The organism is Pseudomonas sp. MF6755, from assembly GCF_016405635.1.
Classification (GTDB): Bacteria; Pseudomonadota; Gammaproteobacteria; order Pseudomonadales; family Pseudomonadaceae; genus Aquipseudomonas; species Aquipseudomonas haemolytica.
This window is the reverse complement of record NZ_JAEKDA010000004.1, coordinates 112,916-170,586: the sequence shown is the minus strand read 5'-3', so window position 1 is coordinate 170,586 and position 57,671 is coordinate 112,916. Positions and strand designations below refer to the sequence as shown.

The following is a 57,671-nucleotide window of genomic DNA, read 5'->3' as shown; positions in this document are numbered from 1 at the left end:
CAAATGAGTCTGTTCGCTGTGCAGACTGAAACCGAGGCCGAGCGTTTTCGCAGCCTGGGCGCCCGCTCTGAAACCGTGGAGGTTACCGGCTCGATCAAGTTCGACCTGACCATCGATCCGCAACTGCCGGAGCGCGCCGCTGCCTTGCGCGAACAATGGGGCGCCAGCGAGCGGCCAGTGTGGATTGCGGCCAGTACCCACGAAGGCGAAGATGAGGTGGTGCTTGCGGCCCATCGCCAATTGCTCGCCAGCTACCCCAACGCCTTACTGATTTTGGTGCCACGCCACCAGGAACGCTTCGGCCCGACGTTTGAGCGTTGCGTGCAGCAGGGCTTTGCCACGGTACGTCGCTCCAGTGGCGAGCCAGTTACCGCGCAAACCTCAGTGTTGCTTGGCGACACCATGGGCGAGTTGTTGTTTCTCTACGCCTTGGCCGACAGCGCTTTTGTTGGCGGCAGCCTGGTGCCGACCGGTGGGCACAATCCGCTGGAGCCGGCGGCGCTGGGTAAGCCGGTGATCATGGGGCCGCACCTGTTCAATTTTCTCGAAATCACCGCGATGATGCGTGACGCCGGGGCGTTGCGAGAGGTGGATGATGCAGACGGTTTGGCCGAAGCGGTGCGGCAGCTTTTCGAGCTGCCGCAGGATGCACACAGGATGGCGCAGGCGGGGTTGAAAGTGATGCAGGCCAACCAGGGTGCGTTAAAACGCCTTTTGGACGGTTTGGAAAGATTGATCGCTCACTGACCCAGCGCCCATCAAATGTGGGAGGGGGCTTGCTCCCGATGGCAGTGGGTCAGCCAACCTATTGGGCGACTGACATAGCGCTATCGGGAGCAAGCCCCCTCCCACATTGGTTATGCGGTGAGCTTAATAGCCCGGGCGGGCCTTGAGCTGTTCGGCAGCAGCCTTGGCCAGGTCCGGTGGCAGGAAGTCCTTGTCCGGGTTGTAGTCCGCCTTGAGGTAGCGCGCCAGGTCTTGCAGGTCCCCTGGGTTCAGCGTGCCCGCCGCCTGCTTCAAGCGCAGGTTGTCGAGGATGTAGTCGTAGCGGCTGTTGTTGTAGTTACGCACCGACGCGTACAGCTGGCGCTGTGAGTCAAGCACGTCGACGATGTTGCGTGTGCCCACCTGATAGCCGATTTCCGTGGCTTCCACTGCGCTCTGGTTGGAGATGATCGACTGGCGACGCGCCTGTACCTGCTCCACATCGGTATTCACCGCACGGTGCAGGTTACGGGTGTTTTCTACCACCTGGCGGCGCAGGCCCTCACGTTGTTGCTCGGTCTGGTCCAGGCGTGAATAGGATTCGCGCACTTGCGAGCTGGTGAGGCCACCGCTGTAGATCGGGATGTTCAACCGCAGGCCGATGGTGCGTTGCGACACATCACCGCCGTACGGGATGGGCAACTGGTTGGGGTTGCTGAAACCCAAGGCGTCGTTGTCACCTTTTTCGTATTGCGCGACGGCGTCGAGCGTCGGCAAGTGGCCGGCCTTGCGTTGCCGCAGGGTTTCTTCGGCGGCGGTCACCGCGTAGTTGCTGGCCAGCAGGTTGAGGTTCTGGCGACCGGCGGTTTCGACCCAGGCCTTGGCGTCGTTTGGCGCCGGCGGCAGTACCGGCAGGGTGTGGACGATGCCCTGGATCGAGTTGTATTGACGGTTGGTCAGGGTAATCAGCGCTTCAAAGGCGTCGTCTACCTGGCGCTGGGCAACGATGCGGTTGGCCCGGGCCGTGTCGTAGCTGGCCTGGGATTGCAGCACGTCGGTCTTGTCCGACAGGCCCACGTCAAAGCGTTCGTTGGACTGGTCGAGCTGGCGCTTGAAGGCATTTTCTTCGGCCTTGGTCGAGGCCAGGTTGTCCTGGGCGCGCAGCACGGCGAAGTAGCTCTCGGCACTTTGCAAAATCAGGTTCTGTTCAGTGGCCGACAGTTGCAGCGAGGCTTGCTCGTTGACGGCTTCGGCGGCTTGCAGTTGGAACCAGCGATCGGCGCGAAACAGCGGCTGGCTCAGTGTGGCGCGCCAGGAGTGGGCGTCCCGGTTGGCCGTGGCGGCCGGCTGGTCGATCTGGGTGCGCACGTTATTGCTGTCGGCACCGGCCGACAGGTTTGGCAGCAGCCCGGCGCGGGCCTGGGGCACCACTTCTTTTTGCGCGCCGTATTGGGCGCGGGCGGCGGCCAGGTCGGCGTTGTTGTTCGCCGCTTCCTGATAGACGCTGACCAGGTCGGTGCGGGCGGACAAGGGCGCTTCAGCTGCCCAGACCATTCCGTTGGTCGCACAAGACACGGCAAGAGCCAGTGAAAGTTTGCGCAGCATGAGGCGATCCCTAGTGTGAATATTACGGCAATAATTTAGCGCCCAAGGCTAAGGCTGGCCATTCCTGGCGTCAAGCATTGTGGCGGCAACCGAGTGTAGTGTTGCTGACCCGGCGCAACAATCCCGTAATCACGCCATTCATCACGCTGAATGCACCGCTATTGGCAATTTGCCTGCGCCATGGTCTAGACTGGCCGCGTTCTTGTCGGGGTGCCTTGTTGGAAGGCTGAGATCGGTAAATACCGGATCCCGTTGAACCTGATCAGGTTAACGCCTGCGTAGGGAACAAGATTTCTCGTCACCCGGCGAGTCCTCTTGTGCTTCGTCCGGGATGTTGTTCGACCATCGAACAGCCCTCGAGTACCGAGCACAGCACTGGTTTCAGTGCGTCCATCCGTCACAGGTTCGCTCCGACAAAAATCCACCGCCTGGATAAGTTGGAGAGCCCGTGATGAGCACTGAACTGAAAAGTACAAAACTAAAAAATACCGTGCACCTGAGTGAATCGGCCAAGGTCGACTCTGGTTCCGTGCAGCCGTTTACCCGCTCGCAGAAAATCTACGTACCCGGTACTCGCCCGGACATTCGTGTGCCGATGCGCGAAATCAGCCTGGATGTGACTCCCACCGATTTTGGCGGTGAAATCAACGCGCCCGTGGTCGTCTACGACACCTCCGGCCCGTATACCGACCCCAATGTCATCATCGACGTGCGCAAAGGTTTAGGCGATGTACGCTCGCCCTGGATCGAATCCCGGGGCGACACCGAGCGCCTGTCTGGCCTGAGCTCGCACTTCGGCCAACAGCGCCTGAGCGATGCCGAATTGACCGCCTTGCGCTTTGCCCATGTGAAGAACCCGCGTCGCGCCAAGGCCGGTGCCAACGTCACGCAGATGCACTACGCCCGCAAAGGCATCATTACCGCCGAGATGGAGTACGTCGCCATCCGCGAAAACATGAAGCTGGAGGAGGCCCGCGCCAGCGGCCTGCTGGACCAGCAGCACGCCGGCCACAGCTTCGGCGCCAGCGTGCCGAAAATCATCACCCCAGAGTTCGTGCGCGAAGAAATCGCCCGCGGCCGAGCGATCATTCCGGCCAACATCAACCACACCGAACTGGAACCGATGATCATCGGCCGTAACTTCCTGGTGAAGATCAACGGCAATATCGGCAACAGTGCGTTGGGCTCGTCCATTGAAGAAGAAGTGGCGAAACTGACCTGGGGCATTCGCTGGGGCTCGGACACCGTCATGGACCTGTCCACCGGCAAGCACATCCATGAAACCCGCGAGTGGATCATCCGCAATTCGCCAGTGCCGATCGGTACCGTGCCGATCTACCAGGCCCTGGAAAAAGTCGGCGGCGCCGCCGAAGACCTGACGTGGGAGCTGTTCCGCGACACCTTGATCGAACAGGCCGAGCAGGGCGTGGACTACTTCACCATCCACGCCGGCGTGTTGCTGCGCTACGTGCCACTGACCGCCAAACGCGTCACCGGCATCGTCTCGCGTGGCGGCTCGATCATGGCCAAGTGGTGCCTGGCGCATCACAAAGAGAACTTCACCTACACGCATTTCGACGAAATCTGCGAAATCATGAAGGCCTATGACGTCAGCTTCTCCCTCGGCGATGGCCTGCGCCCAGGCTCGATTGCCGATGCCAACGACGCCGCGCAATTTGGTGAGCTGGAAACCCTTGGCGAACTGACCAAGATCGCCTGGAAGCATGACGTGCAAACGATGATCGAAGGCCCAGGCCATGTGCCGATGCAGTTGATCAAAGAGAACATGGACAAGCAACTGGAGTGCTGTGACGAGGCACCGTTCTACACCCTCGGCCCATTGACCACTGACATTGCACCAGGTTACGACCACATCACGTCGGGTATCGGTGCGGCGATGATCGGCTGGTTCGGTTGCGCCATGCTCTGCTACGTCACGCCCAAGGAACACTTGGGCTTGCCGAACAAGGATGACGTGAAGACCGGGATCATCACCTACAAGATCGCCGCACACGCAGCCGATCTCGCCAAAGGCCATCCGGGCGCGCAGATCCGCGATAACGCCTTGAGCAAGGCGCGCTTCGAGTTCCGCTGGGAAGACCAGTTCAACCTTGGCCTGGACCCGGACACCGCACGTTCCTACCACGATGAAACCTTGCCGAAGGATTCGGCCAAGGTCGCGCATTTTTGCTCCATGTGCGGGCCGAAGTTCTGCTCGATGAAAATCACCCAGGAAGTGCGTGAGTACGCGGCCAACCAGCGCATTGAGGCGGTGGACGTGGACGTGGCCAAGGGTTTGGCGGAGCAGGCGGAGCGGTTCAAGCAGGAAGGTAGCCAGCTCTACAAGAAGGTCTGAACCGGGATCGCAGGCGCCTGCACTGGCCTCTTCGCGAGCAAGCCCGCTCCCACATTTTGATCTGTGAATACATTCAAATTGTGGGAGCGGGCTTGCTCGCGAAAGCGATCTTCCAAACAACAAGTGCCCCTCAGAGATACCACCCTTGAGCCTTCAATCCAGCACCTACTCCCCCGACATCGCAGTGCCTGCCGACAAAAGAGTGTTTGGCACCCGCGACCTGTTCTCCCTGTGGTTCTCCCTCGGCATTGGCCTGATGGTCCTGCAAACCGGTGCCCTGCTCGCACCGGGTTTGGGCTTGTCTGGCGCGTTGCTGGCGATTTTTCTCGGCACGTCGGTCGGTGTGCTGTTGCTGGCTGCGGTCGGCGTGATCGGCAGCGATACCGGTCTGTCAGCCATGGCTGCGCTCAAGCTCAGCCTCGGTGCCCGGGGCGCCAGCCTGCCGGCGCTGTTGAACCTGCTGCAATTGATCGGCTGGGGCTCTTTCGAGATCATCGTGATGCGCGACGCCGCCAGCTTGCTCGGTACGCGGGCGTTCAGCGAAGGTAGCCTGCTGGCGTCCCCCTTGCTGTGGACGCTGTTTTTCGGTGGCCTGGCGACCTTGCTGGCGGTCAGCGGGCCGCTGACGTTTGTGCGGCAAATCCTGCGCAAATGGGGCATCTGGCTGCTGCTCGCCGCTTGCCTGTGGCTGACCTGGAACCTGTTTGCCAAAGCCGACCTCGCCGCCCTCTGGGCTCAGGCCGGTGACGGCTCGATGCCGTTTGCGGTGGGGTTCGATATTGCCATTGCCATGCCGTTGTCCTGGCTGCCGCTGATTGCCGACTACTCACGTTTCGGCAAACGTGCGAAAAGCGTGTTCGGCGGCACGGCACTGGGGTTCTTTATCGGTAATTTCTGGCTGATGAGCCTGGGCGTGGCCTACACCCTGGCGTTTGCGCCGAGCGGTGAAGTCAACGCGTTGCTGTTGGCCCTGGCTGGCGCGGGCCTGGGGATTCCACTGTTACTGATCCTGTTGGATGAATCAGAAAACGCCTTTGCCGATATTCACTCGGCGGCGGTGTCCAGCGGGATGCTGTTGCGCTTGAAGGTCGAGCACCTTGCGTTGGCGATTGGCGTGATCTGCACCTTGATCGCCTGCCTGGCGCCGTTGGCGCAGTACCAGAACTTCCTGTTGCTGATCGGCTCAGTGTTTGCACCGTTATTCGGCGTGGTGCTGGTGGATCACTTCATCTTGCGTCGCCGTGCCCCGGGCGCCGTCACGCTATTGCGCTGGACGGCATTGCTGGCCTGGCTGGGCGGCATCGCCACTTATCATCTGTTGGCCAACCTGTATCCGGACGTCGGCGCGACCCTGCCGGCACTGGTGCTGGCAGGGCTGTTGCAACTGATCCTGGGCCGGGCCTTCAGCGGCGTGCGGGCACCAGTTCAGGCTTGATCACACCGCTGAGGCGCGCATAAGGGATGGTCATTTCGATCAGCCCCATGGCGTAAGGCGCGATGGTGGCGACGTTGTACTTGAGCACTACGCCGCTGCTGGTCAGGGCCACGTTCGGGGTTTTCTGGAACGGCCAGTTCTTCACGAACTCCGGGTCGCGGTCCATCTGCGAGTTGATCAGCCAGGTGTTGTGGGCGACCTTCGCGGTATTCCAGAACGCCTGTTCCTGGCCGGGCAGCAGCATGTCGGCCAGGCTCAGTTCTTTATGAAGCAGGCGTGAATAATTGATGAAGCCACGCCCCGGCTCGCCGTGGGCGACGCCGGTGTCCAGGTAGCTGGACACTTCAATGATCACCAGTGCGTCATGTTGCTCACGTACCTTGGCCTGCAAGTACATGCTGTGGCGGTTCGGGGACTCGCGCAGAAACTTGTCCCGATAGGCATTCAGGGTGGCCGGCACTGCAGCGCCCGGCGTGGTGCGGGTCATTTGCAGCAGGCGCTGCTCCACCAGGGTGTCGAGTTGCGGCTCGGCAGGGAAGTGCAGGGTGTCGATGTTCACCAGCGGGCAGTCAGGGCTATCGCAGCCTGGCTTGATCTGCTCCGTTTTGTCGGTGGTAGTGTCCAGCGGCTTGAGTTGGCCGGGTTGGAACAGGCTCTGGCAGGCACCCAGGGTCAAGGCAATACAGGCCACGGAGGCGATTCTTAAAAGCGACATGTGTGTCCTTCGTAAATCGGTGGAAAGCGAAAAAGAGTAGCGCTTGGACTGCCAACAAGGCAGTCAGTTCGCCACTAGACTGATTGAGGGGAGTTTGACGCCCACCGCCTATCCCGGCAACCGGAAAGGGGCTGCATCAACCGGCATTGGCGCGTTAGGATGGCGCCAATTGCATCAGCATAACGAGGAAGAACATGACGGACATCGCGAAGTCCACGCCGAACAAGATCGAGATTGTTCAGCGCGATAATGCCTATCAGGGCTTCTACAAGTTGGACTGCGTGCAACTGCGCCACGAGAAGTTCGACGGCGGCATGAGCCGGGTGATCAACCGTGAAGTCTTCGTTCGTCATGACGCCGTGTGCGTGTTGCCCTATGACCCGCAGCGCGATGAGGTGGTGCTGATCGAACAGTTCCGCGTCGGCGCCATGGGCCGCGCCGATAACCCGTGGCTGGTGGAAATGGTCGCCGGCCTGATTGACAAGGACGAGCAACCGGAGGAGGTTGCACACCGCGAGGCCGAGGAGGAAGCTGGGCTGACATTCTCCGCGCTGTGGCCGATCACCAAGTACTTCCCATCGCCCGGCGGCAGTACCGAATTTGTCCACCTGTACCTGGGCCGTTGCGACAGCTCGGGCGCTGGTGGCGTCCATGGATTGGAAGAAGAGGCAGAAGATATCCGCGTCACCGCCTGGGCCTTCGAAGATGCCTTGCAAGCGGTCCGTGACGGCAAAATTTCCAATGCAGCCAGCATCATCGCCCTGCAATGGCTTGCGCTTAACCGCGCGGAAGTGAGGGGGTTATGGCAGTAAAGGCACGTGAACGTTATCGAGTTGATCTTGTCGGGCTGCAAGCCGCCTGCGAGGCCAACTATGCGCGGCTGATGCGCCTGCTCCCCGACATGCGCCACACCCCCGAGGCGCGGCGTATCGCCGTGACCCATGGGGACCAGATGCTCGGTGTGCTGACCCTGGAGGTCATCCTCACTTGCCCGTATACGACCACACTGCGTGTTCGCCAGGAGCACAGCCTGCCGTGGCTGCCGGTGCCGCAATTGGAAGTGCAGGTGTACCACGACGCGCGTATGGCCGAAGTGATCAGCGCCGAACATGCACGACGCTTTCGCAGCATCTATCCTTACCCGAATGTGTTCATGCACCAACCCGATGAGAAAGCACAGCTCAATGTGTTCCTCGGTGAATGGCTGAGCCACTGCCTGGCCTTGGGCCATGAGTTCGAAGTCGTGCGGTAGATGTGAACGGCGTCTGCTTCCTCTGCTTTCCTCTTTGTGTCCTGCCCTAGCATAATCGCACCACCTATCCATTCCAGTGATTGCCTTGGGAGAGCGCCTTGCCGAGCGTATCCAACGTGAACCCCGATGCCAGCGCGTTGTTGGTGCAGTTGTCCGACAGCCATCTGTTTGCCGAGGCGGACGCTACGCTGCTGGGCATGAATACTCGCGCCAGCTTGCAGCGGGTGATCGAGTTGGTGCGCGAGCAACAGCCGCAGGTCGATCTGGTGCTGGCCACCGGTGACCTGTCCCAGGACGGCACGCTCGAGTCCTACCAGCAGTTTCGTGACATGACCCGGCGGATTGGTGCGCCGGCGCGCTGGATCCCGGGTAATCACGACGAGCCGCAGGTCATGGCCCAGGCCGCCGTGCACAGTGATTTGCTCGAGCCGGTGGTCGACATTGGCAACTGGCGCATTACCCTGCTGGACTCCGCCGTGCCCGGCTCGGTGCCTGGCTACTTGCAGGACCAACAATTGCAGCTGCTCGCCCAGGCGCTGAGCGAAGCGCCGAGCCGCCATCATCTGGTGTGCTTCCACCATCATCCGGTGTCCATCGGTTGTGCCTGGATGGAACCTATCGGCCTGCGCAACCCCGAGGCGCTGTTTGCCGTGCTCGACCGCTTCCCGCAGGTTCGGGCGTTGCTCTGGGGGCACGTGCACCAGGAGATCGACAGCGAGCGTAACGGAGTGCGGTTGCTGGCTTCGCCGTCCACCTGTATCCAGTTCGCGCCGGACAGCGAGGATTTCCAGGTCAGCGAGCAAGCGCCAGGTTATCGTTGGCTGCGCTTGCATGCCGACGGACGGTTGGAGACCGGAGTGGAGCGGGTCGAAGGCTTCGCTTTTACCGTGGACTACGGTAGCAACGGCTACTGAATGTGGGAGGGGGTGTCTGGAAGATCGGGTGCTCACACCTGGCCTCGATCCCTGTAAACTGCGGCTCTTTGGCCCACGCACGGAGAGCCCGGCATGTCCGCTTCGATCCTGTATATCCACGGTTTCAATAGTGCACCGGCCTCCAACAAGGCGAGTCAGTTGATCACCGTGATGGGCACCCTCGGCCTGGCCGACCAGTTGCGTGTGCCGGCGCTGCATCACCACCCGCGTCAGGCTATTCCTCAATTGGAGCAGGCCATTGACCAACTGGGGCGGCCCCTGCTGGTCGGCAGCTCGCTCGGCGGCTACTATGCAACCCATCTTGCCGAACGCCATGGCCTCAAGGCGCTGCTGGTCAACCCTGCGGTCAGCCCCCATCGGATGTTCGACGGTTACCTGGGGACCCAGAAGAACCTCTACACCGATGAGACCTGGGAGTTGACCCACGACCACGTTGCGGCGCTGGCCGAGCTGGAAGTACCCGCACCCCAGGACGCAGCGCGTTATCAGGTGTGGTTGCAGACCGGGGATGAAACCTTGGATTATCGCCTCGCCCAACAGTACTACCGGGCTTGTGCCTTGCGTATCCAGGCCGGTGGCGACCATGGTTACCAAGGGTTCGCCCAGCAATTGCCGGCATTGTTGAGCTTTGCCGGCATTGGCGCAGATCAGTATCAATCCTTCGATTTTTCGTCACTGTAGAAAATCGCAGGTCACTTTTTAATCGAACGACTCACGACGAGACCCCATGGCCACTCCCAGCGCTAGCTCTTATAACGCCGACGCCATCGAAGTCCTCTCGGGCCTCGACCCGGTGCGCAAACGTCCCGGTATGTACACCGACACCAGTCGGCCGAACCACCTTGCCCAGGAAGTCATCGACAACAGCGTCGACGAAGCCTTGGCCGGGCACGCCAAGTCGGTACAAGTCATCCTACATGCCGACCACTCCCTGGAAGTGTCCGACGATGGTCGCGGCATGCCGGTGGACATTCACCCGGAAGAGGGTGTGTCGGGCGTCGAGCTGATCCTGACCAAGCTGCACGCCGGCGGCAAGTTCTCCAACAAGAACTACCAGTTCTCCGGTGGCTTGCACGGTGTGGGGATTTCCGTGGTCAACGCCCTGTCGACGCAGGTCAGGGTCAAGGTCAAGCGCGACGGCAACGAGTACCAGATGACCTTCGCCGATGGCTATAAAGCCACCGACCTGGAAGTGGTCGGCAGCGTTGGCAAGCGCAACACCGGTACCAGCGTGTACTTTGCGCCAGACCCGAAATACTTCGATTCACCGAAATTCTCCATCAGCCGCCTCAAGCACGTGCTCAAGGCCAAGGCCGTGCTGTGCCCGGGCCTGTTGGTCAGCTTTGAAGACAAAGGCACCGGCGAGAAGGTCGAGTGGCACTACGAAGACGGCCTGCGCTCCTATCTGGAAGACTCCGTCAGCGACTTCGAACGCCTGCCCAACGAGCCGTTCTGCGGCAGCCTGGCCGGTAATAAAGAAGCTGTCGACTGGGCGCTGCTGTGGTTGCCCGAAGGTGGCGACAGCGTGCAGGAAAGCTACGTCAACCTGATCCCCACCGCCCAGGGCGGCACCCACGTCAATGGTCTGCGCCAAGGCTTGCTGGATGCCATGCGCGAATTCTGCGAATACCGCAGCCTGCTGCCGCGCGGCGTCAAGCTGGCGCCGGAAGACGTGTGGGAGCGCATCGCGTTCGTGCTGTCGATGAAGATGCAGGAGCCGCAATTCTCCGGCCAGACCAAGGAGCGCCTGTCGTCCCGTGAAGCAGCGGCATTTGTCTCCGGCGTGGTCAAGGATGCCTTCAGCCTGTGGCTCAACGAGCACCCGGAATTGGGCCTGGCCCTGGCGGAACTGGCGATCAACAACGCTGGCCGGCGCCTGAAGGCCAGTAAGAAGGTCGAGCGCAAGCGCATTACCCAAGGCCCGGCGCTGCCTGGCAAGCTGGCCGATTGCGCCGGGCAGGACCCGATGCGTTCCGAGCTGTTCCTGGTCGAAGGTGACTCCGCCGGCGGTTCTGCCAAGCAAGCGCGGGACAAGGAATTCCAGGCGATCCTGCCGCTGCGCGGCAAGATCCTCAATACCTGGGAAGTCGACGGCAGCGAAGTGCTCGCCAGCCAGGAAGTGCACAACATCGCCGTGGCTATCGGGGTTGACCCGGGCGCTGCGGACATGAGCCAGTTGCGCTACGGCAAGATCTGCATTCTCGCCGACGCCGACTCCGACGGCCTGCACATCGCAACCCTGCTGTGCGCATTGTTCGTGCAGCACTTCCGCCCGTTGGTGGATGCCGGTCACGTCTATGTCGCGATGCCGCCGCTGTACCGCATCGACCTGGGCAAGGAAATTTTCTACGCTCTGGACGAAGCCGAGCGCGATGGCATCCTCGACCGCCTGGTGGCCGAGAAGAAGCGCGGCAAGCCACAGGTCACGCGATTCAAGGGCCTGGGCGAAATGAACCCGCCGCAGCTGCGTGAAACCACCATGGACCCGAACACCCGGCGCCTGGTGCAGTTGACCCTGGAAGACTTCGCCGGCACGTCGGAAATGATGGACATGCTGCTGGCCAAGAAGCGTGCACCGGATCGCAAAGCGTGGCTGGAATCCAAAGGCAACCTGGCCGAGGTTCTGGGCTGATGCGCACAGGCTTCGCCCTGGCGATCCTGATGTTGAGCGGGCTGGCGGCCACCCAGGTGCTTGCCGCGCCCGTGGCAGAGCTCAAGCTGGTGTCCGAACACCCGGTGGACGGCATGCGCGGCGGTAACCTGTCGGGCCTGGCGCTGTGTGGCCATGAGCTGTGGACGGTTTCCGATCGTGATGACGATCAGATCTACCGTCTGGATACCGGTGCGCCGACCTGGAACGCCGAGGTGCTGAAGATCGAGGTGCCGCCGGTGCCTGAATCCGGCTTGCCTTGGGGGTTGCGTTCGCGCACCAAGGCCGCCTCGTTCATTCGTGGCGGTGACCTGGATTTTGAAGGCATCACCTGTGATGCCGCGGGTAACCGCTACATTGTCAGCGAAGCCCATGCCGCGGTCTTACAGGTGCCTGCGACTGGGGCGCCCGAGTGGTTGAAAATCGCCCCGGGCATGGTGCGTGAAGCCCGCGCTAGTGGCATGTTGCTGCACTTTAATGCGTTGTTCGAGGGCCTGGTGGTGAGCCCCGAAGGCAATCAGATCTGGCTGGCCGCCGAACGTGAGCGACGCGGCCTGATCTCGATCAAGCGCGGGCAGAGCGTGTGGGATTGCGATGGCCCCTGTGTGCTGTTGAGCGAGGCCGGCCAGGAAGTGCAACCGGCGCAGTTCACCAACGCCAAGGCGGTGTCCAAGGATTTTGCCGACCTGGCGCTGTTCAACGGCAAGCTGTTTACCCTGGAGCGCAACGCGTTCCAGATTTGCCGGCGCGATACGGCCACCGCCAAGGTCGAGCTGTGCTGGTCGTTTGCCGAGGAGACCCTTACGCCGCAGCGGCGTTACCCTCAGCCCTATGGCCTGGCCGAAGCCCTGTTGGTGGACGCTGACGGTGCTTGGGTCGGTATCGACAATAATTTCGGCCCCCGCGCCGATGGTGAAAAACGCCCTATGGTCTATCGTTTCGCCGCCCCCGCCGGTGGCTGGAGCGCCCAGCCATGAGCCATCCTTTTTTTGAATTGACCCGGCGCAGCGGCAGTTCCGCTACGCGTTACCCAACAATGATGAGGCCCGCATGAGTGACATCCTCGCAGACAGCTTAGATGGCGTAGAACGCCGGTCGCTGGCTGACTTCACCGAAAATGCCTACCTCAACTACTCCATGTACGTGATCATGGACCGTGCCTTGCCGCATATCGGCGACGGCCTGAAGCCTGTACAGCGGCGCATCATCTACGCCATGAGTGAGTTGGGCCTGGACGCCGACTCCAAGCACAAGAAGTCGGCGCGTACCGTCGGTGACGTGCTCGGTAAGTTCCACCCCCACGGCGATTCGGCGTGCTATGAAGCCATGGTGCTGATGGCGCAGCCGTTCAGCTACCGCTACACCCTGGTGGACGGCCAGGGTAACTGGGGTGCGCCGGACGATCCCAAGTCCTTCGCCGCCATGCGTTACACCGAGGCGCGGTTGTCGCGTTACTCGGAAGTACTGCTGAGCGAATTGGGCCAGGGCACCGCGAACTGGGGGCCGAACTTTGACGGTACCCTCGATGAGCCCCTGGTATTGCCGGCACGTTTGCCGAATATCCTGCTCAATGGCACCACCGGTATCGCGGTCGGCATGGCCACCGACGTGCCGCCGCACAACCTGCGCGAAGTCGCCACCGCCTGCGTGCGTTTGCTGGATGAGCCCAAGGCTACGGTCGAGCAGCTCTGCGAGCATATCCAGGGCCCGGATTATCCGACCGAAGCGGAAATCATCACGCCCCGCGCCGACCTGCTGAAGATGTACGAAACCGGCAAGGGTTCGGTGCGCATGCGCGCCGTGTACCACGTTGAAGATGGCGACATTATTGTCACCGCGTTGCCGCACCAGGTGTCGGGCGCCAAGGTGCTGGAGCAGATCGCCGCATTGATGCAGGCCAAGCCATCGAAACTGCCCCAAGTGGCCGACCTGCGTGACGAGTCCGACCACGAGAACCCTTGCCGCATCGTGATCATCCCGACCAATAGCCGGGTGGATCATGAAGTGCTGATGCAGCATCTGTTTGCCAGCACCGACCTGGAGTCCAGCTACCGGGTCAACGTCAATATCATTGGCCTGGACGGCAAGCCGCAGTTGAAGAACCTGCGCAATCTGCTGGTGGAGTGGCTGGAGTTCCGCGTGCAGACCGTGCGCCGCCGCCTGCAATTCCGCCTCGACAAGGTCGAGCGTCGCCTGCACCTGTTGGACGGCTTGTTGATTGCCTACCTCAACCTGGATGAAGTGATTCATATCATCCGTACCGCCGAGCACCCGAAAGCCGAGCTGATCGCGCGTTTCGAGCTGAGCGAAATCCAGGCTGACTACATCCTCGATACCCGCTTGCGCCAGTTGGCACGCCTGGAAGAAATGAAGCTGCGCGACGAGCAAGACGCGCTGCTCAAGGAGCAAGCCAAGCTGCAAGCACTGCTGGGCAGCGAAGCCAAGCTCAAGAAGCTGGTGCGCAGCGAGCTGATCAAAGACGCCGAAACCTACGGCGATGACCGTCGTTCGCCGATCGTCGAGCGTGCAGAGGCGAAGGCTCTGACAGAAACCGAGCTGTTGCCTAACGAGAAAATTACCGTCGTTCTGTCGGAAAAGGGTTGGGTTCGTTCCGCCAAAGGGCATGATATTGACGCCACCGGCCTTTCGTACAAAGCCGGTGATGGCTTCAAGACCGCTGCGGCCGGGCGTTCCAACCAGTTCGCAGTGTTTATCGACTCGACCGGGCGCAGTTATTCGGTGCCGGCCCATACCCTGCCGTCTGCACGGGGGCAGGGCGAGCCGTTGACCGGGCGCCTCACGCCGCCACCGGGGGCGAATTTCGAGTGCGTGCTGCTGCCGGACGATGATTCGCTGTACGTCATTGCTTCCGACGCCGGTTACGGTTTCGTGGTCAAGGGTGAAGACCTGCAGGCCAAGAACAAGGCGGGCAAGGCGCTGTTGAGCCTGCCGAACAACGCCAAGGTGATCTTGCCAAGGCCAGTGGGTGATCGTGAGAGCAACTGGTTGGCTTCGGTGACCACCGAAGGGCGTTTGCTGGTATTCAAGATCAGCGATCTGCCGCAGTTGGGCAAAGGCAAAGGGAACAAGATTATCGGGATCCCTGGTGACCGGGTGGCCAGTCGCGAAGAGTATGTGACCGACATCGCCGTGATCCCGGAAGGTTCCACCCTGGTGCTCCAGGCCGGCAAGCGCACGTTGTCATTGCGCCCTGACGACCTTGAACACTACAAGGGCGAGCGAGGCCGGCGTGGTAATAAACTGCCTCGCGGCTTCCAGCGAGTAGATGCCTTGCTGGTGGAAACGCCGGTTTAAGGCCGACTAGAGGGCTCGATCTACGATTTAACGCGTAGATCGACGCTTTCGCGCTGGAGTCATGGCGCATATTCACGGATGATATGGCCTTTCCAGCGCCGGCGTAGCCGAGCGTGTTTAGGTTATTTTTAGTATTACATTGTGGTTCGCCGTGTGGCAGCCACCTGGATGGGATGATGACTGCTCCACGCCTTCCTCTATTTTTTATGCTCGCTGGCCTTTTGGGGCTGGCGGGTTGCAGCACGCACCAACCGGTGTCGCTGTACCAGCTGGACAGCGGAAGTCCGGCTCAGCCAGCACAGACAGCTGGTATGGCAGTTTTGCTGGGGCCGGTAGTCGTTGCTGATTACCTGCAACGCGAAACCCTGTTGCAACGTCAGAACGACGGCAGCCTGCAAGGTTCCACTGATGGGCGTTGGGCGGGCAGCCTGTCGTCCGATATCAACCAACTGATGCTGCGCCAAGTGGCCGGCCAGTTGGACAGCCAGCGTGTGGTCCTGGCGCCAGCGCCGAGCGGGTTTACCCCGGATGTGCAGGTATTGTTGACGATCACCCGGCTTGACTCGGGCACCTCGCAGCCGGCTATCCTCGATGCGCAGTGGCGCTTGATCGACCGTCGCGGGCAAGTGCGGGACAACCGCATCGTGCACCTGCAGGAAGAGCATACCGGCACCACCGCTTCCCAGGTCCAGGCCCAGGGCGTGCTGTTACAGCATTTGGCGCAGCAGTTGTCGGTGGCGCTCAAGCCATTGGCCAACCAGCCGCCGATTGCCGAGGCACCACGCAAGCAGGCACCGGCACAGCCCAAGCCAGCTGCACCGGAGAAGCCGAAGATGCCGATGGCGACGCCGATTCGTACGGATCTGGAAGTGTTCAGGTTCTGAACTGAATCGCGCACAAACAAAAGGCCCGCAGAATAAAGCGGGCCTTTTTGTTTGTTCGGGATTTGAGTCATGTTGAAGATCAACTGTGGGAGCGGGCTTGCTCGCGAAGACGGTGTGTCAGTCAACAGATTCATTGGCTGATCCACCGCCTTCGCGAGCAAGCCCGCTCCCACACAAACTCACTCCACAGTGGGTTTAGCGGTGTTCTTTAATTCTTGTTGCGGGTCTCATGCATCCGCGCCAACTGCCGCTCCAGCATCGACGGATACGGCTCCATCAAGCGCTCCACACAGCTGGCCCCTTCGGGGCTGGCAATTGGGCGGATACGTGCACGTTGGCGGATCAGTGTGTCTTCACTGATCTTGCGTTCCACCAGCAGCAGGTTACGGCTGTGTTGGGACAAGGCCAAGGCATCCTGGGCGATTTCGGTGAGCAACAGGTCGATCTGGCTCATGCCAAACAGGTCATCGCCCACCGTCAAACCAAGCTGCAGTTGCAGGGTGATGCCGCTGTCGGCTACTTCTATCTGCAAGGCGTGGCCCAGGGCGCGCAGCAACTCGCCACAGCAAATAGCGTTGGTCAGGTAGTCTTCGCCGCTGTCTTCACTGTGGAACAGCATCAGCGTGCTGCCATCGTTCAGGGTGTGCAATTCGCTCTGGTACAGCGAGGCGGCCTGGTCGAGGCAGTCGCGGTAGCGTTCGAGCAGTTCGGTCAGGCGCGCGCGGGGCAGGCGGCGCAGTTGCTCCTGGGCACCCAATTGCACGGCGAGGACGGCGCTGTGTTGCGGTTCGGAGTTCTTTGCGACCGGAACCGGTTTCGGTGCAGTGGCCGGGGCCACGGCGGAGGTATCGCGCAGGTCGGCGAACGGGTCTTCGTCGTCCAGCTCGTCTTCCTCGGCCTTGACCACATGGCGCGGTGCAGGCTTCAGGCCGGCCACCGGCGTGCTTTCGTCAAAACCTGGGTCGCGCAGGTTGCGCACTTCAAACTCAGGTTCGTCGTTGTAGTCGTCGGTGTCGTCGTACTCGGGTTCAGGTTCGACCTCCGGCGCTTTCGGCTCCGGGGCGAAACTGGCGTGGAGCTGGCGCGCCAGGTCGCCGATTTCGTCCTGGCGATCAGTCGCCGGGGTATGCTCGTCGATATCCCGCAGCCAGATGCGCAGTTGCATCAGGGGCGTGGAGATATGCCGCCCCAGGCGCAGGCTCAAGGCCAGGGCCAGCGCCAGCAGGATTGCACTCAGGATGCCCATGCTCTGCAGGCTGATGGTCATCGGCTGCTGGAACTGTTGCATATCGAGGCTGATACGCAACTGGCCGGCCTTCACATCCTGGAAAGTGATATTGCTCTGGTACAAACCCTCGGCTTCACCCAGCAGGCCGTTCTTCGGGCGCTGCCCGGCTTCGGCCATGATCCGGTTGTCCACGCTATAGATGGCAGCGTGGGCCACCAGCGGGTTCTTGGTCAGGTTGTTGAGCAGCACGTTGAGGCTGAGGATGTCGTTGGACACCAGCAACTCAGTCGCCGAAGTGGCGGTCTGGGTCGTCAGGCTCTCGCCCAGCGCGTCGGCTTGCTCATGCATGGCCTGTTTGAACTGCAATCCCATCACGCAGGCGTAGATCACCAAGGCCAAAGCGACCAGGATCACGTTATGGCTGGCGATGCGTAATGCGATCGGTACACGGCGGTGGCGCAGTGCCCGGAAGATCAGCAGGAAGAAGTTATCGGTTTTTACTGGCGTGGGCCGGTTCACTTGCGCTCGGCTCTTGGTCCGTGAAGTTGACGCGCAGTATAGCGACAGGCCCATGACCGGCAAAGCGCTGGCTGTGCCCGATGGTCACTGAAAGTGGGTAGAATGCGGTTTTTTTCCAGCCTGGGGGTGCGCTTTGCGCGAAATTGTCCTGATCAACATCACAGGTCTTGACCGACCGGGTCTCACCGCAGCCATTACCGGTGTCCTCGCCCAGGGTGGTGTGAACATTCTCGACATCGGCCAAGCGGTGATCCACGACACACTGTCGTTCGGCATCCTGGTGGAAATCCCCAGCACCGAGCAGGCTTCGTCGGTACTCAAGGACATCCTGTTTACGGCGTATAAGCTCGATCAACAGGTGCGTTTCACCCCGGTGTCCGAAGCGGATTACCAGCATTGGGTGGAAGGCCAGGGCAAAAAACGCCACATCGTGACCCTGTTGACTCGCAAGGTAACGGCCGAGCAGTTGCAGCGCGTCAGCTCCATCACTGCGCAATATGGATTGAATATCGACCATATCGACCGTCTGTCGGGTCGTATGCCATTGGACACGCCCGCCGACAAAGGCAAGGGTTGCATCGAATTCTCCGTGCGCGGCGAACCGGCTGACGCGCAAGCGCTACGCGCCGATTTCCTGAGTGTGGCCCAGGAGCTGAATGTCGATATCGCCTTCCAGGAAGACTCGCTGTTCCGCCGCAACCGTCGCCTGGCGGTGTTCGACATGGACTCCACCCTGATCGAAGCCGAGGTTATCGACGAGCTGGCCAAGGCGGCCGGTGTGGGCGAGCAAGTCAGCGAGATTACCGAGCGGGCGATGGCCGGTGAGCTGGATTTCCGTGCCAGCTTCAAGGAGCGCCTGGCGCTGCTCAAGGGCCTGGACGTAAGCGTGCTGGATTCCATCGGCGCTTCGCTGCGCCTGACTGAAGGTGCCGAAACCCTGTTCGCCGAACTCAAGCGCCTGGGTTACAAGACCGCGATCCTTTCGGGCGGCTTCACCTACTTCGCCAAGCAGTTGCAGGCCAAGCTGGGTATCGACTACGTGTTCGCCAACGAGCTGGAAGTGGTAGATGGCAAGGTGACCGGCGTGGCGGTCGAGCCGATTGTCGATGCGCAGCGCAAGGCGGATCTGCTGAAGGAATTGGCCCACAAGGAAGGGTTGCGCCTGGAGCAGACCATTGCGGTCGGCGACGGCGCCAATGACTTGCCGATGCTGGCGATTGCCGGGTTGGGGGTGGCGTTCCGCGCCAAGCCGTTGGTCAAGCAATCGGCCAAACAGGCGATTTCGACGTTGGGGCTCGATGGTGTGCTGTATCTGTTGGGCTTGCGTGACCGCGACGGTCAGCTCTGAAAATGTGGGAGGGGGCAAGCCCCCTCCCACATTTGATCTTTGCAGTTTTCAGATCAGGCTTTAGGCAGTGCGATACCCTGGCCCATCTGCACCGGCGAACCAGCTACCAGTTCTTCAGCCCACTTCACCTGATCCGGCCCAAACAGCACGATGGCGGTCGAGCCCAGCTTGAAGCGACCCAGTTCAGCACCTTTTTCCAGATGAATCGGCGCGCGCGCAGCTTCGTCGTAACGGAAGGTTTTCAGCTCGCGCTTCGGCGGCGTCACCAAGCCTGCCCAAACGGTTTCAATCGACGCCACGATCATCGCACCCACCAATACCACAGCCATCGGGCCGCGTTCGGTGTCGAACAGGCAGACAACGCGCTCGTTACGGGCGAACAGCTCTGGCACGTTTTCAGCGGTGGTCTGGTTGACCGAGAAAATCCGCCCTGGCACATACACCATCTCGCGCAAGGTACCGGCCAGCGGCATATGTACGCGGTGGTAGTCCTTCGGCGACAGGTAAATAGTCGCGAAGTCGCCGCCCATGAACGGCGCAGCCAGTGCTGCGTCGCCACCGAGCAATTCAAGCACGCTGAAACTGTGACCCTTGGCCTGGAACACACGGCCATGTTCGATGGGGCCAAGCTGGCTGACCGCGCCATCGGCCGGGCTCAGTACCGCGCCTGGAGTTGGATCCAGCGGGCGGGCGCCGTCTTTCAGGGCGCGGGTAAAGAAGGCATTGAAGTGCTCGTAGGCGCTCAGGTCTTCAACCAGGGCCTGGGACATGTCCACCTGGTAGCGCTTGGCGAACCAGGCAGTGAAAGCGTTTTTGAACCAGCGCACGCGGCACTCGGCAATGCAGCCGGCCAAGCGCGAGAGCAAGTGGTGCGGCAGCAAGTATTGGCTGAGGATAAACAACTGCTTTTTCATAACTGTCCTTAAACCTTAAATCTCAACGGGGGTGTCGGGGTGGTTGCCCCATTCGCCCCAGGAACCGGCATAACCTTTGACTCGCGGATAACCGAGCGCCTTGGCCACCAGGTAGGTGAAGCCAGAACGGTGGTGAGTCTGGCAGTGGGTAATGATTTCTTTATCGCGGGTCAGCCCGAGGCCTTCGAGGATCTGCGGCATGTCACGGCGGATACGCAGGTTGCGGGCCTTGTCCATACCAGCGGTCCATTCGAAATTCACTGCGCCGGGGATGTGGCCACCCTTGGCTGCCAGCACTTTCTCACCGGAATATTCCAGCGGGCCGCGGGCGTCCCAGATGCCCAGGTCGGCAGCACCGAGACGGCTTTGCAGGTATTCGCGGGTGGCGGTTGGGCCGTCGTGCAGCGTGAGGCTGACCGGGCCGCCGGCGGGGGCGGGTACTTCGGTGGAGAGCGCAAGCTTTTCCTCCAGCCATGCCAGCAGGCCGCCGTCGAGGTAGTGATATTTCTGGTGGCCAATCACGTCGAGCATCCAGATAAAACGCCCGGCCCAGCCGCCACCTTCGTCGTCATAGACTACGTAGGTCGCGTCCGGGGTGTGGCCCAGTTCGCCGAACAGTTTTTCCAGGTCGGCTTTGTGGGGCAGCAAGCCGGGTGCCGGGGGCTGCCCCAGTTGGGTGCGCTTGGGATCAACGAAATGCGCGCCGGGGATATGCCCTTCGGCGTAGCGGGCGGCACTGGTGAGGTCCACCAGAATCAGGTGTTCGGCATCCAGGCGACCGATCAGGTCGCTGGATTCGATCACCAGCGGCAAGCCAGAGAAGTCAGGCATGTGAGGTCTCCTGGGCACAAATGTTGGCGATAAAGGAGGGCGATTGTAGCGCAAGCATCAGGCGCTGCGGTTGGTAAAGCTGTGCAGGGCCTTTTCGATGCATTGAGCGGTTTTGCCGAACGCCTGCACGGTGGTTTCCGAGAACGGCCCGCCGCCCTGGTCCGCGACGATCAGCATCACCACGCGGCCGTTGCAGCTCAGTGAGCGCAACAGCAGGTGCTCGCCGATAAACAAGCGACGCAGGATGGGGGGCAGCAGTGCGGAGAACTGCGCATGGTTGTCGGGGCCGAGCCGCACCTGTGCGGACTTTTCCAGCAGGCGTTGCAGCAATGTGCTGTTGACCACATCCAGGCTCAAGTGCGCGGCGTCCTTGGGCAGGCCGTCAGCTTGATGCACGCGCAAGGTGCTCAAGGCGCGGTCCGCCATGAACAGCAACACCCGCTGCATACCACTGGCAACCAAGGCTTCCTTGGCACAGGTAGTCATGTGCATGGCATTGGCGAAGCGGCTCGGTTCCACCAGCAACTCGGTGCAGTGCTTGCGCCATACGGCCAGGGCTTCTGCGGTGGGAGGAGGTGCCGGCAACAAGCCGCGATGGACCTTCTGCACATGCCAAGGCCAGATCAGCGACAGCGCCGGGTGCCAGAGGTCGGGCATCAAGGTGGTGCGGGCGCTTGTCACCGCTTGCTGGTGCACCTGCTGCTGCACGTCGCTCAACGGCACCTGCAGGTACAGCGCGGTGAGGTACTGCCAGCGCTCGGTATGCGGGCAGGTCCAGGACTCCTGGGCCGACATCGCCAGGCCATTGGCCAGCAGCACGGTGTTGGCCGGCTGGTTCAGCCAACGGCGCAGGTTGGGTTCGGCGTCGAGCAATTGCTGGTGGCGCAGGGCGTCGTCTTCGCGAGCAATGTGCAGCGCCTTGACCAGCAAGCGCTGCTCCGCCTGCAGCAGCTTGTAGCCCTGTGAGACCCAGATTGGCAGGTGCCAGGCGTCGGTCAGGCCCAGGCATAGGTCCACCAAGCGCACGCCGAACAACTCTTGCTCGACCTGGCGCGCTGACTGGCCTTTGTGGATTACCCGCAGCTCCCATTCCTCCAAGAGCTTGGGGAACGAGGCAGCCATCGGCCACAGTGGCGACAGAAACAGCAGGCTGCCCCAGTGGATGTCCTGCCACAACCGCGCCAGGCGACTGCCGAACAAACCGTTGGCTTGCTGGGACGCGTGCTGGCTGATCAACAGCAGCTGGCGCAACGCCACCGGGATCTCATGGGCTGGCACCGAAGGCAGGCGCGCCAGCAGTTCCTCGGCACGCTTGAGGCCAAGGCGGTTCAGCGCCACTTCGAGGTTTTCCGCTGGTTCCGCCAGGCTACCGTGGGCTTGATTGTTGGCTTCGCGCATCACGCTCAGCACCAGGGCCGGGCTGTTTTGCATCAGCTCGGCAATGTCTCGCAATGAACTGCGGCTATCGCGGATGGCTTTGCACACGCGCTCATGGCTGGCCTGTGGCACGGGCAGCAGCACGTCGTCCAGGCACTTGATCCAAGCGGCGAGGGTGGTGGGTCTGGTCGTTGGGGCTGTCGTTTCAATTGCCATGATTGGGGCGCGATCATCACTTGCGGTCTACACGCCCGGAACGGGCCGAATTGGCTTTTCGCCTTAACGGGCTATAGTCTGGCGCAGTTTTGCCGATAAGTAGAACAAGAGTTTTCCGCAGTACCCAATATGTCCATGAACCCGACGGCGCAAGTACCCATCTCCTATGGCTAAAATTATCGGCATCATTGTCGTCATCGCAAGTGTGCTCGGCGGGTACGTCTTGTCCCACGGTAAAATCGCCGCGTTGATCCAGCCTTTCGAAGTGCTGATTATTGGCGGTGCCGCGTTTGGCGCATTCTTGCAGGCCAACCCCGGCTACATGACCATGCACGTGATCAAGAAGTCGCTGGGCATGTTCAGTTCGCGCTTCTCCCACACCTTCTATCTGGAAGTGCTGGGGCTGATCTACGAGATCCTCAACAAGAGCCGCCGCGAAGGCATGATGGCGATCGAAGGCGATATCGAAGACGCCGCGGCCAGCCCGATTTTCGCCAAGTACCCGGCTGTGCTCAAAGACGAGCGCATGACCGCGTATATCTGTGATTACCTGCGCATCATGTCCTCGGGCAACATGGCTCCCCATGAGCTGGAAGGCCTGTTCGATATGGAGTTGTTCAGCCTTAAGGAAGAACTGGAGCATCCTTCGCACGCCGTGACCGGGATCGCCGACGGTATGCCAGGCTTTGGTATTGTCGCGGCAGTACTCGGTATCGTGGTGACCATGGCCTCCCTTGGCGAGGGCGATCAAGCTGCCATTGGCATGCACGTCGGTGCGGCGTTGGTGGGTACCTTCTTCGGTATTCTCGCCGCCTACGGTTTCTTCGGCCCTCTCGCCACCTCCCTGGCCCACGATGCCAAGGAAGAGGTCAACCTCTACGAAGCGATCAAGGCGTGCCTGGTGGCGTCCGCGTCGGGCATGCCGCCGTCGCTGGCCGTGGAGTTCGGACGCAAGGTGCTGTACCCGAAACATCGCCCAAGTTTCTCCGAGCTGGAACAAGCGGTTCGCGGTCGCTAAGCCATGGAAAACAACCAGCCGATCATCATCAAGCGCGTCAAGCGCTTCGCTGCGGGGCACCATGGTGGTGCCTGGAAAATCGCCTTCGCCGACTTTGCCACGGCGATGATGGCGTTCTTCCTGGTGCTGTGGCTGATGTCCACCGCCACGCCGGAACAGAAGATCGCCATCGCCGGTTACTTCAAAGACCCGATTGGCTTTTCGGAAAGTGGCACGCCGTTTGTCATCGACCTGGGCGGCTCACCGCAGTTGGCGCCTGAGCGCACCATCAACCCGGAAGTGCAGACCGAATCGCCCCAGGAAAAAATCCCGATCGAGCGCGATACGGTTGAAACCATGGCTGAGCAGGTCGAGCAGGAACGCCTGGAACTGTTGCTGCAGGAGTTGCAGACCAAGGTTGAGGAAAACCCGCAACTGCTGAAATTCAAGGATCAGATTTCTTTCGAAATCACCCCGGAGGGGCTGCGCATCCAGATCACGGACGCTGCCAACCGGCCGATGTTCGACTCCGGCAGTGCGCGCTTGAAGCCATACTTTGAAGACATTCTTTTGGCCATGGCCGACACCATCAAGGCGGTGCCGAACAAGATCAGCGTCAGTGGCCACACCGATGCCAAGCCCTACGCTGGGCAGGGTGATTTCGGCAACTGGGAACTCTCGGCCAACCGCGCCAACGCCGCCCGCCGTGCGTTGGTGGCCGGTAGCTATCCGGACCCGCAAGTGGCGCGTGTGGTGGGCTTTGCCTCCTCGCAACTGTTTGATCCCAAAGACCCGTTCAACCCGATCAACCGCCGTATCGATATCGTGGTGCTGACCAAAAAAGCCCAGCGTGCGATTGAAGGTGACCAGCCGCCGCCACCGGTACCGACCCAGGGTGACGGTGCGCCCGGCGAAGTGCCAGCCGACCCGAACGCGCTACCGCCTGAGCAGGAACCACTGCCGGCCCATGAGTTGCGGCAGAAGCTGAACCTGTTTGATGACGGTGGGGTGAAGGATCCTACGGTGCCTGTGCCGGGGTCGTAAGCTCCAGATACAACAAGGCCGCGATGATCGCGGCCTTGTTGTATCTAGCTGGGCAGCTCAGTAACTGCTCTCAGGCAAACTCGCAATAATCGACCGATAGCTGTTCATCCGCTGCTGCTGCACTCGGCCATCTTCCAGGGCCTTGAGCAATGCACAGCCCGGCTCGCGGTCGTGTTTGCAGTCGCGGAAGCGGCAGGTGCCGATCAGGTCGTTGAATTCGATGAAGCCCGCTTCCACGTCGCTGCGGCTGACGTGGCCGAGGCCGAATTCACGAATACCCGGGGAGTCGATCAACTCACCGCCACCGGGGAAGTGGAACAACCGCGCGGTGGTGGTGGTGTGGGTACCCTGGCCGGACAACTCCGACAACGGGCCGACACGGGTCTCGACTTCCGGCAACAGGCTGTTGACCAGCGACGACTTGCCTACGCCAGACTGGCCGACGAACACGCTGATACGCCCGTCCAACTGCTGTTGCAGCTGTTCCATGCCGTTGCCGTGATGGGCCGAGACTTCCAGCACCGGGTAGCCCAAGGTGCGATAGACCGCCAGCAACGCATTGAGCGCCGGGGCGTTCTGCTCGTCGATCAGGTCGAATTTGTTCAGCAGCAACAGCGGGCGAATGCCGGCATGCTCGGCCGCGACCAGGTAGCGGTCGATCAGGTTGGCATGGGGCTCTGGCAGTGGTGCGAACACGATCACGATCATGTCGACGTTGGCGGCCACCGGCTTGAGCTGGCCGCGGCTGTCGGGGCGGCGCAGCTCGGTGCTGCGCGGCAACTGGGCAACGATCACGCCGATGCCCTGGTTGCCGGCACGCCAGACCACTTTGTCGCCAGTGACCAGTGCAGGCAGGTTGGCGCGCAGGTGGCACCGGGAGACCGAACCTGCGAGTTCGCCTTCCAGCGCCTCGACTTCGACCTGCACACCAAAGTGTGCGATCACCAGGCCGGTTTGTTCAGGGCCCAGGTCGCCGCCCTCGAGCGCTTCCACGGCGGAGGATTCACGTTTGGCGGCGCGTGCGGCGCGCTCACCTTGAATCTTTTCGATGCGCCAGTTTTGGCGACGATTGAGCTGGCGTTTGGCCATTGGTGTTCCGTGTCGATAATGCAAAGGTTAGGTAAAACGGTCGCGAGTCTAGCACGCCCCCGCCTGCTAAACTGCCCAGCTACGCCAAGGTGCCAAGAGAATCAAGCCATGCAAAACCCACAGAACCTGATTTGGATCGATCTGGAAATGACCGGTCTGAACCCTGACACCGACGTCATCATCGAGATGGCGACCATTGTCACCGACAGCAACCTCAACACCTTGGCCGAAGGTCCGGTGATCGCCATCCACCACAGCGACGCCGTGCTTGCCACCATGGACGAGTGGAACACCCGCACCCACGGCAACTCCGGCCTGACCCAGCGCGTGCGCGACAGCCGCATCAGCATGGCCGAAGCCGAAGCCGAAACCATCGCCTTCCTGGAAAAGTGGGTGCCCAAGGGCAAGTCGCCGATCTGCGGCAACAGCATCTGCCAAGACCGACGCTTCCTTTATACGCATATGAAGGCGCTGGAGAGCTACTTCCACTATCGCAACCTGGATGTGTCGACGCTCAAGGAGTTGGCTGCGCGCTGGGCGCCGGAGGTCAAGGACAGCTTCCATAAAGGCAGCACGCACCTTGCGCTGGATGATATTCGCGAGTCGATTGCCGAGTTGCAGCATTACCGCAAGCATTTCATCAAGGCTTGAATATGTGGCGCCTGGCCCGGCGCCTTCGCGAGCAAGCCCGCTCCCACATTTGACCGAGTCGCCATGACGAACGCGGCACACATGTGGGAGCGGGCTTGCTCGCGAAGGGGGCGACGCGGTCTTTCGCCAAGCGCCCCCTTTTGGTGCCATCAGCAAATGATTAGACTGCCGGCCTCTCTGCAAGGATCGCCATCATGCTGCTGATGCTCTACCTCGTCGCCATCACCGCCGAAGCCATGACCGGCGCCTTGTCCGCCGGCCGGCGCGGCATGGACTGGTTTGGCGTGGTGCTGATCGCCTGCGTGACGGCCTTGGGCGGTGGCTCGGTGCGCGATGTGCTGCTCGGTCACTACCCGCTGACGTGGGTCAAGCACCCGGAATACCTGGTGCTGACCTCCATCGCTGCACTGGTGACGATTTTCATCGCACCGCTGATGCGGCGCCTGCGCTCGCTGTTTTTGGCTCTGGACGCTTTGGGGTTGGTGGCGTTCACCTTGATCGGCTGCATGACCGCCCTGGAAATGGGCCACGGCATGTTGGTGGCGTCGGTCAGCGGGGTTATCACGGGTGTCTTCGGCGGCATCCTGCGGGATATCTTCTGCAACGACATCCCGCTGATCTTCCGCCGTGAGCTGTACGCCAGCGTGTCGTTCCTGGCCGCCTGGTTCTACCTGTTGTGCCTGTATCTGGAGCTGCCCAGCGAGCAGGCGATTCTGCTGACGCTGTTCAGCGGCTTCCTACTGCGCCTGTTGGCTATCCGTTTCCACTGGGAAATGCCCAAGTTCGTCTACAACGACGACGTTCATTAGCGTGTAGCGTGCTGGTTCAGCGCCCATTCCACATGCTCGCGCACCAACTCCGACGGGTAGTCCCGCCGCGCCTTCAAGGCTTCCAGCACCGGAATGCTCGACGGCGCATTGCCCAGGCCCACTGCCAGGTTTCGCAACCAACGCTCGTAACCGGCACGGCGCAAGGGTGAGCCCTCGGTGCTGCTGAGGAATTTATCCTCGTCCCACATAAACAACTCGGCCAGTTCTGCGTTATCCAGGTTATGCCGTGGCTTGAAATCGCTTTCGGCGGTGGACCGGGCGAAACGATTCCACGGGCAAACGATCTGACAGTCATCGCAGCCAAATACACGGTTGCCGATCAACGGGCGCAGGTCTTCGGGGATCGCGCTCTTGAGCTCGATGGTAAGGTAGGAAATGCAGCGCCGGGCATCCAGCACGTAAGGGCCGACGAAGGCGTTGGTGGGGCAGATGTCCAGGCACGCGGTGCAGCGGCCACAGTGCTCGGTTGTGTGGGGTGGATCCACCGGTAACGGCAAATCCACAAACAGTTCGCTCAAAAAGAAATAACTGCCGGCCTTGCGGTTGAGTACCAGGGTGTTTTTACCGATCCAACCGAGGCCGGCTTGTTCGGCGATAGCTTTTTCCAGTACGGGAGCGCTGTCGACAAAGGCGCGAAAGCCAAACGGGCCGATCTGCGCTTGAATGCGGTCGGCCAGTTGCTGCACGCGCTTGCGGATCAGCTTGTGGTAGTCGCGGCCCAGGGCATAACGCGAGATATAAGCTTTTTCCGGCTTAGCCAGCAGTTGTGCCATTTGGGTGTCGCCGGGCAGGTAGTCCATGCGCAGCGACACCACGCGCAAAGTGCCGGGCACCAGCTCGTCGGGGTGGGAGCGTTTGCTGCCGTGGGCGCCCATGTACTCCATCTCGCCGTGGTAGCCCGCGTCGAGCCAGCGCTGCAGGTGCTGTTCATGCTCAGCCAGGTCGAGGCCGCTGATGCCGACTTGTTGAAAGCCCAGCTCGCGGCCCCAGTCTTTGATCGATTGGGCGAGGGCGGGCAGATCGGAGGTAATAGCAGGCATGAGACACGGGAAACCACAGGTTAGATGCGTATAATTCTGCCAGACATCGGAGCTTGAAGACGCATGCCTCAGACAAAACACGAAATAACCGACGTTCAGCTATTGTTGCCCGGCCATTTGCCGCAGCTGGCTGCACGTTCCCCGGACGCCCATAAGGGCCTGTTCGGGCACTTATTGGTCATCGGTGGCGACCGCGGCGTTGGCGGTGCTGCGTTGCTCAGTGCCGAGAGCGCCCTGCGCAGCGGCGCCGGCATGGTGTCCCTGGCGACTCGGCCCGAGCATGTGCCGGCTGCGCTGGCCCGGCTTCCGGAAGTGATGACGGTGGGCGTCAGCTCGGCCAACCAGTTGATGGGCTTGCTGGAAAAAATCTCGGTCATCGTGATTGGCCCGGGTTTAGGCGCTGCGGCGTGGGGGAAGAGTCTGCTGTCCGTGGCAGCCAACGCTCGGCAGGCGCAAGTCTGGGACGCCGACGCCTTGAATCGGCTGGCCACCGGCAGTGTCAGCCTTCCGGCCGACAGCGTGATCACTCCGCATCCGGGCGAAGCGGCGCGCTTGTTGGGTATTTCGACAGCCGAGGTTCAGGCGGACCGCCTTAAGGTGGCGCGCGCGTTGAGCCAGACATTCAATGCAGTGGCTATCCTCAAGGGGGCTGGCAGTTTGATTGCCAGCCCGGACGGACGGGTTGCCCGTTGTGATCAGGGTCATCCGGCCATGGCCACCGCAGGGCTCGGTGACGTCCTGGCTGGCCTGGTCGGTGCATTGTTGGCCCAGGGCATGCCTGCCTATGACGCAAGTTGCCTGGCCGTGTGGTTGCACGCTACCGCGGGAGATCGCCAAGGCAGCTTTGGCCGTGGCCTGGCTGCCAGCGACCTGATCCCTGCCATTCGTCAATTGTTGGAGGAGCAGTCGCCGTGCCTGAAGTAAGCCTTTTCCTGGCGGATGAAGATGCCATGGTCGCGTTTGGTCGTCTTATTGCCCAGGCCACGGCCGGCATGGGGCTGATCTTCCTCGAAGGTGACCTGGGCGCTGGCAAGACCACATTATCCCGAGGGATTATTCGCGGTCTGGGCCATACGGGCGCGGTCAAAAGCCCGACGTTCACGTTGGTCGAACCCTACGAGATCGGTGGCGTGCGCGCCTTCCACTTCGACCTCTATCGCCTGGTGGATCCCGAGGAACTGGAGTACATGGGCATCCGTGATTACTTCGACGAAGATGCGCTGTGCCTGATCGAATGGCCAGATAAAGGCACAGGCTTTTTGCCAAAGCCGGACCTGACCATTACCATTACGCCGCATGAGCATGGACGTCAGCTGAAGTTGTTGCCCCAGAGCGCGCGCGCTGAAGTGTGGTGCGCCGCTCTGGCATTGGAATTCAAATAAAATTGGTGGGGTTAGGTATGCGCTTTCGCGCGTTGGTTGCTGTCGTGGGGGTGTTGCTTGCGGCAATGACTGTCAATGCTCTGGCTGCTTCACAGGTAAAAAGTGTTCGCCTGTGGCGAGCGCCGGATAACACGCGACTGGTGTTCGACCTGTCTGGCCCGGTCCAGCACAGCGTCTTTACCCTGACGGCGCCTGATCGCCTGGTGATCGACATCAACGGTGCGAGCCTGGCCGCGCCGCTGAAGGTCTCTACCGCCAACACGCCCATCACCGCCATGCGCTCGGCCCAGCGTACGCCGACCGACCTGCGCGTGGTCATCGACCTGAAAAAGGCCGTGACGCCAAAGAGTTTCTCGCTGGCGCCCAACGCCCAATACGGCAACCGGCTGGTGGTCGACCTGTTCGACAACCCCGCCGACGCGGCACCGCCGCCTGCGCCGACACCAAGCGTGGCGACCGTGCCTGCGGTGCCGGTCAACCCGTCGCAACCCCAGGTCAAGCTGCCACCGCCGCCGCCCGCACCGGCAGGCAAGCGCGACATTATCGTGGTGATCGACGCCGGCCACGGTGGCGAAGACCCGGGTGCATCCGGCTCCCGCGGCCAGCATGAGAAAGACGTGGTACTGGCGATCGCCCGCGAGCTGCAGCGCCAGATCAACGGCATGAAAGGCTACCGCGCCGAGCTGACCCGCACCGGTGACTACTTCATCCCGTTGCGTGGCCGTACCGAAATTGCCCGTAAGAAGGGCGCGGACCTGTTCGTGTCCATTCACGCCGACGCCGCGCCTTCGACCGCTGCATTTGGTGCTTCGGTGTTTGCCCTGTCGGATCGCGGCGCAACCTCCGAGACCGCCCGTTGGCTGGCGGACAGTGAAAACCGTTCCGACTTGATCGGCGGGGCCGGCAACGTGTCCCTCGATGACAAGGACAAAATGCTCGCTGGCGTGCTGCTCGACCTGTCGATGACCGCCTCGCTGACCTCCAGCCTGAACGTCGGCCAGAAAGTCCTGAGCAACATCGGTCGCGTCACCTCACTGCACAAACAGCGCGTGGAACAGGCTGGATTCATGGTGTTGAAGTCGCCGGATATCCCGTCGATCCTGGTGGAAACCGGGTTTATCTCCAACGCCAATGAAGCCTCGAAACTGGCCAGTTCCAGCCACCAGCAGGCGCTGGCACGCTCCATCAGCGCCGGCGTGCGCCAGTTCTTCCAGCAGAACCCGCCGCCGGGTACGTATATCGCCTGGCTGCGCGACTCAGGCAAGATCGCCCAGGGCCCCCGTGACCATCGCGTGCAGCCCGGCGACACCGTGGCGATGCTGGCCGTGCGTTTCCAGGTGTCGGCCGCTACCCTGCGCAGCGCCAATAATCTGAAGACTGATGAATTGAAAGTCGGCCAGGTATTGACCATTCCTGGCACTGAATTGGCGGCGCAGTAATGAGCGAATCCATCTTGAACAGCGGCTCGCGCATCGAACTGCTCAGCCCGCGTCTTGCCAACCAGATCGCCGCGGGTGAGGTGGTTGAGCGCCCGGCGTCGGTGATCAAGGAACTGCTGGAAAACAGCATCGACTCGGGTGCCAAGCGTATCGATGTCGACGTGGAGCAGGGCGGCGTCAAGCTGCTGCGAGTGCGTGACGACGGCAGCGGCATCTCCGCCGATGACCTGCCGCTGGCCCTGGCCCGTCACGCCACCAGCAAGATCCGTGACCTGGAAGACCTTGAGCGGGTCATGAGCCTGGGCTTTCGCGGTGAGGCTCTTGCCTCCATCAGCTCCGTGGCCCGCCTGACCCTGACTTCCCGCACGCGCAGCGCCGAGCAGGCCTGGCAAGTGGAAACCGAAGGCCGCGACATGGCGCCTCGGGTCCAGCCGGCTGCGCATCCGGTGGGTACCTCGGTGGAAGTGCGCGACCTGTTCTTCAACACCCCGGCGCGGCGCAAATTCCTCAAGGCCGAGAAAACCGAATTCGACCACCTGCAAGAAGTCATCAAGCGCCTGGCCCTGGCGCGTTTCGATGTGGCATTTCACCTGCGCCACAACGGCAAGACCATCCTCAGCCTGCACGAAGCCAACGACGACGCCGCGCGCGCTCGGCGGGTGGCGGCGGTGTGCGGCAGCGGGTTCCTGGAGCAGGCGCTGCCGATCGAGATCGAACGCAATGGCCTGAGGCTGTGGGGCTGGGTCGGGTTGCCGACGTTTTCCCGTAGCCAGGCCGACTTGCAGTACTTCTTTGTGAATGGCCGGGCGGTACGCGACAAGCTGGTGGCGCACGCGGTGCGCCAGGCTTATCGCGATGTGCTGTTCAACGGGCGGCACCCGACGTTTGTGTTGTTCTTTGAGGTCGATCCATCGGTGGTCGACGTCAACGTGCACCCGACCAAGCACGAAGTGCGTTTCCGTGACGGGCGCATGGTGCATGACTTCCTGTATGGCACGCTGCACCGCGCCCTGGGGGATGTGCGTCCGGATGATCAGCTGTCAGCGCCGATTGTCACGGCGGTAGTACGGCCAAGCGGGCCGGAAGCCGGTGAGTTCGGCCCGCAAGGTGAAATGAGCCTGGCGGCCAACCTGCTGCAATCGCCGCAGCCGCAACCGACCTATACGGCGCCGAACTCGGGTGCCGGCGCGGGTTATCAGTATCAATACACGCCGCGTCCGCAATCGACCGTACCGGTGGCTGAGGCCCAGGCGGCTTACCGTGAGTTTTTCGCGCCGCTGCCGGGTGCCGAGCCGGGCGCTGCTCCCTCGTTGCCGGAAGGCGGCGGTGATATTCCGCCACTGGGCTATGCCCTGGCGCAGCTCAAGGGTATCTATATTCTGGCGGAAAACGCCCATGGCCTGGTGCTGGTGGACATGCATGCCGCCCACGAGCGGATCATGTACGAACGCCTGAAGATCGCCATGGCCAGTGAAGGCCTCAGCGGCCAGCCACTGCTGGTGCCCGAATCCCTGGCGGTGAGCCAGCGCGAGGCCGATTGCGCCGAAGAGCACCACAGCGTGTTCCAGAAACTGGGCTTTGAGCTACAACGCCTTGGCCCGGAAACCCTGGCAATCCGTCAGATTCCCGCGCTGCTCAAGCAGGCCGAAGCCAACCGCTTGGTGGCCGACGTGTTGGCAGACCTGATGGAATACGGCACCAGTGACCGCATCCAGGCACATATCAACGAACTGCTCGGCACCATGGCCTGCCACGGCGCCATCCGCGCCAATCGTCGCCTGGCCCTGCCGGAAATGAACGGCCTGCTGCGCGACATGGAAAACACCGAGCGCAGCGGCCAATGCAACCATGGCCGACCGACCTGGACCCAAATGGGCCTGGACGATCTGGACAAACTCTTCCTGCGCGGCCGTTGATGAGTGCCTTGCCCCCCGCGATCTTCCTGATGGGCCCCACGGCCTCCGGCAAGACCGACCTGGCCATCGAGCTGACCAAGGTGCTGCCCTGCGAGCTGATCAGTGTCGACTCTGCCCTGGTTTACCGGGACATGGACATTGGTACGGCCAAACCGTCTAAAGAGCTGTTGGCGCAGTATCCCCACACGTTGATCGACATCATCGACCCGGCCGAGAGCTATTCGGCGGCGGATTTTCGTAGCGACGCCCTGGCGGCCATGGCCGAGATCACCGCGCGGGGCAATATTCCGCTGCTGGTGGGCGGCACGATGCTCTACTACAAGGCTTTGCAGGAAGGTCTGGCCGATATGCCGCCCGCCGACGCCCACGTGCGTGCCGAACTCGAAGAAGAAGCTGCACGCCTTGGCTGGCAAGCCTTGCACGACCAGTTGGCGGCCGTGGACCCGGTGTCCGCGGCACGCATTCACCCCAATGATCCCCAGCGTCTCACCCGTGCCTTGGAAGTCTGGCGTGTAAGCGGCCAGACCATGACTGAACACAGGCTGAAACAAAGTGCGCAAAGTGCTGATGCAGGCGCATCTGGGCAGTCACAATTGCCCTATACTGTGGCGAATCTGGCCATCGCTCCGGCAAATCGCCAGGTGCTGCATGAACGAATTGCACAAAGATTCACAATTATGTTGGAACAGGGGTTTGTGGAGGAGGTCGTAGCACTGCGTTCAAGAGGTGACCTGCATGCCGGGCTGCCTTCGATACGTGCTGTAGGCTACCGCCAAGTCTGGGATCATCTGGATGGCAAGCTGACGTCAGCCGAAATGCAGGAGCGCGGCATCATTGCCACGCGCCAATTGGCGAAGCGCCAGTTCACCTGGCTGCGCAGCTGGAGCGATTTGCACTGGTTGGACAGCCTGGACAGCGACAATCTGTCACGCGCCTTGAAATACTTGGGAACGGTCTCCATATTGAGCTGAGTCCTTGCAATTGCCGTCTATCCTTGGGGGTGTGACGGCCATAAGCTATCTATTTTCCGATTTTTATTATTGATCCTTAAAGGAGTGCGGCACATGTCAAAAGGGCATTCGCTACAAGACCCTTACTTGAATACTTTACGTAAAGAGAAAGTTGGGGTTTCCATCTACCTGGTCAACGGTATCAAGCTGCAAGGCACGATCGAGTCATTCGACCAGTTCGTTATCCTGCTGAAAAACACCGTCAGCCAGATGGTTTACAAGCACGCTATCTCGACAGTCGTTCCAGTTCGTCCAATCCGTCTGCCTAGTGCAGCAGGTGATGAACCGGGTGACGCTGAGCCAGGTAACGCTTGATAGGAGTCTCCTTTGTTCTTTGAGCGCCACGGTGGTGGTGAGCGAGTAATCCTCGTTCACTTGGATGGACAGGACCCTGAGGCGCGCGAAGATCCGCAGGAGTTTCAGGAGTTGGCAAATTCGGCCGGCGCCGAGACCGTTGCGTTTTTTAACGTGCCGCGTCATCGGCCAACCGCCAAATACCTGATTGGCAGTGGCAAGGTCGAGGAGTTGCGCGACCTGGTTCATGCCGAAGAAGCCGATCTGGTGATCTTCAATCACATTCTCACGCCCAGTCAGGAACGTAACCTCGAACGTGTTTTCGAGTGTCGCGTAATCGACCGTACCGGCCTGATCCTCGATATCTTTGCCCAACGCGCCCGTACCCATGAAGGCAAGCTCCAGGTCGAACTGGCCCAGCTTGACCACATGAGCACCCGGCTGGTTCGCGGCTGGACTCACCTTGAGCGCCAGGGTGGCGGTATCGGCATGCGCGGCCCGGGTGAAACCCAGTTGGAAACCGACCGGCGTTTGCTGCGGGTTCGCCTGCGCCAGATCAAGGGTCGCCTGGAGAAAGTACGCAGCCAGCGCGAGCAGTCGCGCCGTGGTCGTTCCCGTGCGGATATCCCTACCGTTTCCCTGGTGGGCTATACCAACGCCGGCAAATCCACGCTGTTCAATAACGTGACGAAATCGGACGTGTACGCGGCCGACCAACTGTTTGCCACCCTCGACCCGACTTTGCGCCGTCTGGATATTGACGACCTGGGGCCGATTGTCCTGGCCGATACGGTGGGTTTCATTCGTCACTTACCCCACAAGCTGGTCGAGGCATTTCGGTCTACGCTCGAAGAGTCGAGCAATTCCGACCTGCTCTTGCACGTGATCGATGCGGCCGAACCGGATCGCATGTTGCAGATTGAGCAGGTCATGGTGGTGCTGGGCGAGATTGGCGCCCAGGACTTGCCGATCCTCGAGGTCTATAACAAACTCGATTTGCTTGAAGGCGTTGAGCCACAAATCCAGCGCGACGAAAACGGCAAGCCCCAGCGGGTCTGGTTGTCGGCGCGTGATGGCAGTGGTTTGGAGCTGCTTGAACAGGCCATTGCCGAATTGCTCGGCAGCGATTTGTTCGTCGGCACCCTGCGCTTGCCGCAGCGGTTTGCTCGGCTGCGTGCACAGTTTTTCGAGTTGGGCGCGGTACAGAAAGAAGAACACGACGAAGAAGGTGTCAGCTTGCTGGCCGTTCGATTGCCGCGCTCGGAACTCAATCGGCTGGTCAGTCGAGAGGGTGTTGTACCGGCAGAGTTCATCGAACAACACACTTTGCAATAAAAGCCTCCTAAAGCGGTTGTGCCGCAGTAGCAGGCATTCTGTAGCATTAGTCGGCGCGCCGTGGGTGCGTCTTTGCTTTATCAGATGGAGAGCGCTATGGCTTGGAATGAGCCGGGTGGCAACTCGAATAATCAGGATCCTTGGGGTGGTAAGCGCCGCAATAACGGCGACCGCAAGGGGCCACCGGATCTCGACGAGGCCTTCCGAAAGCTGCAGGAAAGCCTGAATGGGTTGTTCGGTGGTGGGAAAAAACGCGGTGGTGACGAAGGCGGTCGCACAAGCAAGGGCGGCGGCTACGGCTTGCTGGGCCTGGGTCTTGTCGTGCTGGCAGCCGTCTGGCTGTACAGCGCCGTATACGTAGTGGACGAGCAGGAGCAAGCCGTGGTGCTGCGCTTCGGCAAGTACTACGAAACGGTCGGCCCTGGCCTGAACATCTACTTCCCGCCGATCGACAAGAAGTACATGGAGAACGTCACGCGTGAGCGTGCGTACACCAAGCAGGGCCAGATGCTGACCGAAGACGAGAACATCGTCGAAGTGCCGCTGACCGTGCAGTACAAGATCAGCAACCTGCAGGACTTCGTGCTGAACGTTGATCAGCCGGAAATCAGCCTGCAGCACGCAACCGAAAGTGCCCTGCGCCACGTGGTGGGTTCCACCGCCATGGACCAGGTGCTCACCGAAGGTCGTGAATTGATGGCCAGCGAAATCAAGGAGCGTCTGCAACGCTTCCTCGATACCTATCGCACCGGTATCACCGTTACCCAGGTGAACGTACAGAGCGCAGCGGCACCGCGTGAAGTGCAGGAAGCCTTTGACGACGTGATTCGCGCCCGTGAAGACGAGCAGCGTTCGCGTAACCAGGCTGAAACCTATGCCAACGGCGTCGTGCCGGAAGCCCGTGGTCAGGCCCAGCGCATCCTTGAAGATGCCAACGGTTACCGCGACGAAGTGGTCTCCCGCGCCAAGGGTGAGGCGGATCGCTTTACCAAGCTGGTTGCCGAGTACCGCAAGGCACCTGAAGTCACGCGTGAGCGTCTGTACCTGGACACCATGCAGGAAGTCTTCAGCAACACCAGCAAGGTTCTCGTGACCGGCAGCAAAGGTGGGCAGAACAACCTGCTGTACCTGCCGCTGGACAAGATGATCGAAGGTGGTCGTAGCGGCACCAGCGCACCGTCCACCGGTTCGAATGCCGCTGCCAATGAAGCGAGCGCCCGTGCGGCCGCTGACTTGCTGCAACAGCAAACACGTACCAGGGAGAGTCGTTGATGAGCAATAAATCGCTGACCGCCCTGATTGTGGGCGTCGTCGTGGTCATCGCTGCCTGGAACTGCTTCTACATCGTGGCTCAGACCGAGCGTGCGGTGCTGCTGCAATTCGGTCGCGTGGTCCAGGCGGATGTCCAGCCGGGCCTGCATGTGAAAGTCCCCTACGTCAACCAGGTGCGCAAGTTCGACGCCCGCCTGATGACCCTGGATGCACCGACACAGCGTTTCCTGACCCTGGAAAAGAAAGCCGTGATGGTTGACGCCTACGCCAAGTGGCGCGTCAAGGATGCCGAGCGCTTCTACACTGCTACTTCCGGCCTCAAGCAGATTGCCGACGAGCGTTTGTCGCGTCGTCTGGAATCGGGCCTGCGTGACCAGTTTGGTAAGCGCACCCTGCACGAGGTGGTATCGGGTGAGCGTGATGCGCTGATGGCTGACATCACGCGTTCGCTGAACACAATGGCGGAAAAAGAGCTGGGTATCGAAGTCGTCGATGTCCGGGTCAAGGCCATTGACCTGCCCAAGGAAGTGAACCGCAGCGTGTTCGAACGTATGAGCACCGAGCGTGAGCGTGAGGCCCGTGAGCACCGCGCCAAGGGTAACGAGTTGGCCGAAGGTATCCGTGCGGATGCCGACCGTCAGCGCCGTGTCCTGCTGGCAGAAGCCTATCGCGAGTCTGAGGAGGCCCGTGGTGATGGTGATGCTCAAGCGGCGTCGATCTACGCCAAGGCCTACGGCCAGGACCAGGAGTTCTACGCGTTCTACCGTAGCCTGCGCGCCTACCGTGAAAGCTTCGCGAACAAAACCGACGTCATGGTGCTGGACCCAAGCAGCGACTTCTTCCGCTACCTGGAAAAGTCCAAGTAACCAGCCTGTGATTCTGTAGGGCGCACTCCGTCGGGCGGCTAAAATGCCTGGCGGGGTGATCCTTTCAGAAAACGGGTGTATGATGCGGCAGCCGGGAAATTCCCGGCTTTTTTGCGTCTGCATGTTTGATTCGGCAGGCGTGACAGGTTTTTCGAGGAAAGTGCCCGACGAGGCCGTTTGCAGGCCGTTCGTCACGTCGCTCTTGCGCGTGGTTTATGCAATGGGCGGGTATTTTCTGCTTCACTCAAGGCTCGGCCGAGGGCTGGCCGCCCGGATCATAGGGGAATGGCGTAATGGCAACGGTAGACCGCTGGCTGCTGCCAGATGGCATCGAAGAAGTACTGCCACCAGAAGCTGCGCGCATTGAAGTAGCGCGTCGCCAGGTGTTGGATCTGTTCCAGAGCTGGGGTTACGAGTTTGTCGTGACTCCCCATATCGAGTACCTGGAATCCCTGCTGACCGGCGCGGGCCAGGACCTGGATCTGCGCACCTTCAAGGTCATCGACCCGCAATCGGGCCGGCAAATGGGGTTCCGTGCCGACATCACGCCGCAAGTGGCGCGCATCGATGCGCACACCCTGCGCCGCGAAGGCCCAAGCCGCCTGTGCTATGCCGGCAGCGTGCTGCATGCCCAGCCACGCGCCTTGTCGTCCTCCCGTAGCCCGATCCAGTTGGGCGCCGAGTTGTACGGCGATGCCAGCCCGAGCAGCGATGTTGAAGTGATCAGCCTGATGCTGGCCATGCTGCAACTGGCTGATGTGCCGGATGTCCACATGGACCTGGGCCATGTCGGTATCTACCGTGGCCTGGCCCGTGCGGCCGGGTTGTCCGGTGAAGTGGAGCAACAATTGTTCGATGCCCTGCAACGCAAGGCCATCGACGAAGTGATCGCCCTCACCGAGGGTGTACCTGCAGAGCTGGCCGGCATGCTGCGTGCGCTGGTTGACCTGTGCGGTGGCCGCGAAGTGCTGGTGGCTGCGCGTGAGCGTCTGGCCAAGGCGCCGGCGCCGGTATTGGCGGCACTCGATGACGTGCTGGCGATTGCCGAGCGCTTGTCGGCGCGTTTCCCGCAGCTGCCGCTGTATTTTGATCTGGGTGAGTTGCGCGGCTACCACTACCACACAGGTGTGGTGTTCGCGGTATTTGTCCCGGGTGTTGGCCAAGCCATCGCCCAAGGTGGTCGTTACGACGATATCGGTGCCGACTTCGGTCGTGCGCGTCCGGCCACTGGTTTTTCCACCGATTTGAAAACCCTGGTGACCCTGGGGCGTGCTGAGGTCGAGCTGCCGTCTGGTGGCATCTGGATGCCCGACAGTACGGACGCAGCGCTCTGGCAGCAGGTTTGCCAGTTACGCAGTGAGGGTCAGCGTGTGGTCCAGGCTTTGCCTGGGCAGCCATTGGCCGCCGCCCGTGAAGCGGACTGCGACCGGCAATTGATTCAGCAGAACGGGCTTTGGCAAGTATCGCCACTGGCTTCTTGAGTTTTCCTGCCGGCCATCGCCGGCACCAAGTTTGCGCGAATGAGGACAAGTGTTATGGGTAAGAATGTCGTAGTCCTGGGCACCCAATGGGGTGATGAGGGCAAAGGCAAGATCGTTGATCTGCTGACCGAACATGCTGCCGCCGTAGTGCGCTACCAAGGTGGCCACAACGCTGGCCACACCCTGGTCATCGATGGCGAAAAAACCGTCTTGCACCTGATCCCGTCGGGCGTGTTGCGCGAAGGTGTGCAGTGCCTGATCGGCAACGGCGTGGTGGTTGCACCTGACGCCCTGCTGCGCGAGATCACCAAGCTGGAAGAGAAAGGCGTACCGGTGCGCGAGCGCTTGCGTATCAGCCCATCCTGCCCGCTGATCCTGTCCTTCCACGTTGCGCTGGACCAGGCCCGTGAAAAGGCCCGTGGCGAGCTGAAGATCGGTACGACCGGTCGCGGCATCGGCCCAGCCTACGAAGACAAGGTTGCACGTCGTGGCCTGCGTGTGGGCGACCTGCTCAACATGCCGCGCTTTGAAGACAAGCTGCGTGAACTGGTGGATTACCACAACTTCATGCTGGTGGGTTACTACAAAGAGCCAGCCATCGAGTTCGAAAAGACTCTGGCCGAGTGCAAGGAATACGCTGAGCTGCTCAAGCCGCTGATGCTGGACGTGACGGCCGAGCTGCACGACCTGCGTCGCGCTGGCAAAGACATCATGTTCGAAGGCGCCCAGGGTTCGTTGCTCGACATCGACCACGGTACCTACCCGTACGTGACCAGCTCTAACACCACCGCGGGCGGCGTTGCCACCGGTTCGGGTGTTGGCCCGATGTTCCTGGACTACATCCTGGGCATCACCAAGGCCTACACCACCCGTGTTGGCTCGGGTCCATTCCCGACTGAGCTGTTCGACGACGTCGGTGCACACCTGGCCAAGCAAGGTCACGAGTTCGGCGCGACCACTGGCCGTGCTCGCCGTTGTGGCTGGTTCGACGCCGTTATCCTGCGTCGCGCTATCGATGTGAACAGCATCTCGGGCATCTGCCTGACGAAGCTGGACGTACTCGACGGCCTGGAAACCATCAACATCTGCGTCGGCTACAAAGATGCGCAAGGCAACGACGTTGCTCCGACTGACGCTGACAGCTACGTAGGCCTGCAGCCTGTGTACGAAGAAGTGCCGGGCTGGACCGAGTCGACCGTGGGTGCCAAAACCCTAGAAGAACTGCCAGCCAACGCCCGCGCCTACATCCAGCGCGTGGAAGAGCTGATCGGCGCACCGATCGACATTATTTCGACGGGCCCGGACCGCAACGAGACCATCGTTCTGCGCCACCCGTTCGCTTAATAAACTGTTGATGTAAAAAGCAAAGGGCTCCTTCGGGAGCCCTTTGTCGTATCTGCGGGCCAAGCGGCACGACCCTTGCTATGTTTCTCTCTTTCGCGGTGCTATCAAAATAATGGCACCCGTGGTGGAGGGATTCCCGATGTCTGCCGTTCTCTCATTGTTACAAAGCCGTCTGTTGCGGCCGGTGTTCGTTACCCTTGGTATCGCTCTTTTGGTGCAAGTGCTGGTAGCGGTCGCTCTGACGCGGAGCACTGTCACCGCGCTAGAGGCGGATTTGGGCAATCGCCTTGGCATCGATAGCCAGAAGCTGTCTGGCGAATTGGCCCAGGCTGGCAAGGAAGTCACGTCCAGCCTGGACAGCTTGTCCACCAGCACCCGCCAGCGCCTGACAGCCGGGCTTTCCACGCGCCTGCAGGAAGAGCAGAAGCAACTGCGTGCGACCCTGGAAAAAGACCTGCAGGACTCCGCCAACGACATGGCGCAGCTACTGGCCTCGGTGGCACCCCGCGCCATGTGGGACAGTGATGTGCCGACGCTGTCCGAGTTTGCACGACGCGCCCAGCGCAATCCCAACGTGCTGTTCGTGGTCTATGACGATGCGGCAGGGGAGCACCTGACCCGTTACCTGAATCGTGAAAACCCGATCAACCAGGCCCTGCTGGCAAAGGGCGCAGGTGAGCGTGCCCTGGATAAAGTGCTGGATGCGGCAAAGACAGATCCTTCGGTGTATTACGTCGAAGCCTCCATCAGCCCCAACGGCGTGGAAATCGGCAAGGTGCGCATGGGCGTGTCCACCGCCGCGGTCGAGGCCGATCTGCAAGCATTGGATAAGCGCTTTGCCGCGCTGATCGCCAGCGGTGATCAGCTGGTGGGCGACAGCCTCAAGGGGGCTGCGGCTGACAGTGCCAGCGCCATGGGCGCCAGGCTGCAATCGGCGCAGGCCACCGCTACCCAAATGACTGCCAACACCGCCAGCGCCGTGCAAGAGGCGGCAGGCACCCTGCGTTGGCGCATCGGCATGGGCCTGGCTTTGGTGGGGCTTGGCGTGTTGCTACTGATCGCCATCGTGCTCGGTCGGCGCGTGGTCAATCGCCTGAAGCTTCTGATCGCGGCCATGGATGACCTGGCGGCAGGCGAGGGCGACCTCACCAAGCGCGTGCAGATCAACAGCAAGGACGAAATCGGTGATATGGCCTCGGCGGTCAATCGCTTTGTGGATAAGTTGCAACCCATCGTGCGTGAGGCGGGCGAAGTGGCCCAGCGGACCGGCGTGGAAATCGGCGCCATGACCTTGCGCAATGCTGGCGCCGACGCCGCGGCTGGCCTGCAGCGCGACGAAGTGGCTGAGAGTTTGCGCGCACTCTCGCAAATGGCCGACGAGGCCCAGGCCGAAAGTCACGCGATGCAGGCAGCGTTGCAGCAGGTCGTGGATATTCGCCAAGCCACGGATGAGAACTCGCGCACCTCGGCCGAAGTCGGCAGCTTGATCGAGGCGTTAGCGGGGCAGGTCCAGGCCGGTTCTTTGGTCATCGAGCGCCTCGCGCAGCAAAGCGAGCAAATCGAAGTGGTGCTGACCGTGATCCACGGCATCGCCGAGCAAACCAACCTGCTCGCCCTCAACGCGGCTATCGAAGCGGCACGAGCCGGCGAAACCGGACGCGGCTTTGCGGTGGTGGCGGACGAAGTGCGTGCGCTGGCCAGCAAGACCCAGAGCTCCACCGGCGATATCCAGGCGCATATCGTGGCGTTGCAGCAGGGTGCGCGTGAGGCGGTGGAAACCATCGGCAAGGCTGGGCGCCAGGCCAATGAAGGTTTGCTGGTGTTGCGCGACAGTGTGCGCTTGCAGCAGACGGTGCAGGCTTCGGTGGAGCAAGTGCACGCGGCCATCGGCCTGGCAACGCGCGCAGCCGAGCATCAGGCTCAAGGCGCGCATGCGGTGCGCGGGCGGGTCGAAGTGATCCACGCCCAGGCAGAGCGTGCGGCGCAGGCGGTGGTAGAGACTACGGCCAGTGGCAAGGTGCTGGATGGGTTGGCGGCGCAGTTGAAGGCGAGCCTGGGGCAGTTCCGGGCTTAACGCTGTCTGTGCCGGCCTCATCGGGAGCAAGCCCCCTCCCACACTTGAATGTGTTCACAAATCAAAGTGTGGGAGGGGGCTTGCTCCCGATAGCGATCTCAGCGGCTCAAGTACATGCGGGTTGTTAACAGATACACCGGCAACCCTGACACCAGTATCAACAACGCCGCATAAGGCGCCGCCGCCGCAAACTCCACATTCGAGGTATGCGCCCACACGGCCGTCGCCAAGGTATTCAGCCCCGTGGGGCTCAGCAGCAACGTCGCCGTCAATTCCTTCATCGCATCCAGAAACACCAGCGCAAACGCCGCGCCCAATGCCGGGAAAATAATCGGCAATGTCACCCGACAAAACGCACTGAGCGACGACGCGCCCAGCGTACGTGCGGCCTCTTCCAGCTGTGGCGCCGCCTTGTTCAGTGCCGTACGAATCGGCGCCTGGGCCAACGGCAAAAACAGCAACGCATAAGCGATCAGCAATAACGCCGAGGTCTGGTACAACGCCGGCACGTAATGCAGGGCGAAGTACACCAGGGTCAGCGCGATCACCAGGCCGGGGAGGGCATGCAGCAGGTAGGGCAGGCGTTCAGCCCAGATCGCCAGCTGGCCTTTGTAGCGCACTACCAGCAGGCCCACCGGCACCGCCAGCACCAGGCACAATGCCGCGCCGCCCAGTGACAAAGCGAGCGATGAGAGCAGCGCCTCACCAATCTCAGCCAGTGGAAATGCAGCGGAAGAGCCTACCGCCAGCCAATAACCGAGCATCCCCAGCGGAATGCCGCTGCCAATGATCGCCAGTGCCAGGCAATACACCTGGCCCAATGGTGCCCACTTGCCCAGCTGGACCTGTTCGGCATGTCGCGCCGCACCCTGGCCGATGCGCACATGCCGGCCTTTGCCACGCACTCGCAGCTCCAGCCACAGCAGAGTCAGGCACATCACCAGCAACACCGCCGAGAGCATCGCCGCATTGGCGTTGCTGAATTCCAGTTCGAATTGCTGGTAGATCGCCGTGGTGAACGTCTGCAGGCCGATGATCGACAGCGCGCCGAACTCCACCAGCATGTGCAGGGCAATCAGCAGCGCTCCGGCCAGCAACGACGGCCATAACAATGGCAAGGTGACGCGAAAGAACACGCCCCAGCGGTTCAGCCCCAATGTGCGGGCGGATTCCTCAAGGGATGGGTCCAGGTTGCGTAATGTCGCCGCGACCGGAAGAAACACCAGCGGGTATTTGGACAGGCTCATCACCAGGATCGCGCCGCCGAGCCCTTCGAAGTTGGCACTCAACGACACCCAGGTAAAGCTGCTGACAAACGCCGGCACGGCAAACGGCAGGCACAGGATCACGCCCCAGATGCGCCGCCCCGGCAGATTGCTGCGCTCTAGCAGCCAGGCCAGGGACAGGCCGATCACGCCGCAGGTCACGGTCACGCCGACCATCAGCGCGAGGGTGTTGCGCAGCAGGCCAAAGACGTAGGGCCGCCACAACAGATGCACCGCCTCCGCCCAGCCCGCCTGCCAGGCTTTGAGCCCGACATATGCCAACGGCAGCAGGCTCAAGCCGACCAGCAGCAGCACCGGCAACAAAAGCCAGACCGAAGGGCGTTTGCGCCGGGGGCTGAACGCTGCAGCGGATAGCGATGGGTTCATCAGTTCAAGCCAACGTCACGTTCCAGGTCCAGGGCTTCTTCGGCGTTGCCAAGGTCTGCAGGGGTGACTTTCGGCGGTTGCAGCTCGCTGAACGGCTTGAGGCCACGGTTGGATTCCATGCCCTTACGCAGCGGGTATTCGGCCGACGTATTGGTGATCACGCGCTGGCCTTCTTCACTGGCCATGAAGGCGAGCAACTGTTGGGCTTCCTTGGGGTGCTTGCTGGATTTCAGTGCGGCAGCGGAAGACACGGTGATCAGGCCGCCGGCATCGCCATCAGTGAAATAGTGCAGTTGGGAGTCCAGATTGGTTTTTTCCTTCTTCAGGGCAAACCAGTAGTAGTTATTCACCAGCACGGTGGCCACTTCGCCGTTTTCCACGGCCTTGAGGGCGACCATATTGTTGCTGTACACCTTGCCGAAGGCGCGCAGGCCAGTCAGCCATTCTTCTGCGGCTTCGCGACCGTGCAGCTTGATGATCGCCACCGCTTGTTCCTGGAACGCACCGCTGGTGGGTACGAAGCCGACCTTGCCTTGCCATTCGGGGCCGGCGAAATCCAGTACCGACTTGGGCAAGTCTTTTTCAGCAATCAGTTTTGGGTTGAAGGCCACGACGCGGGTGCGGGCGGTCACGCCCATCCAGTCGCCGTTACGGCCAACATAATCCTTGGGCAGCACATCGAGGGTGCTGGCATCGATCTTCGCCAGCAAGCCTTGCTCGCCGAGTTTGTTCAGCGGCGGCGATTCTTCGGTGTAGATCACGTCGGCAGGGGAGCGGTCACCTTCTTCGACGACCTGGCTGGCCAGCTGGTTGCTGCTGCCTTTGCGCACGTTGACGTGGATGCCGGTCTTGGCTTCGAAGGCCTTGGCGAGTTCATCGCCGACTTCCTTGTGTTGGCCGTTGTACAAGGTCAGGGCGATCTTGTCGGCGGAATAGGCGGCGGGCGAGAGCAGGGTCAGGCCGAGCAGGGTGAGGGTCAGGCCACGCAGAAGAGATGTTTTGAGTCGGTTATCGCGGATCATCATCCGAAGTGTTCCTCGCTATATGCAACAAATCATTGCAAGGATAAACGATAAAACTTCTCAAGTGCGGGCGGAGGGGGAAATCGCCTGGGATGTTTTCAAACCCCGGAAACGAAAAAACCCGCTTTCGCGGGTTTGATCTGAATTTGGTGCCCAGGAGAAGACTCGAACTTCCACGACCTTGCGATCACCAGCACCTGAAGCTGGCGTGTCTACCAATTTCACCACCTGGGCTTTATCAAGCAACGTTGCCGCTGTTGATGGGGCGAACTATACGGCGGGCATTTTGATCTGTAAACCCCTGATTTGAAAATATAAATCAAATTTTTTCGTTGGAAATCAAAGGCCTGAAACGCAAAAACCCGCTTTCGCGGGTTTCTGGAGACTCAAGGTTGAAATCTTGAGTTTGAAATTGGTGCCCAGGAGAAGACTCGAACTTCCACGACCTTGCGATCACCAGCACCTGAAGCTGGCGTGTCTACCAATTTCACCACCTGGGCAGCATCAACAACGTTGCCGTCGTCGATGGCGCGCACTATACGGAGCGGCATTTGCGCTGTAAACCCCTGCCATGAAAAAAGCCTGGAAAATTTCGCCAGTGGTCGTGCAAGGTGCGCGCCGGGGGTCGCAAAGGCCTTTTAAACGCTTGTTGATACCTGAAATTTCCCGTTTCAATACGCGTATGCCAAACTAACCCGCATATAGACAAGGTGAAAACTCTCTAATGGCCGATTGGCAGTCCCTCGATCCCGAGGCCGCTCGTGAAGCGGAAAAATATGAAAACCCTATTCCTAGCCGCGAACTGATCCTGGCGCACCTCGCCGATCGTGGTTCGCCTGCTAGCCGCGAGCAGTTGGTCGAAGAATTCGGTCTGACCACCGAAGACCAGCTCGAAGCCCTGCGCCGCCGTCTGCGCGCCATGGAGCGCGACGCTCAACTGATCTACACCCGCCGCGGCACTTACGCGCCGGTAGACAAGCTCGACCTGATCCTCGGCCGCATCGCCGGCCACCGTGACGGCTTCGGCTTCCTGATCCCGGACGACGGCAGCGACGACCTGTTCATGAGCCCGGCGCAAATGCGCCTGGTGTTCGATGGCGACCGTGCCCTGGCGCGCGTTTCCGGCCTCGACCGTCGCGGTCGTCGTGAAGGCGTGATCGTCGAAGTAGTGTCCCGTGCCCACGAGTCCATCGTCGGTCGTTACTTCGAAGAGGGCGGTATCGGCTTTGTTGTGCCGGATAACCCGAAGGTCCAGCAGGAAGTGCTGATTACCCCGGGCCGTAATGGCGCCGCCAAGGTCGGTCAGTTCGTCGAGGTGAAGATCACCCACTGGCCAACTGCGCGCTTCCAGCCCCAGGGCGATATCGTTGAAGTGGTCGGCAACTACATGGCGCCGGGCATGGAAATCGACGTCGCGCTGCGCACCTACGATATTCCTCACGTCTGGCCTGAGGCCGTGCTCAAAGAAGCCGCCAAGCTCAAGCCGGAAGTCGAAGAGAAAGACAAAGAAAAACGCATCGACCTGCGTCATCTGCCGTTCGTCACCATCGACGGCGAAGATGCCCGCGACTTCGACGATGCGGTCTACTGCGAAGCCAAGCCTGGCAAGCTGCGCCTGTTCTCCGGCGGCTGGAAGTTGTTCGTCGCGATTGCCGACGTATCCAGCTACGTGAAGATCGGTTCGGCCCTGGATAACGAAGCCCAGGTACGCGGCAACTCCGTGTACTTCCCTGAGCGCGTGATCCCGATGCTGCCTGAGCAGTTGTCCAACGGCCTGTGCTCCTTGAATCCGAAAGTCGACCGTTTGGCCATGGTGTGCGAGATGACTATCTCGAAAACCGGCGAAATGACCGACTACCAGTTCTACGAAGCGGTGATCCACTCCCAGGCACGCCTGACCTACAACAAGGTCAGCACCATCCTGGAAGCGCCGAAGACCAGCGAAGCCAAGGCCCTGCGTAGCGAGTACGCTGGCGTGGTCCCGCACCTCAAGCAGCTGTATTCGCTGTACAAGGTGCTGCTGGGCGCCCGTCATACCCGTGGCGCTATTGATTTTGAAACCCAGGAAACCCGGATTGTCTTCGGTTCCGAGCGCAAGATTGCGGCTATCACGCCGACCACCCGTAACGACGCGCACAAGCTGATCGAGGAATGCATGCTGGCGGCCAACGTGGCCACTGCCGAGTTCCTGAAGAAGCATGAAATCCCTGCGTTGTATCGCGTGCATGATGGTCCGCCGCCGGAGCGCCTGGAAAAACTGCGCGCGTTCCTCGGTGAGCTTGGCCTGTCCCTGCACAAAGGCAAGGACGGCCCGACGCCGAAGGATTACCAGGCTCTGCTGGCCAGCATCAAGGACCGTCCGGATTACCACGTGATCCAGACCGTCATGCTGCGCTCCCTGAGCCAGGCGGTGTACAGCGCCGATAACCAGGGCCACTTTGGCCTGAATTACGAGGCGTATACCCACTTCACTTCGCCAATTCGTCGTTACCCGGACTTGCTCACGCACCGGGCGATCCGCAGCGTGATCCACTCCAAGCAGAACACCCCGCACGTCAAGCGCGCCGGTGCCATGACCATTCCGAAGGCGCGGATCTATCCGTACGACGAAGCGGCTTTGGAGCAGTTGGGCGAGCAGTGCTCCATGAGCGAGCGTCGCGCCGACGAAGCCACCCGCGACGTTGTGAACTGGCTCAAGTGTGAGTTCATGAAGGATCGCGTGGGCGAGTCGTTCCCTGGCGTGATCACCGCAGTGACCGGCTTTGGCCTGTTCGTCGAGTTGACCGACATCTACGTCGAGGGCCTGGTGCACGTCACTGCCTTGCCGGGTGACTACTACCACTTCGATCCTGTGCATCACCGCCTGGCGGGCGAGCGTACTGGCCGCAGTTTCCGCCTCGGCGACACGGTGGAAGTGCAGGTCATGCGCGTTGACCTTGACGAGCGCAAGATCGACTTCGGTATGCCTGACAAGCCAGCAGAGCCGACGGGTCGTAAAAAGCGTGGCAGTGAAACCGCCGCGCCGGCTGCCAAAGGCAAAGGGGCGCCAGCGAAAGCGGCCGCCGCCGAGCCTGCGCCCGCCAAGACCGGTCGCCGTTCTTCTGCCAAGGACAAGGCCCCTGAGGCCTACCGCCCAAGCGACGCCGCGGCGAAAAACGCCGAGCTGCGCAAGAGCCGTGAGTTGAAGCAACAGCTGCTCAGCGAAGCTAAAAGCGGTGGTAAAGCGGCGTCTGGGGGAAAGTCCCACGGGGCGGAAAAGCCGTCGAGCAAGCCCAGTAAACATCGTAAAGGCCCGCCGAAAGCGGGTTCGGCCCCCGCGAAAAGCGGCGGCTCGCGCAAACCTAAGGCCAAGTCATGAGTCTGGAAAAAATCTACGGCGTGCACGCCGTAGAAGCACTGCTGCGTCACCACCCTAAACGCGTCAAGCAAGTTTGGCTGGCGGAAGGTCGCAGCGAGCCGCGTGTGCAGGCGCTGGTCGAACTGGCCAGCCAAAACAAGGTTGCCATCGGCCAGGCCGAGCGTCGTGAGATGGACGTTTGGGTCGAAGGTGTACACCAGGGCGTGGTTGCGGACGTCAGCCCAAGCCAGGTGTGGGGCGAAGCGATGCTCGATGAGCTGCTCGACCGTACCGAAGGTGCGCCGCTGCTGCTGGTGCTGGACGGCGTGACCGACCCGCACAACCTCGGCGCGTGCCTGCGTTCGGCAGATGCTGCTGGTGCGCTGGCGGTGATCGTGCCTAAGGACAAGTCGGCGACCCTGACCCCGGTGGTGCGTAAAGTGGCTTGCGGTGCGGCGGAAGTGATTCCGCTGGTGGCTGTGACCAACCTGGCGCGCACCCTGGAGAAACTCCAGCAGCGCGGCTTGTGGGTCGTCGGCACGGCCGGCGAGGCTGAGGTCAGCATCTATGATCAAGACCTTACCGGCCCGACCATCCTGATCATGGGCGCCGAAGGCAAAGGCATGCGTCGCCTGACCCGTGAGCATTGCGATTACCTGGTGCACTTGCCGATGGCCGGTAGCGTCAGCAGCCTGAACGTGTCGGTTGCAACGGGCGTATGCCTGTTTGAAGCCCAGCGCCAGCGCGGTGCCAAGGTCAAGGCCAAGAAGTAATTCTGAGTCTGGCATAGATGCAAAATGTGGGAGGGGGCTTGCTCCCGATAGCGGTGGGTCAGTTACAGGTGATGTGACTGACCTCCAGCAATCGGGAGCAAGCCCCCTCCCACATTTGTTTTGTGGTGTTTGATAGATTGTTCAAATAATCACCAATCACCTTGCGCCGCTTCTCCCCCTTCTCTACAATTGCGCCCCTTGCCTTCCTGGCGGGCACGCATGTGCCTCCCTGCGGCAAGATCCATAAGTGTCATTCACTCCTTGTCTGACCGTTTTTGAGCGGCAGGCTACAACCCGTAAGGAGCATTCATGCGTCATTACGAAATCATCTTTTTGGTCCACCCGGATCAAAGCGAACAAGTCGGCGGCATGGTTGAGCGTTACACCAAGCTGATCGAAGAAGACGGCGGCAAAATCCACCGTCTGGAAGATTGGGGCCGTCGTCAACTGGCCTACGCAATCAACAATGTTCACAAGGCTCACTACGTGATGCTGAACGTTGAGTGCACTGGCAAGGCCCTGGCCGAGCTGGAAGACAACTTCCGCTACAACGATGCAGTGATCCGTAACCTGGTCATCCGTCGCGAAGAAGCCGTTACCGGCCAATCCGAGATGCTCAAGGCTGAAGAAAACCGCAGTGAGCGCCGTGAGCGTCGCGACCGTCCTGAGCACGAAGGCGCTGAAAGCGCTGATAGTGATGACAGCGACAACAGCGACAACGCTGACGAGTAATCCACGGACCTTTTAAGGAGCCTATCAAATGGCACGTTTCTTCCGTCGTCGTAAATTCTGCCGCTTCACCGCTGAAGAAGTGAAAGAGATCGATTACAAAGATCTCAACACTCTGAAAGCCTACGTATCCGAGACCGGCAAAATCGTTCCAAGCCGTATCACCGGTACCAAAGCACGTTATCAGCGTCAGCTGGCCACCGCTATCAAGCGCGCCCGCTTCCTGGCCCTGCTGGCCTACACCGACAGCCACGGCCGCTGAGACCGGGCAGTCGACAAGTAGTAAGGGATTGAATGCATGCGCGCCTTAGCTGAGTTCATCATGCGCGGTCGCGTGCAGGCCACTCTCGTAGTGGCTGGATGTGCGGCATTGCCGTTGCTTTATTGGTTGGGTGCTGCCGCTGGTTGCCTTGTGCTGCTGCGGCGCGGTTTGAAGGACGCCCTTGGCGTTCTTGCCCTGGGATTGTTGCCGGCCTTGATCTGGTGGCTTCAATTCGGTGATCCACGAGTACTTCTGGTACTGCTGGGGTCATCGAGCCTTGCGTTGGTTCTGCGCGCAAGTGAGTCCTGGGTCCGCACGCTGCTGGTCAGCGTGGCATTGGGGTTGGTGTACTCAGTGATGCTTGGCGCGGCTTTCCGCCCGCAAATCGAGGCGCTGTCGCAGGAGATCGTCAAGATCCTCCCGCTGGCCCTCGGGGATCTCTACCAGCAGTTGTCGGTAGATGAGCGAGCGCGGTTTGCGTCACTGATTGCCCCGGTCCTGACCGGCCTGATTGCGGCTTTGTTGCAGGTCGTCAGCGTGCTGAGCCTGATTCTTGGGCGTTATTGGCAGGCGTTGTTGTACAACCCGGGTGGTTTTGGTCGCGAGTTTCGCAGTATCAGAATCCCCGCGGGGCCGGCGATGTTGCTGCTGGCGTGCATGGTTGTCGGGCCGAACTTCGGTCCACAGATGGCCTTGCTGGCGCCGATTTGCAGCGTACCGCTGGTGTTTGCCGGGCTGGCCCTGATTCATGGGCTGGCCGCGCAGAAGCGCCTGGCCAAGTTTTGGCTGGTGGGGTTGTACGTCACGCTGTTGCTGTTCATGCAGCTGATCTATCCGTTACTCGTGGTTTTGGCCATTGTCGACGGCCTGATTGATTTTCGCGGTCGTCTGGCGTCGAAAGACGCCGATAACGCGAACGGTGAAGGTTAAAAGTTAGAGGATTTTCACATGCAACTGATCCTTCTGGAAAAAGTCGCCAACCTGGGCAACCTGGGCGACAAAGTGAACGTTAAGGCCGGCTACGGTCGTAACTACCTGCTGCCATACGGCAAAGCCACCGCTGCAACCGCTGCCAACCTGGCTGCGTTTGAAGAGCGTCGTGCTGAGCTGGAAAAAGCCGCAGCAGACAAAAAAGCTTCGGCCGAAACTCGCGCTGCCCAACTGGCTGAGCTGGAAGTGACTATCACTGCCACCGCTGGTGACGAAGGCAAGCTGTTCGGTTCGATCGGCACCCACGACATCGCTGATGCACTGACCGCCTCCGGCGTTGAAGTGCAGAAGAGCGAAGTTCGTCTGCCGAACGGCACCATCCGCAACGTAGGTGAATTCGACGTAGCCGTGCACCTGCACGCCGAAGTTGAAGCCACCGTACGCGTTGTCGTGGTAGCAGCTTAAGCAGCACCTAACTGACTGGCACCCCGCGTGCCAGCCAGTTAACATCGGGCACGATCCTGTTTACAGGTCGTGCCTTTTGTTTTTCTACAAACCCCAAATTCCAAGTGGCCATGAACGATATTTCAGCTCCTGAGCAATACGATCTGCAAACCGCTGCCCTGAAGGTGCCGCCGCATTCCATCGAGGCCGAACAGGCCGTGCTCGGTGGCTTGATGCTGGACAACAACGCCTGGGAACGCGTGCTGGATCAAGTCTCGGACGGTGACTTCTATCGCCATGACCACCGCCTGATCTTCCGCGCTATCGCCAAGCTGGCCGACCAGAACTCACCGATCGACGTGGTGACCCTGGCCGAGCAACTGGACAAGGAAGGCCAGACATCTCAAGTTGGCGGCCTGGGCTACCTCGGTGAACTGGCGAAAAACACGCCGTCTGTCGCCAACATCAAGGCCTATGCCCAGATCGTTCGCGAGCGCGCCACCCTGCGCCAGTTGATCGGCATCAGTACCGAAATCGCCGACAGCGCCTTCAACCCCGAAGGCCGCACCGCCGCCGAGATCCTCGATGAAGCCGAGCGCCAGATCTTCCAGATCGCCGAAGCGCGGCCCAAGACCGGTGGCCCGGTGAGTGTCAACGACCTGCTGACCAAGGCCATCGACCGCATCGACACCTTGTTCAACACTGATGCCGCGATTACCGGTATTTCCACCGGCTACACCGACCTCGACGAAAAGACCAGCGGCCTGCAACCGTCCGACCTGATCATCGTCGCCGGCCGTCCGTCCATGGGTAAGACCACCTTCGCGATGAACCTGGTGGAAAACGCTGTACTGCGCAGCGACAAGGCGGTGCTGGTGTACTCCCTCGAGATGCCAGGCGAATCGCTGATCATGCGTATGCTTTCGTCGCTGGGGCGTATCGACCAGACCAAGGTGCGTTCCGGCCAATTGGAAGACGACGACTGGCCGCGCCTGACCTCGGCAGTCAACCTGCTCAACGACCGCAAGCTGTTCATCGACGACACCGCCGGTATCAGCCCGTCCGAGATGCGCGCGCGTACCCGCCGCCTGGTGCGTGAGCACGGCGACATCGCCCTGATCATGATCGACTACCTGCAATTGATGCAGATCCCGGGCTCCAGCGGTGACAACCGTACCAACGAGATTTCCGAAATCTCCCGGTCCCTCAAAGCCCTGGCCAAGGAATTCAACTGCCCGGTGGTGGCACTGTCCCAGCTCAACCGTTCCCTGGAACAACGTCCCAACAAGCGCCCGGTGAACTCCGACTTGCGGGAATCCGGAGCGATCGAGCAGGATGCTGACGTGATCATGTTCGTATACCGCGACGAGGTGTATCACCCCGAGACCGAGCACAAAGGCATTGCCGAGATCATCATCGGCAAGCAGCGGAACGGGCCTATCGGCTTTATCCGCCTGGCATTCATCGGTAAGTACACGCGCTTCGAGAACCTGGCGCCGGGCAGTTACAACTTCGACGACGACGAATAACGCGTCTGCTCAATTCCGACCATAACCGTCGGAATTGGTCAAAATTTGTGCTATATTCCGCGCCCGCGATTTTTCATCTCAACACCGGTCACCGTCATGCAAACAGCCAAGCCGTTATTTGACTATCCCAAGTACTGGGCCGAATGTTTCGGTCCTGCGCCATTCCTGCCCATGAGCAGGGAGGAGATGGATCAGCTTGGCTGGGATTCCTGCGACATCATCATTGTCACCGGTGATGCGTATGTGGATCACCCGTCGTTCGGCATGGCCATCATCGGCCGGCTGCTGGAGTCCCAGGGCTTCCGCGTCGGGATCATTGCCCAGCCCAACTGGCAGTCCAAAGACGACTTCATGAAGCTCGGCGAGCCGAACCTGTTCTTCGGCGTCGCGGCCGGCAACATGGACTCGATGATCAACCGCTACACCGCCGACAAGAAAATCCGCTCCGACGACGCCTATACCCCTGGCGGCATGGCCGGCAAACGCCCGGACCGCGCCAGCCTGGTGTACAGCCAGCGTTGCAAGGAAGCCTACAAGAACGTACCGATCGTGCTCGGCGGCATCGAAGCTTCCCTGCGCCGCATCGCCCACTACGACTACTGGCAGGACCGGGTGCGCAACTCGATCCTGATTGACGCCACCGCCGATATCCTGCTGTACGGCAACGCCGAGCGGGCCATCGTCGAAGTGGCTCAGCGCCTGTCGTGGGGCCATAAGATCGAAGACATCACCGATGTACGCGGCACCGCGTTCATTCGCCGTGACACGCCGCAGGGCTGGTACGAAGTCGACTCCACACGCATCGACCGTCCGGGCAAGATCGACAAGATTATCAACCCGTACGTCAACACCCAGGACACCCAGGCCTGCGCCATTGAGCAGGAAAAGGGCCCAGTTGAAGATCCTTCGGAAGCCAAGGTCGTGCAGATCCTGGCCAGCCCGCGCATGACCCGCGACAAGACCGTGATCCGCCTGCCATCGGTGGAAAAAGTCCGTGGTGACGCGGTGCTCTACGCCCACGCCAACCGCGTGCTGCACCTGGAAACCAACCCAGGCAACGCCCGCGCCCTGGTGCAGAAGCATGGCGAAGTGGACGTGTGGTTCAACCCGCCGCCCATCCCGATGACCACCGAAGAAATGGACTACGTGTTCGGCATGCCTTACGCCCGCGTACCGCACCCGGTGTACGGCAAGGAGAAGATCCCGGCCTACGACATGATCCGCTTCTCGGTAAACATCATGCGTGGCTGCTTTGGCGGCTGCACCTTCTGCTCGATCACTGAGCACGAAGGCCGCATCATTCAGAACCGTTCCGAAGAGTCGATCATTCGCGAGATCGAAGAGATCCGCGACAAGGTACCGGGCTTTACCGGCGTGATCTCCGACCTCGGCGGCCCGACCGCGAACATGTACCGCATCGCCTGCAAAAGCCCGGAGATCGAATCCGCGTGCCGCAAGCCGTCGTGCGTGTTCCCCGGCATCTGCCCGAACCTGAACACCGACCACTCGTCGCTGATCCAGCTGTACCGCAGCGCCCGTGCGTTGCCGGGAGTGAAGAAGATCCTGATCGCTTCCGGCCTGCGCTACGACCTGGCCGTCGAGTCGCCTGAATATGTGAAAGAGCTGGTCACCCACCACGTCGGTGGTTACCTCAAGATCGCCCCGGAACACACCGAGGAAGGTCCGCTCAACCAGATGATGAAGCCGGGCATTGGCAGCTATGACAAGTTCAAGCGCATGTTCGAGAAGTACACCAAGGAAGCGGGCAAGGAGCAGTACTTGATCCCGTACTTCATCGCCGCCCACCCGGGCACCACCGATGAAGACATGATGAACCTGGCCCTGTGGCTCAAGGGCAATGGCTTCCGTGCCGACCAGGTGCAGGCGTTCTACCCTTCGCCAATGGCCACCGCCACCGCGATGTACCACTCGGGCAAGAACCCGCTGCGCAAGGTCACCTACAAGAGCGACGCGGTGACCATCGTCAAGAGCGAAGACCAGCGCCGTCTGCACAAGGCGTTCCTGCGTTACCACGACCCGAAAGGCTGGCCGATGCTGCGTGAAGCGCTGACCCGCATGGGCCGTGCCGACCTGATCGGGCCGGGCAAGGACCAGTTGATCCCGCTGCACCAGCCGAGCACTGATAGCTATCAGAGCGCCCGTCGCAAGAACTCGACGCCAGCAGGCAGCCACAAGGTCGCCAAGGAAACCACGACTAAAATCCTCACCCAGCACACCGGCCTGCCGCCCCGTGGCAGCGACGGCAGCAACCCGTGGGACAAGCGCGAGCAAGCCAAGGCAGCGGCCCAGGCGCGCAACAAGCAGGCGGCCAAGGAACGCGCTGATGCGGCCAAGGGCAAGGGCGGCAAGCCTGCGCGCAAGCCAGTCGTGCCGCGTTGATCGCAGCCTGAAATGCAAAACGCCAGCCTCGTGCTGGCGTTTTGCTTTCTAGCCGGTGGGTAGGCCGTTTGTTAAGGTGGCGCCCATTAGATTGCCCGGCCCGGCCCGGCCACCGTCACTTTCAAGGAAGAACACTTATGAGCAATCCCCTGCTCAACATCGGCATGGACTCCAACCGTTCGCAGTTCATGGCGCGCCAGCGCATCGAAAGCCAGGTCAACCTGCCACGGCTGTTTGCGGCCATCGACGCTGACCCCGGCATCGTCGGCGCAGGTGTTGTGTACATCGACGCCGACTTCAATGTCGTCACCCTGCGTGAGTTCAAACCCATCTGCAGCATCAAGCCCAAGCGCATCATTTTGCGTGAGGCACAGAAGTACATTTCGCCTGCACAGTTCGTGGAGCAGGTGAAGACCGATCCTAGGGAAGGACGCCTTCAAAAAGAGGCGTTTGATATGGGCCTTTCCTGCGGCGCGGCGGTGATCGGTTGGATCGTGGTGTTCAGTGGTAGCGTCGCAGTGCCGTTTACGGCGGGCGCCAGCGCTTTCGTGGTAGGCATTGGCATTACGGCTGCAGCGGCCAGCAGCGCCCAATGCGGGTTTGGCGTAGCGCGCACCTATAACGAAATACTGGATCCTGATGCCAATGACCGCATGGACGACGCCGAATGGTACGGCGCCGTTTCACCCATCCTCGATGCGGCCTCTTTGGTGGGCATCGGCACGGGTGCCTTGACCACGGTCAGACTGCTCAAGGCCAACAAAGCAGCGGCATTGGGAAAGAGTTGGTACGAGTTGCTCAAGGGCCTGAGCCGCCAGGAGCGCAAGAAGTTGACCAAGGAATTGCTAAGCCTCAAGGACCCAAGTCTGACCCCCAAGTTGCTCAAATTGCAGCAGCGCACCGGCAAATTGACCAAGAGCTACAGTTCCACGCAGATTCGTCATGCAACCCTGACTCAACTCAAGGATGCCCTGGGAGGGCTCTTGGGTATCTGGGGCAGCTATCGAAGCGGTCACGTGGGCACTGCCGAGACGATTGCTATCGGCCTTTATGAGGACCTGACGGAATGAACGGCTTTCCCGACATGCGCAGTTTCCTTGCGCGTTATTTTCCGGTGTTCATGGGTACCATTTTCATGGCGATCTTTTCTGGCTCAGTCGCGATCTCCACGGCGGGCGTGACGTATTTGCGCGGGGTTGATCCGCAGCTCAAGTCCAGTTATTCGGGGGCGGCGATCTTGATACTGGTGGCGGTCCTGGTACTTGGTAACGTGATGATTGCGCGTGGCTATCCTTGGGCGACCCGGCTGATGGCGGGATACCTCGGCGCGTGCCTGCTGTTCGTCTTGCCGATGATTCAATACGACCTAAATCGCCTGGTGTATGGTTCGGCGGTGTTATTCCCGCTGCTGGGATTACTGCTGCTCAACAGCAATCGCCACCGCGAAATGCGCCAGCGGCTTCTGGAAATACGCCACCTGCGTCAAGCCGTGATCGCCGCGCGCAAAAAACGCTGACTGGGTAGGCTGTTTGTTAATGTGAGCCCCATTGAAGCGCTTTCGCGAGCAAGCCCGCTCCCACATTCGACCGTATTCTCATGCTGGAACTCGCTCAAGTGTGGGACCGCGCTTGCTCGCGAAAGCGCCAGTTCAGTCAACAGCCATTTCAAGGAAGATTACTCCCCATGGGCAACCCCTGGTCGGCATCGGCATGGACTCCAACCGCTCCCAGCTCAAGCATTCCACCATCGTCCAGATAGGCGATGCTTTCAGCGCGGGGCTTAGCGTTGCAGGCCTGGTGCGCTCGGTCAACAGCAACTTCCTGGTGGTGCGCGGGCACGCCTGGGCGGTGTGGGGCATGGTGGGCTTTTTCGTGATGTGCCTGTTGGTGGTGTTGCCGACGCTGCAGTATCACCCGCACTGGTTTATCTACAGTGAAAGCCTGTTCTGGCCATTACTTGGGTTGTTGCTGATCAACAGCAAAGGCTATCGCTCGATGGTGGGTAAGTTGGTTGAGGTGCGCCGGCTGCGTGAGGCAGCCTGATTGAGTCGTTTCACCACTTCGCGGGCACACATGCGCCACAAATATGTGCAAGCCTCGCACCACGGCACCCCGCTGGCGCCGTTTTGGTGCTGTACTGCACCGGGTCATACGAAAAAGCGCAATGACGGCCGCTCTGGCATAAGTCTTGCGCGCTATGTATCCATGCCCTGGCTCGCAGGAGGCCGCCGTGTCGATTCATGTC

50 protein-coding genes, 2 tRNA genes and 1 riboswitch (2 of these 53 running past the window's edge) are annotated in these 57,671 nt (G+C 60.9%); of the genes, 40 read left to right on the top strand and 12 right to left on the bottom strand.

All coding sequences use genetic code 11. From position 1 onward, the window contains the following. On the top strand, positions 1–747 hold the 3' portion of the coding sequence (gene waaA / locus JFT66_RS06410; RefSeq protein WP_198858990.1) for a lipid IV(A) 3-deoxy-D-manno-octulosonic acid transferase. 531 nt of this gene lie to the left of the window's left edge; the window shows 747 of its 1,278 coding nt (coding positions 532–1,278); its start codon lies beyond the left edge, outside the window; it ends in the stop codon at positions 745–747. Between the two features lie 123 nt (positions 748–870). Here waaA and JFT66_RS06405 read toward each other — a convergent pair whose 3' ends face one another. Next, on the bottom strand, positions 871–2,310 hold the full coding sequence (locus JFT66_RS06405) for a TolC family outer membrane protein (protein ID WP_198858989.1): 1,440 nt from the start codon (positions 2,308–2,310) through the stop codon (positions 871–873). Positions 2,311–2,506: 196 nt separating this feature from the next. Further along, a riboswitch (TPP riboswitch) is annotated at positions 2,507–2,612 on the top strand. A gap of 149 nt (positions 2,613–2,761) precedes the next feature. Between JFT66_RS06405 and thiC the strand changes: the two genes are divergently transcribed. After that, positions 2,762–4,666 carry a phosphomethylpyrimidine synthase ThiC gene (thiC, locus tag JFT66_RS06400; protein WP_153838726.1) on the top strand — a complete coding sequence of 635 codons (1,905 nt, stop codon included), beginning with the start codon at positions 2,762–2,764 and terminating at the stop codon, positions 4,664–4,666. A gap of 145 nt (positions 4,667–4,811) precedes the next feature. After that, positions 4,812–6,101, top strand: a complete 1,290-nt coding sequence (cytX, locus tag JFT66_RS06395; RefSeq protein ID WP_198858988.1) for a putative hydroxymethylpyrimidine transporter CytX — start codon at positions 4,812–4,814, stop codon at positions 6,099–6,101. On the opposite strand, the gene JFT66_RS06390 is transcribed toward cytX, so the two are convergent. Continuing rightward, the gene (locus JFT66_RS06390) at positions 6,070–6,816 is read right to left on the bottom strand and encodes an RsiV family protein (RefSeq protein ID WP_198858987.1); all 747 of its coding nucleotides are present in this window, start codon (positions 6,814–6,816) and stop codon (positions 6,070–6,072) included. The two genes, cytX and JFT66_RS06390, sit on opposite strands and share 32 nt — an antisense overlap. Before the next feature lie 194 nt (positions 6,817–7,010). Between JFT66_RS06390 and JFT66_RS06385 the strand changes: the two genes are divergently transcribed. From JFT66_RS06385 to JFT66_RS06350, 8 genes are all read left to right on the top strand, one after another. After that, the gene (locus JFT66_RS06385; protein ID WP_034117420.1) at positions 7,011–7,628 is read left to right on the top strand and encodes an NUDIX domain-containing protein; all 618 of its coding nucleotides are present in this window, start codon (positions 7,011–7,013) and stop codon (positions 7,626–7,628) included. Beyond that, positions 7,619–8,068, top strand: coding sequence for a DUF1249 domain-containing protein (locus JFT66_RS06380; RefSeq protein WP_153838729.1), 450 nt, complete (start codon positions 7,619–7,621; stop codon positions 8,066–8,068). Before JFT66_RS06385 ends, JFT66_RS06380 begins: the two co-directional genes overlap by 10 nt. A 98-nt stretch (positions 8,069–8,166) precedes the next feature. Continuing rightward, a complete protein-coding gene (cpdA, locus tag JFT66_RS06375) occupies positions 8,167–8,982 on the top strand; it encodes a 3',5'-cyclic-AMP phosphodiesterase (RefSeq protein ID WP_198858986.1) in 816 nt (271 codons plus the stop codon). Positions 8,983–9,075: 93 nt separating this feature from the next. Then, positions 9,076–9,684: a YqiA/YcfP family alpha/beta fold hydrolase gene (locus JFT66_RS06370; protein ID WP_153838730.1), complete on the top strand. Its 609-nt coding sequence runs from the start codon at positions 9,076–9,078 to the stop codon at positions 9,682–9,684. A gap of 46 nt (positions 9,685–9,730) precedes the next feature. Then, a complete protein-coding gene (gene parE, locus JFT66_RS06365; protein WP_034117424.1) occupies positions 9,731–11,635 on the top strand; it encodes a DNA topoisomerase IV subunit B in 1,905 nt (634 codons plus the stop codon). Beyond that, positions 11,635–12,630: an esterase-like activity of phytase family protein gene (locus JFT66_RS06360; RefSeq protein WP_198858985.1), complete on the top strand. Its 996-nt coding sequence runs from the start codon at positions 11,635–11,637 to the stop codon at positions 12,628–12,630. The genes parE and JFT66_RS06360 overlap by 1 nt, the downstream gene beginning before the upstream one ends. A 73-nt stretch (positions 12,631–12,703) precedes the next feature. Next, complete coding sequence (gene parC, locus JFT66_RS06355; RefSeq protein ID WP_034117426.1) at positions 12,704–14,968, top strand: DNA topoisomerase IV subunit A; 2,265 nt, start codon at positions 12,704–12,706, stop codon at positions 14,966–14,968. Positions 14,969–15,141: 173 nt separating this feature from the next. Further along, a complete protein-coding gene (locus JFT66_RS06350) occupies positions 15,142–15,852 on the top strand; it encodes a PqiC family protein (RefSeq protein WP_034117427.1) in 711 nt (236 codons plus the stop codon). A 208-nt stretch (positions 15,853–16,060) separates the two neighbouring features. Here JFT66_RS06350 and JFT66_RS06345 read toward each other — a convergent pair whose 3' ends face one another. Next, positions 16,061–17,599, bottom strand: a complete 1,539-nt coding sequence (locus JFT66_RS06345; protein WP_034117428.1) for an AhpA/YtjB family protein — start codon at positions 17,597–17,599, stop codon at positions 16,061–16,063. A gap of 133 nt (positions 17,600–17,732) precedes the next feature. Between JFT66_RS06345 and serB the strand changes: the two genes are divergently transcribed. Further along, a complete protein-coding gene (gene serB / locus JFT66_RS06340) occupies positions 17,733–18,947 on the top strand; it encodes a phosphoserine phosphatase SerB (RefSeq protein WP_034117429.1) in 1,215 nt (404 codons plus the stop codon). 53 nt (positions 18,948–19,000) lie between these two features. Here the strand turns inward: serB and asd are convergent, their stop codons facing one another. The 3 genes from asd to JFT66_RS06325 are packed head-to-tail and all read right to left on the bottom strand — an operon-like array spanning position 19,001 to position 22,285. Beyond that, positions 19,001–19,861 (bottom strand): archaetidylserine decarboxylase, encoded by an 861-nt coding sequence (asd, locus tag JFT66_RS06335; RefSeq protein WP_153838732.1) that lies wholly within the window; start codon positions 19,859–19,861, stop codon positions 19,001–19,003. A gap of 15 nt (positions 19,862–19,876) precedes the next feature. After that, the gene (rhdA, locus tag JFT66_RS06330; protein WP_153871537.1) at positions 19,877–20,692 is read right to left on the bottom strand and encodes a thiosulfate sulfurtransferase; all 816 of its coding nucleotides are present in this window, start codon (positions 20,690–20,692) and stop codon (positions 19,877–19,879) included. Between the two features lie 57 nt (positions 20,693–20,749). Then, entirely contained in the window at positions 20,750–22,285 is a 1,536-nt protein-coding gene (locus JFT66_RS06325; protein ID WP_198858984.1) for an HDOD domain-containing protein, read from the bottom strand. A 166-nt stretch (positions 22,286–22,451) separates the two neighbouring features. Between JFT66_RS06325 and motA the strand changes: the two genes are divergently transcribed. Both motA and motB read left to right on the top strand, forming a co-directional pair. After that, positions 22,452–23,303, top strand: coding sequence for a flagellar motor stator protein MotA (motA, locus tag JFT66_RS06320; RefSeq protein ID WP_005784209.1), 852 nt, complete (start codon positions 22,452–22,454; stop codon positions 23,301–23,303). A gap of 3 nt (positions 23,304–23,306) precedes the next feature. Beyond that, complete coding sequence (gene motB, locus JFT66_RS06315; RefSeq protein WP_153871535.1) at positions 23,307–24,326, top strand: flagellar motor protein MotB; 1,020 nt, start codon at positions 23,307–23,309, stop codon at positions 24,324–24,326. A gap of 57 nt (positions 24,327–24,383) precedes the next feature. Here motB and rsgA read toward each other — a convergent pair whose 3' ends face one another. Next, positions 24,384–25,415, bottom strand: a complete 1,032-nt coding sequence (gene rsgA, locus JFT66_RS06310; protein WP_034117434.1) for a small ribosomal subunit biogenesis GTPase RsgA — start codon at positions 25,413–25,415, stop codon at positions 24,384–24,386. A gap of 108 nt (positions 25,416–25,523) precedes the next feature. On the opposite strand from rsgA, the gene orn reads away from it, so the two are divergent. Beyond that, on the top strand, positions 25,524–26,066 hold the full coding sequence (gene orn, locus JFT66_RS06305) for an oligoribonuclease (protein ID WP_010213620.1): 543 nt from the start codon (positions 25,524–25,526) through the stop codon (positions 26,064–26,066). Positions 26,067–26,257: 191 nt separating this feature from the next. Beyond that, on the top strand, positions 26,258–26,875 hold the full coding sequence (locus tag JFT66_RS06300) for a trimeric intracellular cation channel family protein (protein ID WP_198809709.1): 618 nt from the start codon (positions 26,258–26,260) through the stop codon (positions 26,873–26,875). Here JFT66_RS06300 and queG read toward each other — a convergent pair. Then, positions 26,872–27,936: a tRNA epoxyqueuosine(34) reductase QueG gene (queG, locus tag JFT66_RS06295; RefSeq protein ID WP_034117436.1), complete on the bottom strand. Its 1,065-nt coding sequence runs from the start codon at positions 27,934–27,936 to the stop codon at positions 26,872–26,874. The two genes, JFT66_RS06300 and queG, sit on opposite strands and share 4 nt — an antisense overlap. Positions 27,937–27,999: 63 nt before the next feature. On the opposite strand from queG, the gene JFT66_RS06290 reads away from it, so the two are divergent. From JFT66_RS06290 to JFT66_RS06235, 12 genes are all read left to right on the top strand, one after another. Continuing rightward, the gene (locus JFT66_RS06290) at positions 28,000–28,860 is read left to right on the top strand and encodes an NAD(P)H-hydrate dehydratase (RefSeq protein ID WP_198858983.1); all 861 of its coding nucleotides are present in this window, start codon (positions 28,000–28,002) and stop codon (positions 28,858–28,860) included. Next, entirely contained in the window at positions 28,848–29,318 is a 471-nt protein-coding gene (gene tsaE / locus JFT66_RS06285) for a tRNA (adenosine(37)-N6)-threonylcarbamoyltransferase complex ATPase subunit type 1 TsaE (RefSeq protein ID WP_162524898.1), read from the top strand. The genes JFT66_RS06290 and tsaE overlap by 13 nt, the downstream gene beginning before the upstream one ends. Positions 29,319–29,335: 17 nt before the next feature. Then, positions 29,336–30,757: an N-acetylmuramoyl-L-alanine amidase gene (locus JFT66_RS06280; protein WP_034117439.1), complete on the top strand. Its 1,422-nt coding sequence runs from the start codon at positions 29,336–29,338 to the stop codon at positions 30,755–30,757. Next, positions 30,757–32,673 (top strand): DNA mismatch repair endonuclease MutL, encoded by a 1,917-nt coding sequence (gene mutL / locus JFT66_RS06275; protein ID WP_442963593.1) that lies wholly within the window; start codon positions 30,757–30,759, stop codon positions 32,671–32,673. The genes JFT66_RS06280 and mutL overlap by 1 nt, the downstream gene beginning before the upstream one ends. Further along, on the top strand, positions 32,673–33,644 hold the full coding sequence (gene miaA, locus JFT66_RS06270; RefSeq protein WP_198858982.1) for a tRNA (adenosine(37)-N6)-dimethylallyltransferase MiaA: 972 nt from the start codon (positions 32,673–32,675) through the stop codon (positions 33,642–33,644). The genes mutL and miaA overlap by 1 nt, the downstream gene beginning before the upstream one ends. Before the next feature lie 93 nt (positions 33,645–33,737). Then, positions 33,738–33,998, top strand: coding sequence for an RNA chaperone Hfq (gene hfq, locus JFT66_RS06265; protein WP_034117442.1), 261 nt, complete (start codon positions 33,738–33,740; stop codon positions 33,996–33,998). 12 nt (positions 33,999–34,010) lie between these two features. Further along, positions 34,011–35,312 carry a ribosome rescue GTPase HflX gene (gene hflX, locus JFT66_RS06260; protein ID WP_034117443.1) on the top strand — a complete coding sequence of 434 codons (1,302 nt, stop codon included), beginning with the start codon at positions 34,011–34,013 and terminating at the stop codon, positions 35,310–35,312. A 96-nt stretch (positions 35,313–35,408) separates the two neighbouring features. Beyond that, positions 35,409–36,584, top strand: a complete 1,176-nt coding sequence (hflK, locus tag JFT66_RS06255) for an FtsH protease activity modulator HflK (RefSeq protein WP_034117444.1) — start codon at positions 35,409–35,411, stop codon at positions 36,582–36,584. Continuing rightward, positions 36,584–37,450, top strand: coding sequence for a protease modulator HflC (hflC, locus tag JFT66_RS06250; RefSeq protein ID WP_017849753.1), 867 nt, complete (start codon positions 36,584–36,586; stop codon positions 37,448–37,450). Before hflK ends, hflC begins: the two co-directional genes overlap by 1 nt. A 293-nt stretch (positions 37,451–37,743) precedes the next feature. Beyond that, positions 37,744–38,931: an ATP phosphoribosyltransferase regulatory subunit gene (locus JFT66_RS06245; protein WP_034117445.1), complete on the top strand. Its 1,188-nt coding sequence runs from the start codon at positions 37,744–37,746 to the stop codon at positions 38,929–38,931. 54 nt (positions 38,932–38,985) lie between these two features. Then, on the top strand, positions 38,986–40,275 hold the full coding sequence (locus tag JFT66_RS06240; protein WP_034117446.1) for an adenylosuccinate synthase: 1,290 nt from the start codon (positions 38,986–38,988) through the stop codon (positions 40,273–40,275). A 139-nt stretch (positions 40,276–40,414) separates the two neighbouring features. Continuing rightward, entirely contained in the window at positions 40,415–42,349 is a 1,935-nt protein-coding gene (locus JFT66_RS06235; RefSeq protein ID WP_198858981.1) for a methyl-accepting chemotaxis protein, read from the top strand. Between the two features lie 98 nt (positions 42,350–42,447). Here the strand turns inward: JFT66_RS06235 and JFT66_RS06230 are convergent, their stop codons facing one another. From JFT66_RS06230 to JFT66_RS06215, 4 genes are all read right to left on the bottom strand, one after another. Further along, positions 42,448–44,001, bottom strand: coding sequence for an ABC transporter permease (locus JFT66_RS06230; protein WP_153838739.1), 1,554 nt, complete (start codon positions 43,999–44,001; stop codon positions 42,448–42,450). After that, on the bottom strand, positions 44,001–45,026 hold the full coding sequence (locus tag JFT66_RS06225; protein ID WP_034117449.1) for an iron ABC transporter substrate-binding protein: 1,026 nt from the start codon (positions 45,024–45,026) through the stop codon (positions 44,001–44,003). Before JFT66_RS06225 ends, JFT66_RS06230 begins: the two co-directional genes overlap by 1 nt. Positions 45,027–45,170: 144 nt before the next feature. Then, positions 45,171–45,257 (bottom strand) — tRNA-Leu (locus JFT66_RS06220). A gap of 179 nt (positions 45,258–45,436) precedes the next feature. Then, positions 45,437–45,523: transfer RNA gene (locus JFT66_RS06215), tRNA-Leu, on the bottom strand. A 224-nt stretch (positions 45,524–45,747) separates the two neighbouring features. Here JFT66_RS06215 and rnr point away from each other — a divergent pair. The 12 genes from rnr to JFT66_RS06155 form a co-directional block, all read left to right on the top strand. Beyond that, complete coding sequence (gene rnr, locus JFT66_RS06210; protein ID WP_034117450.1) at positions 45,748–48,381, top strand: ribonuclease R; 2,634 nt, start codon at positions 45,748–45,750, stop codon at positions 48,379–48,381. After that, on the top strand, positions 48,378–49,133 hold the full coding sequence (gene rlmB / locus JFT66_RS06205; RefSeq protein WP_153838740.1) for a 23S rRNA (guanosine(2251)-2'-O)-methyltransferase RlmB: 756 nt from the start codon (positions 48,378–48,380) through the stop codon (positions 49,131–49,133). The genes rnr and rlmB overlap by 4 nt, the downstream gene beginning before the upstream one ends. Before the next feature lie 309 nt (positions 49,134–49,442). Then, positions 49,443–49,865 (top strand): 30S ribosomal protein S6, encoded by a 423-nt coding sequence (gene rpsF, locus JFT66_RS06200; RefSeq protein ID WP_003217491.1) that lies wholly within the window; start codon positions 49,443–49,445, stop codon positions 49,863–49,865. A gap of 28 nt (positions 49,866–49,893) precedes the next feature. Continuing rightward, a complete protein-coding gene (rpsR, locus tag JFT66_RS06195; protein ID WP_003171373.1) occupies positions 49,894–50,124 on the top strand; it encodes a 30S ribosomal protein S18 in 231 nt (76 codons plus the stop codon). A gap of 36 nt (positions 50,125–50,160) precedes the next feature. Beyond that, entirely contained in the window at positions 50,161–51,054 is an 894-nt protein-coding gene (locus JFT66_RS06190) for a hypothetical protein (RefSeq protein ID WP_153838741.1), read from the top strand. A gap of 18 nt (positions 51,055–51,072) precedes the next feature. Beyond that, the gene (gene rplI / locus JFT66_RS06185; protein WP_003171376.1) at positions 51,073–51,519 is read left to right on the top strand and encodes a 50S ribosomal protein L9; all 447 of its coding nucleotides are present in this window, start codon (positions 51,073–51,075) and stop codon (positions 51,517–51,519) included. Positions 51,520–51,629: 110 nt separating this feature from the next. After that, positions 51,630–53,027, top strand: a complete 1,398-nt coding sequence (gene dnaB / locus JFT66_RS06180; RefSeq protein WP_034117452.1) for a replicative DNA helicase — start codon at positions 51,630–51,632, stop codon at positions 53,025–53,027. A gap of 96 nt (positions 53,028–53,123) precedes the next feature. After that, the gene (locus JFT66_RS06175; protein ID WP_034117453.1) at positions 53,124–55,427 is read left to right on the top strand and encodes a YgiQ family radical SAM protein; all 2,304 of its coding nucleotides are present in this window, start codon (positions 53,124–53,126) and stop codon (positions 55,425–55,427) included. A 137-nt stretch (positions 55,428–55,564) separates the two neighbouring features. Further along, positions 55,565–56,497, top strand: a complete 933-nt coding sequence (locus tag JFT66_RS06170; protein WP_034117454.1) for an NAD synthetase — start codon at positions 55,565–55,567, stop codon at positions 56,495–56,497. Further along, the gene (locus JFT66_RS06165; protein WP_034117455.1) at positions 56,494–56,943 is read left to right on the top strand and encodes a hypothetical protein; all 450 of its coding nucleotides are present in this window, start codon (positions 56,494–56,496) and stop codon (positions 56,941–56,943) included. Before JFT66_RS06170 ends, JFT66_RS06165 begins: the two co-directional genes overlap by 4 nt. Before the next feature lie 193 nt (positions 56,944–57,136). Then, a complete protein-coding gene (locus JFT66_RS06160; protein ID WP_233094209.1) occupies positions 57,137–57,469 on the top strand; it encodes a hypothetical protein in 333 nt (110 codons plus the stop codon). A 187-nt stretch (positions 57,470–57,656) separates the two neighbouring features. After that, positions 57,657–57,671 carry the 5' portion of a transglutaminase family protein gene (locus JFT66_RS06155; RefSeq protein ID WP_198858980.1) on the top strand. Its footprint extends 3,276 nt past the window's final position, so 15 of the gene's 3,291 nt are visible here — the first part of the coding sequence; the start codon lies at positions 57,657–57,659; its stop codon lies beyond the right edge, outside the window.

Coding starts and splice junctions, on each gene's coding strand:
- JFT66_RS06405 (WP_198858989.1), bottom strand. CDS start 2,310: ATGCTGCGCAAACTTTCACTGGCTCTTGCCGTGTCTTGTGCGACCAAC.
- thiC (WP_153838726.1), top strand. CDS start 2,762: ATGAGCACTGAACTGAAAAGTACAAAACTAAAAAATACCGTGCACCTG.
- JFT66_RS06390 (WP_198858987.1), bottom strand. CDS start 6,816: ATGTCGCTTTTAAGAATCGCCTCCGTGGCCTGTATTGCCTTGACCCTG.
- JFT66_RS06385 (WP_034117420.1), top strand. CDS start 7,011: ATGACGGACATCGCGAAGTCCACGCCGAACAAGATCGAGATTGTTCAG.
- JFT66_RS06380 (WP_153838729.1), top strand. CDS start 7,619: ATGGCAGTAAAGGCACGTGAACGTTATCGAGTTGATCTTGTCGGGCTG.
- JFT66_RS06370 (WP_153838730.1), top strand. CDS start 9,076: ATGTCCGCTTCGATCCTGTATATCCACGGTTTCAATAGTGCACCGGCC.
- parE (WP_034117424.1), top strand. CDS start 9,731: ATGGCCACTCCCAGCGCTAGCTCTTATAACGCCGACGCCATCGAAGTC.
- JFT66_RS06360 (WP_198858985.1), top strand. CDS start 11,635: ATGCGCACAGGCTTCGCCCTGGCGATCCTGATGTTGAGCGGGCTGGCG.
- parC (WP_034117426.1), top strand. CDS start 12,704: ATGAGTGACATCCTCGCAGACAGCTTAGATGGCGTAGAACGCCGGTCG.
- JFT66_RS06350 (WP_034117427.1), top strand. CDS start 15,142: ATGATGACTGCTCCACGCCTTCCTCTATTTTTTATGCTCGCTGGCCTT.
- asd (WP_153838732.1), bottom strand. CDS start 19,861: ATGAAAAAGCAGTTGTTTATCCTCAGCCAATACTTGCTGCCGCACCAC.
- rhdA (WP_153871537.1), bottom strand. CDS start 20,692: ATGCCTGACTTCTCTGGCTTGCCGCTGGTGATCGAATCCAGCGACCTG.
- JFT66_RS06325 (WP_198858984.1), bottom strand. CDS start 22,285: ATGGCAATTGAAACGACAGCCCCAACGACCAGACCCACCACCCTCGCC.
- motA (WP_005784209.1), top strand. CDS start 22,452: ATGGCTAAAATTATCGGCATCATTGTCGTCATCGCAAGTGTGCTCGGC.
- motB (WP_153871535.1), top strand. CDS start 23,307: ATGGAAAACAACCAGCCGATCATCATCAAGCGCGTCAAGCGCTTCGCT.
- rsgA (WP_034117434.1), bottom strand. CDS start 25,415: ATGGCCAAACGCCAGCTCAATCGTCGCCAAAACTGGCGCATCGAAAAG.
- orn (WP_010213620.1), top strand. CDS start 25,524: ATGCAAAACCCACAGAACCTGATTTGGATCGATCTGGAAATGACCGGT.
- queG (WP_034117436.1), bottom strand. CDS start 27,936: ATGCCTGCTATTACCTCCGATCTGCCCGCCCTCGCCCAATCGATCAAA.
- JFT66_RS06290 (WP_198858983.1), top strand. CDS start 28,000: ATGCCTCAGACAAAACACGAAATAACCGACGTTCAGCTATTGTTGCCC.
- JFT66_RS06280 (WP_034117439.1), top strand. CDS start 29,336: ATGCGCTTTCGCGCGTTGGTTGCTGTCGTGGGGGTGTTGCTTGCGGCA.
- mutL (WP_442963593.1), top strand. CDS start 30,757: ATGAGCGAATCCATCTTGAACAGCGGCTCGCGCATCGAACTGCTCAGC.
- miaA (WP_198858982.1), top strand. CDS start 32,673: ATGAGTGCCTTGCCCCCCGCGATCTTCCTGATGGGCCCCACGGCCTCC.
- hfq (WP_034117442.1), top strand. CDS start 33,738: ATGTCAAAAGGGCATTCGCTACAAGACCCTTACTTGAATACTTTACGT.
- hflK (WP_034117444.1), top strand. CDS start 35,409: ATGGCTTGGAATGAGCCGGGTGGCAACTCGAATAATCAGGATCCTTGG.
- hflC (WP_017849753.1), top strand. CDS start 36,584: ATGAGCAATAAATCGCTGACCGCCCTGATTGTGGGCGTCGTCGTGGTC.
- JFT66_RS06245 (WP_034117445.1), top strand. CDS start 37,744: ATGGCAACGGTAGACCGCTGGCTGCTGCCAGATGGCATCGAAGAAGTA.
- JFT66_RS06240 (WP_034117446.1), top strand. CDS start 38,986: ATGGGTAAGAATGTCGTAGTCCTGGGCACCCAATGGGGTGATGAGGGC.
- JFT66_RS06235 (WP_198858981.1), top strand. CDS start 40,415: ATGTCTGCCGTTCTCTCATTGTTACAAAGCCGTCTGTTGCGGCCGGTG.
- JFT66_RS06230 (WP_153838739.1), bottom strand. CDS start 44,001: ATGAACCCATCGCTATCCGCTGCAGCGTTCAGCCCCCGGCGCAAACGC.
- JFT66_RS06225 (WP_034117449.1), bottom strand. CDS start 45,026: ATGATGATCCGCGATAACCGACTCAAAACATCTCTTCTGCGTGGCCTG.
- rnr (WP_034117450.1), top strand. CDS start 45,748: ATGGCCGATTGGCAGTCCCTCGATCCCGAGGCCGCTCGTGAAGCGGAA.
- rlmB (WP_153838740.1), top strand. CDS start 48,378: ATGAGTCTGGAAAAAATCTACGGCGTGCACGCCGTAGAAGCACTGCTG.
- rpsF (WP_003217491.1), top strand. CDS start 49,443: ATGCGTCATTACGAAATCATCTTTTTGGTCCACCCGGATCAAAGCGAA.
- rpsR (WP_003171373.1), top strand. CDS start 49,894: ATGGCACGTTTCTTCCGTCGTCGTAAATTCTGCCGCTTCACCGCTGAA.
- JFT66_RS06190 (WP_153838741.1), top strand. CDS start 50,161: ATGCGCGCCTTAGCTGAGTTCATCATGCGCGGTCGCGTGCAGGCCACT.
- rplI (WP_003171376.1), top strand. CDS start 51,073: ATGCAACTGATCCTTCTGGAAAAAGTCGCCAACCTGGGCAACCTGGGC.
- dnaB (WP_034117452.1), top strand. CDS start 51,630: ATGAACGATATTTCAGCTCCTGAGCAATACGATCTGCAAACCGCTGCC.
- JFT66_RS06175 (WP_034117453.1), top strand. CDS start 53,124: ATGCAAACAGCCAAGCCGTTATTTGACTATCCCAAGTACTGGGCCGAA.
- JFT66_RS06170 (WP_034117454.1), top strand. CDS start 55,565: ATGAGCAATCCCCTGCTCAACATCGGCATGGACTCCAACCGTTCGCAG.
- JFT66_RS06165 (WP_034117455.1), top strand. CDS start 56,494: ATGAACGGCTTTCCCGACATGCGCAGTTTCCTTGCGCGTTATTTTCCG.
- JFT66_RS06160 (WP_233094209.1), top strand. CDS start 57,137: ATGGACTCCAACCGCTCCCAGCTCAAGCATTCCACCATCGTCCAGATA.